Source organism: Amycolatopsis thailandensis (genome assembly GCF_002234405.1).
GTDB classification, from domain to species: domain Bacteria; phylum Actinomycetota; class Actinomycetes; order Mycobacteriales; family Pseudonocardiaceae; genus Amycolatopsis; species Amycolatopsis thailandensis.
The window spans coordinates 1-57,671 of the sequence record NZ_NMQT01000006.1 but is presented as its reverse complement, the minus strand read 5'-3'; the positions used below and the strand labels follow the sequence as shown (position 1 = coordinate 57,671).

50 protein-coding genes and 1 tRNA gene (1 of these 51 running past the window's edge) are annotated in these 57,671 nt (G+C 68.2%); 33 read left to right on the top strand and 18 right to left on the bottom strand.

What is annotated here, in order from left to right; all coding sequences use genetic code 11:
- From CFP71_RS01270 to CFP71_RS01255, 4 genes are all read right to left on the bottom strand, one after another.
- On the bottom strand, window positions 1-976 hold the 5' portion of the coding sequence (locus tag CFP71_RS01270; protein ID WP_093931969.1) for a glycosyltransferase family 4 protein. 926 nt of this gene lie to the left of the window's left edge; only the first 976 of its 1,902 coding nucleotides appear in the window; it begins with the start codon at window positions 974-976; its stop codon lies off the left edge, out of view.
- Window positions 973-2,316, bottom strand: a complete 1,344-nt coding sequence (locus CFP71_RS01265; RefSeq protein WP_093931968.1) for a methyltransferase — start codon at window positions 2,314-2,316, stop codon at window positions 973-975. Before CFP71_RS01265 ends, CFP71_RS01270 begins: the two co-directional genes overlap by 4 nt.
- A 3-nt stretch (window positions 2,317-2,319) precedes the next feature.
- A complete protein-coding gene (locus tag CFP71_RS01260) occupies window positions 2,320-3,660 on the bottom strand; it encodes a flagellar basal body-associated FliL family protein (RefSeq protein ID WP_093931967.1) in 1,341 nt (446 codons plus the stop codon).
- 142 nt (window positions 3,661-3,802) lie between these two features.
- Entirely contained in the window at window positions 3,803-5,002 is a 1,200-nt protein-coding gene (locus tag CFP71_RS01255) for a hypothetical protein (protein ID WP_093931966.1), read from the bottom strand.
- Window positions 5,003-5,457: 455 nt separating this feature from the next.
- Between CFP71_RS01255 and CFP71_RS01250 the strand changes: the two genes are divergently transcribed.
- The 8 genes from CFP71_RS01250 (at window position 5,458) to CFP71_RS43280 (ending at window position 19,832) form a co-directional block, all read left to right on the top strand.
- Window positions 5,458-5,757, top strand: a complete 300-nt coding sequence (locus CFP71_RS01250; RefSeq protein ID WP_093931975.1) for a helix-turn-helix domain-containing protein — start codon at window positions 5,458-5,460, stop codon at window positions 5,755-5,757.
- A gap of 69 nt (window positions 5,758-5,826) precedes the next feature.
- Window positions 5,827-6,333: a hypothetical protein gene (locus tag CFP71_RS01245; RefSeq protein ID WP_093931965.1), complete on the top strand. Its 507-nt coding sequence runs from the start codon at window positions 5,827-5,829 to the stop codon at window positions 6,331-6,333.
- A gap of 75 nt (window positions 6,334-6,408) precedes the next feature.
- On the top strand, window positions 6,409-7,017 hold the full coding sequence (locus tag CFP71_RS01240) for a hypothetical protein (RefSeq protein WP_093931964.1): 609 nt from the start codon (window positions 6,409-6,411) through the stop codon (window positions 7,015-7,017).
- A 187-nt stretch (window positions 7,018-7,204) separates the two neighbouring features.
- Entirely contained in the window at window positions 7,205-7,744 is a 540-nt protein-coding gene (locus CFP71_RS01235) for a DUF2716 domain-containing protein (protein WP_093931963.1), read from the top strand.
- 38 nt (window positions 7,745-7,782) lie between these two features.
- Window positions 7,783-8,184 (top strand): immunity 7 family protein, encoded by a 402-nt coding sequence (locus CFP71_RS01230; protein WP_093931962.1) that lies wholly within the window; start codon window positions 7,783-7,785, stop codon window positions 8,182-8,184.
- A 253-nt stretch (window positions 8,185-8,437) separates the two neighbouring features.
- Window positions 8,438-12,514, top strand: coding sequence for a LamG domain-containing protein (locus tag CFP71_RS01225; RefSeq protein WP_093931961.1), 4,077 nt, complete (start codon window positions 8,438-8,440; stop codon window positions 12,512-12,514).
- A gap of 54 nt (window positions 12,515-12,568) precedes the next feature.
- Window positions 12,569-19,420: an RHS repeat-associated core domain-containing protein gene (locus CFP71_RS01220; RefSeq protein ID WP_093931960.1), complete on the top strand. Its 6,852-nt coding sequence runs from the start codon at window positions 12,569-12,571 to the stop codon at window positions 19,418-19,420.
- A gap of 22 nt (window positions 19,421-19,442) precedes the next feature.
- Entirely contained in the window at window positions 19,443-19,832 is a 390-nt protein-coding gene (locus CFP71_RS43280) for a hypothetical protein (protein ID WP_143267005.1), read from the top strand.
- Between the two features lie 39 nt (window positions 19,833-19,871).
- On the opposite strand, the gene CFP71_RS01215 is transcribed toward CFP71_RS43280, so the two are convergent.
- Together CFP71_RS01215 and CFP71_RS01210 are read right to left on the bottom strand one after the other, a co-directional pair.
- A complete protein-coding gene (locus CFP71_RS01215) occupies window positions 19,872-21,629 on the bottom strand; it encodes a hypothetical protein (RefSeq protein ID WP_093931959.1) in 1,758 nt (585 codons plus the stop codon).
- A gap of 312 nt (window positions 21,630-21,941) precedes the next feature.
- Window positions 21,942-22,014: transfer RNA gene (locus tag CFP71_RS01210), tRNA-Gly, on the bottom strand.
- A gap of 197 nt (window positions 22,015-22,211) precedes the next feature.
- On the opposite strand from CFP71_RS01210, the gene CFP71_RS01205 reads away from it, so the two are divergent.
- The 3 genes from CFP71_RS01205 to CFP71_RS01195 all read left to right on the top strand — a co-directional run bounded on the left by CFP71_RS01205 (window position 22,212) and on the right by CFP71_RS01195 (window position 25,213).
- The gene (locus CFP71_RS01205) at window positions 22,212-23,771 is read left to right on the top strand and encodes a sigma-70 family RNA polymerase sigma factor (protein WP_093931958.1); all 1,560 of its coding nucleotides are present in this window, start codon (window positions 22,212-22,214) and stop codon (window positions 23,769-23,771) included.
- 105 nt (window positions 23,772-23,876) lie between these two features.
- Complete coding sequence (locus CFP71_RS01200; RefSeq protein ID WP_093931957.1) at window positions 23,877-24,317, top strand: DUF983 domain-containing protein; 441 nt, start codon at window positions 23,877-23,879, stop codon at window positions 24,315-24,317.
- A 32-nt stretch (window positions 24,318-24,349) separates the two neighbouring features.
- On the top strand, window positions 24,350-25,213 hold the full coding sequence (locus CFP71_RS01195; protein WP_093931956.1) for an Fpg/Nei family DNA glycosylase: 864 nt from the start codon (window positions 24,350-24,352) through the stop codon (window positions 25,211-25,213).
- Window positions 25,214-25,291: 78 nt separating this feature from the next.
- On the opposite strand, the gene CFP71_RS01190 is transcribed toward CFP71_RS01195, so the two are convergent.
- On the bottom strand, window positions 25,292-26,416 hold the full coding sequence (locus CFP71_RS01190) for a serine hydrolase domain-containing protein (protein WP_093931955.1): 1,125 nt from the start codon (window positions 26,414-26,416) through the stop codon (window positions 25,292-25,294).
- Between the two features lie 169 nt (window positions 26,417-26,585).
- On the opposite strand from CFP71_RS01190, the gene CFP71_RS01185 reads away from it, so the two are divergent.
- From CFP71_RS01185 to CFP71_RS01130, 12 genes are all read left to right on the top strand, one after another.
- A complete protein-coding gene (locus CFP71_RS01185) occupies window positions 26,586-27,881 on the top strand; it encodes a histidine kinase (protein ID WP_093931954.1) in 1,296 nt (431 codons plus the stop codon).
- A 19-nt stretch (window positions 27,882-27,900) separates the two neighbouring features.
- Window positions 27,901-28,746: a S49 family peptidase gene (locus tag CFP71_RS01180; protein ID WP_093931953.1), complete on the top strand. Its 846-nt coding sequence runs from the start codon at window positions 27,901-27,903 to the stop codon at window positions 28,744-28,746.
- Window positions 28,747-28,932: 186 nt separating this feature from the next.
- On the top strand, window positions 28,933-29,868 hold the full coding sequence (locus CFP71_RS01175; RefSeq protein ID WP_093931952.1) for a glycoside hydrolase family 16 protein: 936 nt from the start codon (window positions 28,933-28,935) through the stop codon (window positions 29,866-29,868).
- Between the two features lie 150 nt (window positions 29,869-30,018).
- Window positions 30,019-30,855, top strand: a complete 837-nt coding sequence (locus CFP71_RS01170; RefSeq protein WP_167405956.1) for a LytR/AlgR family response regulator transcription factor — start codon at window positions 30,019-30,021, stop codon at window positions 30,853-30,855.
- 9 nt (window positions 30,856-30,864) lie between these two features.
- Window positions 30,865-31,389, top strand: coding sequence for a DUF485 domain-containing protein (locus CFP71_RS01165; protein WP_093931951.1), 525 nt, complete (start codon window positions 30,865-30,867; stop codon window positions 31,387-31,389).
- A 228-nt stretch (window positions 31,390-31,617) separates the two neighbouring features.
- Window positions 31,618-33,387, top strand: a complete 1,770-nt coding sequence (locus tag CFP71_RS01160; RefSeq protein ID WP_093931973.1) for a sodium/solute symporter — start codon at window positions 31,618-31,620, stop codon at window positions 33,385-33,387.
- A 140-nt stretch (window positions 33,388-33,527) separates the two neighbouring features.
- The gene (locus CFP71_RS01155) at window positions 33,528-33,872 is read left to right on the top strand and encodes a DUF485 domain-containing protein (protein WP_208635850.1); all 345 of its coding nucleotides are present in this window, start codon (window positions 33,528-33,530) and stop codon (window positions 33,870-33,872) included.
- Window positions 33,869-35,500, top strand: coding sequence for a solute symporter family protein (locus CFP71_RS01150; protein ID WP_093931949.1), 1,632 nt, complete (start codon window positions 33,869-33,871; stop codon window positions 35,498-35,500). Before CFP71_RS01155 ends, CFP71_RS01150 begins: the two co-directional genes overlap by 4 nt.
- Before the next feature lie 48 nt (window positions 35,501-35,548).
- A complete protein-coding gene (locus CFP71_RS01145) occupies window positions 35,549-35,899 on the top strand; it encodes a rhodanese-like domain-containing protein (RefSeq protein WP_005149488.1) in 351 nt (116 codons plus the stop codon).
- 35 nt (window positions 35,900-35,934) lie between these two features.
- Complete coding sequence (locus CFP71_RS01140) at window positions 35,935-36,873, top strand: DUF4328 domain-containing protein (protein WP_093931948.1); 939 nt, start codon at window positions 35,935-35,937, stop codon at window positions 36,871-36,873.
- A 75-nt stretch (window positions 36,874-36,948) separates the two neighbouring features.
- Complete coding sequence (locus CFP71_RS01135) at window positions 36,949-37,206, top strand: hypothetical protein (RefSeq protein ID WP_093931947.1); 258 nt, start codon at window positions 36,949-36,951, stop codon at window positions 37,204-37,206.
- A 27-nt stretch (window positions 37,207-37,233) separates the two neighbouring features.
- Window positions 37,234-37,671, top strand: a complete 438-nt coding sequence (locus CFP71_RS01130; protein WP_093931946.1) for a type II toxin-antitoxin system VapC family toxin — start codon at window positions 37,234-37,236, stop codon at window positions 37,669-37,671.
- A gap of 28 nt (window positions 37,672-37,699) precedes the next feature.
- Here CFP71_RS01130 and CFP71_RS01125 read toward each other — a convergent pair whose 3' ends face one another.
- Window positions 37,700-38,869, bottom strand: coding sequence for a cytochrome P450 (locus CFP71_RS01125; RefSeq protein ID WP_093931945.1), 1,170 nt, complete (start codon window positions 38,867-38,869; stop codon window positions 37,700-37,702).
- A gap of 53 nt (window positions 38,870-38,922) precedes the next feature.
- Window positions 38,923-39,138 (bottom strand): hypothetical protein, encoded by a 216-nt coding sequence (locus CFP71_RS01120; protein ID WP_093931944.1) that lies wholly within the window; start codon window positions 39,136-39,138, stop codon window positions 38,923-38,925.
- 299 nt (window positions 39,139-39,437) lie between these two features.
- On the opposite strand from CFP71_RS01120, the gene CFP71_RS01115 reads away from it, so the two are divergent.
- The 4 genes from CFP71_RS01115 to CFP71_RS01100 all read left to right on the top strand — a co-directional run bounded on the left by CFP71_RS01115 (window position 39,438) and on the right by CFP71_RS01100 (window position 42,304).
- Complete coding sequence (locus CFP71_RS01115) at window positions 39,438-40,322, top strand: DUF5926 family protein (RefSeq protein ID WP_093931943.1); 885 nt, start codon at window positions 39,438-39,440, stop codon at window positions 40,320-40,322.
- 84 nt (window positions 40,323-40,406) lie between these two features.
- A complete protein-coding gene (locus tag CFP71_RS01110) occupies window positions 40,407-40,751 on the top strand; it encodes a DUF952 domain-containing protein (protein WP_093931942.1) in 345 nt (114 codons plus the stop codon).
- A 204-nt stretch (window positions 40,752-40,955) separates the two neighbouring features.
- Window positions 40,956-41,468, top strand: a complete 513-nt coding sequence (locus tag CFP71_RS01105) for a SigE family RNA polymerase sigma factor (RefSeq protein ID WP_093931941.1) — start codon at window positions 40,956-40,958, stop codon at window positions 41,466-41,468.
- Complete coding sequence (locus tag CFP71_RS01100; RefSeq protein WP_093931940.1) at window positions 41,465-42,304, top strand: hypothetical protein; 840 nt, start codon at window positions 41,465-41,467, stop codon at window positions 42,302-42,304. The genes CFP71_RS01105 and CFP71_RS01100 overlap by 4 nt, the downstream gene beginning before the upstream one ends.
- A gap of 84 nt (window positions 42,305-42,388) precedes the next feature.
- Here CFP71_RS01100 and CFP71_RS01095 read toward each other — a convergent pair whose 3' ends face one another.
- From CFP71_RS01095 to CFP71_RS01085, 3 genes are all read right to left on the bottom strand, one after another.
- Window positions 42,389-42,940, bottom strand: a complete 552-nt coding sequence (locus CFP71_RS01095) for a ferritin (protein ID WP_093931939.1) — start codon at window positions 42,938-42,940, stop codon at window positions 42,389-42,391.
- A gap of 157 nt (window positions 42,941-43,097) precedes the next feature.
- Complete coding sequence (locus tag CFP71_RS01090) at window positions 43,098-44,309, bottom strand: arginine deiminase (RefSeq protein WP_093931938.1); 1,212 nt, start codon at window positions 44,307-44,309, stop codon at window positions 43,098-43,100.
- Window positions 44,310-44,322: 13 nt separating this feature from the next.
- A complete protein-coding gene (locus CFP71_RS01085) occupies window positions 44,323-45,120 on the bottom strand; it encodes a CPBP family intramembrane glutamic endopeptidase (RefSeq protein ID WP_093931937.1) in 798 nt (265 codons plus the stop codon).
- A 135-nt stretch (window positions 45,121-45,255) separates the two neighbouring features.
- Between CFP71_RS01085 and CFP71_RS01080 the strand changes: the two genes are divergently transcribed.
- The gene (locus tag CFP71_RS01080; RefSeq protein ID WP_093931936.1) at window positions 45,256-45,717 is read left to right on the top strand and encodes a PPOX class F420-dependent oxidoreductase; all 462 of its coding nucleotides are present in this window, start codon (window positions 45,256-45,258) and stop codon (window positions 45,715-45,717) included.
- A 158-nt stretch (window positions 45,718-45,875) separates the two neighbouring features.
- On the opposite strand, the gene CFP71_RS01075 is transcribed toward CFP71_RS01080, so the two are convergent.
- Complete coding sequence (locus CFP71_RS01075) at window positions 45,876-46,670, bottom strand: DUF2470 domain-containing protein (protein ID WP_093931935.1); 795 nt, start codon at window positions 46,668-46,670, stop codon at window positions 45,876-45,878.
- Window positions 46,671-46,765: 95 nt separating this feature from the next.
- On the opposite strand from CFP71_RS01075, the gene CFP71_RS01070 reads away from it, so the two are divergent.
- Window positions 46,766-47,773 (top strand): hypothetical protein, encoded by a 1,008-nt coding sequence (locus CFP71_RS01070; RefSeq protein WP_093931934.1) that lies wholly within the window; start codon window positions 46,766-46,768, stop codon window positions 47,771-47,773.
- Window positions 47,774-47,775: 2 nt separating this feature from the next.
- On the opposite strand, the gene CFP71_RS01065 is transcribed toward CFP71_RS01070, so the two are convergent.
- The 3 genes from CFP71_RS01065 to CFP71_RS01055 form a co-directional block, all read right to left on the bottom strand.
- Entirely contained in the window at window positions 47,776-48,516 is a 741-nt protein-coding gene (locus tag CFP71_RS01065; RefSeq protein WP_093931933.1) for a hypothetical protein, read from the bottom strand.
- An 11-nt stretch (window positions 48,517-48,527) separates the two neighbouring features.
- Window positions 48,528-50,345, bottom strand: coding sequence for a substrate-binding and vWA domain-containing protein (locus CFP71_RS01060; RefSeq protein WP_093931932.1), 1,818 nt, complete (start codon window positions 50,343-50,345; stop codon window positions 48,528-48,530).
- A gap of 188 nt (window positions 50,346-50,533) precedes the next feature.
- The gene (locus tag CFP71_RS01055) at window positions 50,534-51,706 is read right to left on the bottom strand and encodes a homogentisate 1,2-dioxygenase (protein WP_093931931.1); all 1,173 of its coding nucleotides are present in this window, start codon (window positions 51,704-51,706) and stop codon (window positions 50,534-50,536) included.
- A gap of 85 nt (window positions 51,707-51,791) precedes the next feature.
- Between CFP71_RS01055 and CFP71_RS01050 the strand changes: the two genes are divergently transcribed.
- Both CFP71_RS01050 and CFP71_RS01045 read left to right on the top strand, forming a co-directional pair.
- Window positions 51,792-52,646 carry a hypothetical protein gene (locus tag CFP71_RS01050; protein WP_167405958.1) on the top strand — a complete coding sequence of 285 codons (855 nt, stop codon included), beginning with the start codon at window positions 51,792-51,794 and terminating at the stop codon, window positions 52,644-52,646.
- The gene (locus CFP71_RS01045; protein WP_093931930.1) at window positions 52,643-53,284 is read left to right on the top strand and encodes an IclR family transcriptional regulator; all 642 of its coding nucleotides are present in this window, start codon (window positions 52,643-52,645) and stop codon (window positions 53,282-53,284) included. The genes CFP71_RS01050 and CFP71_RS01045 overlap by 4 nt, the downstream gene beginning before the upstream one ends.
- Window positions 53,285-53,288: 4 nt before the next feature.
- Here the strand turns inward: CFP71_RS01045 and CFP71_RS01040 are convergent, their stop codons facing one another.
- Together CFP71_RS01040 and CFP71_RS01035 are read right to left on the bottom strand one after the other, a co-directional pair.
- Entirely contained in the window at window positions 53,289-53,951 is a 663-nt protein-coding gene (locus tag CFP71_RS01040; protein ID WP_093931929.1) for a DUF998 domain-containing protein, read from the bottom strand.
- Between the two features lie 88 nt (window positions 53,952-54,039).
- Window positions 54,040-54,627 carry a TMEM165/GDT1 family protein gene (locus CFP71_RS01035; protein ID WP_039914838.1) on the bottom strand — a complete coding sequence of 196 codons (588 nt, stop codon included), beginning with the start codon at window positions 54,625-54,627 and terminating at the stop codon, window positions 54,040-54,042.
- A gap of 188 nt (window positions 54,628-54,815) precedes the next feature.
- Here CFP71_RS01035 and CFP71_RS01030 point away from each other — a divergent pair, with 188 nt between their 5' ends.
- Both CFP71_RS01030 and CFP71_RS01025 read left to right on the top strand, forming a co-directional pair.
- A complete protein-coding gene (locus CFP71_RS01030; protein WP_093931928.1) occupies window positions 54,816-55,769 on the top strand; it encodes a S41 family peptidase in 954 nt (317 codons plus the stop codon).
- 81 nt (window positions 55,770-55,850) lie between these two features.
- Complete coding sequence (locus tag CFP71_RS01025; protein ID WP_093931927.1) at window positions 55,851-57,362, top strand: cytochrome ubiquinol oxidase subunit I; 1,512 nt, start codon at window positions 55,851-55,853, stop codon at window positions 57,360-57,362.
- Window positions 57,363-57,671 lie beyond the last annotated feature (309 nt).

The following is a 57,671-nucleotide window of genomic DNA, read 5'->3' as shown; positions in this document are numbered from 1 at the left end:
TCGCGAAGCGCGCCAGCTCGGCGACGTGGCCTTCGTAGGCAGGCACCGTCTGGTTCCGGTAATGCGTCGTGACGTGCACGGGGATGCCGAGCTCATGGCAGTCCGCGCGCAGCGGCCCGTCGGTTTCGCTGACCAGGCTGACCTGCCAGCCGTGGTCGGTCACCATCCGGCTCAGCAGTTCCTGCAGCCACAGCTGCCCGCCGCCGACGCCGAGGCTGTGCGTGAACACCAGCACGTGCTTCGGATCGGTCGGGATGTTCACGCGCGCCATCGCGCGGGCGGTGTCACCGGCCAGCTCGTCGGCGAGTTCGGCGTCGTCCAGGTCCGCGACGGGATTGCGAAGGGTGAAAGTGCGCTTCGCCGACACAACCTCGCCGACGCCTTCGGTGCGGTACCGGACGCGAAGCGACAACGTCCGCTCTTCGCCGTACGGGAGGTCGACAGGCACCCAGGCCTCGAAACCGCTCACGGCGGCGTCGTCGAAGCCGGGGAACTCCTTGGGGACGTCCTTGCGCGGCAGGCGGGTGCGCGCGCTGACCGTGCCGCCGCCCTCGACCATGACCTCGATCAGGCTCGGCGCGCGGCCCTGCAACATCGCCCACCCCGTCACGTAGACGACGTGGCCTTCGGTGACCTTGCCCTGCTTGGGCGCTTCGAGTTCGCCCAGCCACAGCGGTTCGTCGCCCGGCAGCGTTCCGACGTGGACGGTCGCCTGGTTCAGCACGCGCTCGTCCGGACCGGTGACGACGATGTCCTGAGTGCCCGCGGGAACCCAGGTGGCCGGGACCGCACGCCAGCCGAAGGTGCCTTCGGGCGCGCCAGGGCACGGCTCGGGGAACAGGTTGGCCTCGACGTCCGCGATGGTCACGGACATCTCGCCGATCCGGCTGATCCCGGTCGTCCAGCCCCGGAGCTCGAACAGGTGCCCGACCGGCCGGTCCGGGGTCAGGATGCCGGCGGTATGCAGGCTCGTCATCGCTTCGCTACCTCGTCTTCGTTCGCCGCCACACCGGCGCCGACCCTCGTTGAACGGTACCCGTGGACGGTTCTCTCCAGGCGCGTTCGCCAGATTTCGGCGATGGCCTTCCGCACCTCGCGCGTGCCGTGGACGGTGCCGCTGGAGCCGATCGCCGAGAAGGCGACCTCGCGCTCCACAGCACTGTCCACAAAGGATGGATGGAGCCCGATCAGCACGCCGAGCCAGCCCGCCAGGTCCCGCGTCGAACCGCCGTCCGCCGCCGCGGACCAGCCCGCGTCGGCGAGTTCGTCGGCCAGCACGAGCACTCCGCGCTCGACCACTTCGGACACCCCGGCGTCCGCGTTCCGCCACTCGAGATCGATCGGACGCAGCGTCGCGCCGTCGACGAGAACGTTGTGCGGCACCAGATCCCACAGCGCCTCGACCCCGCGTGAAGCCTCGGCGCGGACGAGATCCCGCCATCCGGCGAGCAGTTCCGCGACCCGCTCCGGCTCGTCGAGCAGCACCTCGACCATCGTCGGGGCGTCGTACACCTTGTCCGCGCACGGCCCGACCGAGATCCCGCCGACCGGCGGCGACGGGACCAGCGGCACGCGGCGGACTTCGGCGCCCTCCCCGGTGCGGACGACGTCGGCCCGCGTGCAGGCGAACGCGGCGCGCTCGGCGGTGTTGAAGTAGGTCGCGAGCCGGTACGCGGGCCAGAGCGCGGCGGCGCCGGGGCCGCAGAGCAGGGCGAGGCCGTTCGCGGGACCGCCGGCGATCGCGGCGGACAGCCGGGGCAGTTCGGTGTCGATCTCCGGGCCGCGCACCGCGCGGGCGACCTCGTGACCAGGGGAGCAGAGCAGCTCACGCCGCACTTCGAGACCCGCCGCCGCGAGCGTCCCGGCGACACCGCGCGAGGCCGTCAGCACCACGAGGGCACCCGTCGGCGACAGCCGCTCGCGAATCCATTCCAGCAGGTTCCGCGTCGCGTACGGCTGCTGGACCACGGCGAGGTCGTAGGTCTCGACGACCAGCCTGTCGTGCACCGTCACGGTGCCGAGGTCGCGAGTGCGGAACCGCACCGCCGCGGCGCGGACCGGATCGGCTTCGACGGCGTGCACCGTCGCCGAGACCTCGCCCAGATACCGCGTCAGGCCGCCGAAACCGGCACCGACCTCCAGGACCCGCGCCGCCTTCGGCAGCACGAGCGCCCGGAGGACGTTCGCGGCGCCGTGGTCGAGCGGAACGCGCTCGGCGGCGTCCCGGCCGGCGAAGTGCAGTTCGTCGGACAGCGAACCGGTGTCCGCGGCGAGGGAAAGCAGGGTCGTGAGCAGCCGGGCGTTCGCGGCGGTCATCGACTAGCCGGTGACGGCGTAGTTTTCGAGCGTCTTCTTCACCGCACGCTGGTACGTGCCGCTCAACGCCTTCTCGCCCTCTTCCCCGCCGAGCGGGTTCTGCAGGATGTCGACCCGGACGATGTTGTTGCCGCTGATCCAGGTGCCGCGGTAGTTGCCCTTGTCGCCGTCGATCTTCTTCTGGAAGTTCAGCTTCGGCGGCATACCCGGCAGCGGCTCGGTGATCTGCACGAAACCGTTGCTCGTCTGGTACTGGCGCAGCTGCTTGACCAGGTCGCCGGCGGCACCGGGGCTGGTCAGCGGGATGACCGTGATCGAGATCTTCGCCGGCTGCGGCCCGGTCTCGTCCGGCTGCTTCTGCGAGCCGCGGTACGCGACCTGCTTCACGCCGGCGGCGATGACCAGGTCGGCCTCGCCCTTCTCCAGGCCCGCGATCTCGGCGAGCTGGGCGGCCGGGATCGCGCCGCTCTTCGAGTCCTCTTCACCGGACTGCTCCGGGATCTTCTCGAACAGCAGCTCTTCGGGCGTCTTCGGCTTGGCCGAGGAGGTCGGGGGAGCCTGCGACTGCGACGGCTGCGGCGCGGCGGTCGGGTCCGGCGGGGTGTCACCGCCGCCGGAGAAGGCGAAGTAGCCGCCGACGCCCAGACCGGCGAGCACCAGGACGGCCACGATCGCGATGATGGCGATCTTGCCGCCCTTGCCCTTGGGCTTGTCTTCGAACAGCTCGGGGCCCTGCTTGACCCACTCCGTGCTGCCGACCGGCGAGATCGGGGGGAAGTCCGAACCACCCCACGGCGGGCTGGCGTCGGTGTCGGTCCAGCCCTGCTGCTGCGGCTGTTGCTGCTGGTAGCCCTGCTGCTGTTGCTGCGGGAAGCCGCCCGCGGGCGAGGCCTGACCCTGCTGAGGGAAGCCACCCGCCGGGGACGCCTGGCCCTGCTGCGGGAACCCGCCCGGCGGCGACGCCACCGGCGGCACGACCTGGGTGCGGTTCGGGTCGGCCTGCTGTTGCTGCCAGTTCGGGACGACCTGGGTGCGCTCGGCCTCGCCGTTCTGCGGTGGCTGGTTCACCGGCGCGATGATCTGGGTCGAGTCGGCGCTGTTGGGCTGGCCGGTCTGCTGCGGCTGTTGCTGCTGAGCGGGCGGCGGCTGTTGCTGGAAGGGTTGCTGCTGGAAGGGCTGCTGCGGCTGCTGGCCGGGCTGCTGGACCTGCTGCTGGGAGGGGTCGCCGTACGCGACCGCCGATGACAGGACCTGGTCACGGCGAAGCCGGTAATCGTCCGCGGAGAGCCGTCCAGATGCGAGCTCTTCGTCCAGATTGCGCAGCTCTTCCTGCCAGGACACCACCGGCCCCCTTATCCGATTTCCGGCGGGAGAACGCTCCCGGCCGTCGCGATACCACCACTGCGGTGACCTCGCACATTCTGCACTGCCCGGACTCGCCGCGCCCTCGCGGGTCGAATCGTGATCTCCCCGCGACCTGCGCTTCTCAGCCCACCGGGAGAACGGTGTCCAACGAGGTCAGCGTCCGCGCCAGACGGGTGTCGAGCGCCTGCGTGTCGCCGCCGAGCGGCTGGGAGACCCAAGCGCTGACGGCCATCGTCCCCGAGACGTAACCGATGCCGCTGAGCTGGCCGTTCTTGTTCGCGCCGACGAGGGCGAGCCGATCGCCGACGCGCTGCTCGCGCAGTCCGGCGTTGACCGAGTTCTCCCGGAAGTACTTGACGATCGCGGCCGCGTCCTTCGGATCGTTGGCCGGGATCACCAGGACGAGGTAACTGTTCGTACCTTCGTTCGAACCCTTGTAGGTGACGGACGCGACGTTCTTCGACGCGAGGTAATCGCCCGCGGCCTTCGAGTAGAGGTTGAGCTCGACACCCTTCGCGACCGACATCGTCGAGTTGTCCTTCGACGGCGTCCCCGGCAACGCGGGCAACCGGTCTTCCAACGGCGTCTGGGCACTGTCGGGCCGGCCCGACGGCGTGAGACCGTCCGGCGGCTGGGCCACACTCGGCACCGGAGGCTGGTCGGCGACGTTCGAAGACGATGACGAGCCCAGCCACAGCGTTCCGCCGATGATCAGCGCCAGCACGACCAGCACGCCGGCGGCGACGAACAGCCAGGTCGGCTTGCGTTCGCCGACGACGGCGTAATCAGCGTGATCGTCGGTGGGCGCGTTGTGGCGCGGGCCGGGTTCCGGGGCCAGCGGCGGGAGCGGACGGTTCGGCTGCCGGGCCGACGGCCTGTCCTTGACCGGCGGCGGCTCGGCGCGCAGGTAGACCGTCGGATTGATGTCGGCGGGCGAGGGCGCGGTGGTCTTGTGGTCCTCGATCCGCGGGATCGCGCTCTTCTTCTCTTCGCGCGGTTTGGGCTGCTCGACGGTCACCGGCGGCGGGTACACCGGCTGGGTCTGCTGGTGGTACGGCTGCGTTTGCTGGAACGGCTGCGCCGGTGGGAACGGCTGGGGCTGCTGGACCGTGACGGTCGGCTGCTCGACCGGCCGCGCGGCGGGATTGGCGCTGTGCCACTCCCCGCCCGGGCGTCGCAGCGGTGAGGGGACCGGCGACGGCATCGTCCCGCCGGAGGCCTCCGCCAGGAGTTCGTCGCGCTTCCGGCGGTGTTCGGCGTGCCCGATGCGACCCGCGGCCAGCTCGACGTCCAGCGCTCGAAGCTCGTCTTGCCAGCTCATTCAGCCCCCTGCCGCCGGGTGTGGGCAGCCAGTGTTGCATGCACCCTTATGGGTGGTTGATGTGGTCTTTCCACATTCTTGCGTCCACTCACGACCTGGTCCAGCACTGATCTCGACGTTCCGGGCGGCGGCGATGAAGTCGAAATCGGCCAGTTGCTCCGCGGCGCCGGAATTCTCGTTTGCGGACGTGCAAGAGGATCACCCAAGAGTGGCTTGACCTGCATGTATAGCGTCGAAGCTACGAACTGGAGCCGGAAGTCCGCGACTGGCTGGAGAGTCTGTCCATGGCGCACTGCGCGACAGTGGCCTTCTACGTGGACCTGCTCGCTGAGCCAGGGCCGCTGTCGAGCGAGCCGGATGCGCGAAGAGCGTGAGGTGCGGCGGGCACGGAAGGCGATGTGGAGATGTGTCGCTCGAAGACATACGACAGATGAGCACGGCGGGGAGTGAGAACGATGGCCGAGCGGACCGACTGGAGGCTGCTTCGCGAGCGGCGGATGGCCGAGCCAGGCGCCTCTGACGCGTACGAGGCCACGAAGCTGGCCTACGAACTGGGCAAGGCGGTGCGGGAAATGCGAGAGGCACGCGGCTGGTCCCAGACAAGGCTGGCCACCGAGGCGGGAATGACGCAGTCGGCCGTCGCGCGGTTCGAGGCAGGGGGAACAGTCCCGACGATTCCGGTGCTGGAGCGGCTGGCGCACGCCCTCGAAGCCGTCCTCGACGTTCGCATCACCCCGCGCCTGTCCACGGTGTGATGCTCTTTCGGCTGGTCAGGCGCGGCAGACCGGTTCCGCCGGTACGGTGGCGGACGTGGGAAGTGCCGGGTGACGGAAATCGACGCGTGTCGCGGCGCGCTGCGCGAGCTGGCCATCGGCAGGCTCGCCGGACGTGACGTCCGCGCCTCCCATCTGGTCGAGGCCGGGCTGGACGCGATCGTCGCCGGGCTCGACATTCCTTCCCTCGCCCTGCTCGCCGGGCTCGAGTCCGCCGCGGAAGACGCCGTCGAAAAGGCCTTCGACCAGGTCGTCGACGAACTCGGGCTCGAACTGCCCGCCGATCCGACGGCCGCCCGCTGGCTGCTGATCCACGGCTGGCTCACCGCGATGGTCGAAGGCCGCCTCTCGCCCGCGGCCGGTGGCGCGCTGGTCAGCGAGGTCGGTGAGCTGCTGGGGTCGCCGCAGGCGTTGCGCGGGATCACGCGCTGGTCGGCGATGCTCGACAGCTGGATCCCCACCGACCTCACCCCGAGGGACGTCTGCGAAGTGCCGATCCTCGAAGAGTCGGTAGTGCTGCTCGAAGGACCTTGGCCTCCTTCCCGACGTCACCCGTAAAGCCCCGTTTTCTGTCGTACATGTGTTCTAAAATGGTCGTTGTACAGCAGGAACAGCGGCGAAAGGCGGACACGGATGGCCTACATCACCCTGCCCACGTTCGTGGGGTACAGCACGAGCTCGGGTCCCTCGCGTTCCTCGTTCGTCCGGCGTTGGCGACGCCAGTACGAGGACCCGAACCGTGGCGGGTTCAACTTCTACCTCCGCGCCGCGAACGCGATCCGTGCCGGGCGGATCTCCGGGCGGGATCGCGAAGTGCTGCGGGCGCTGGTCGAGAACGCGGACGAGCGCACGCGGCCGCACTACACCGAGATCGCCGACGGCTGGCTGCGCTACGTGGGGCGGCGTGACCTGCGGCTCGCCGAGGTCGGCCGGTCGCGATGGCGGCTCGGCACGCTCGAAGTGGGCATCAATCCGCACCTCGGCCTGCGCAAGGGCGACGGCCCCGTCTACGTGACCTGGCTCTATTTCAAGGAGGAGCCGCTGAGCCGGGACGCGGCGCAGATGGTGCTGTGGCTGCTCGAACAGACCATGGACGACCTGCGGCCGGGCGGGCGCCCGCTGGTGATCGACGTCCGGCGCTCGAAGGAGTTCGCTTTGTCGCCGCGAGACCGCGACAAGGTGAAGCCGTGGGTGCGGAGTGAGGCGTCGGCCTTCATGAGCCTTTGGGAGGCGGCCGCATGATCGAACGACGGCGAGCCCGCGTTCCGTGGGCTCGCCGTTCACGCACCGTCATTCTCACGGTTCCGGCGACGGCGCAAGACACCTGATCAGGTGACAGTTTCACGGAGTACGCCCACGAGCTGGACAACTCGGGCCCCGAACACGAAGCTTTCCCAGTCTTAATCGGCCGAACCACCGAGGGTCGCTCGTGAACAACGCTTGGGAAGCCATCTCCAGGGTCGCAGATGAGCCCGCTTGGTACTGGGTCTACGACAAGCTCGCGTTCTGGCCGAGTACCTACGCGCACGCGTGGCCCGGTTTCCGCGAACCGGCCCCGTCCGTCGCCTGGGATCTCGCGCCCGGCGGGCTCGACCGCGCGTCCGCCGAGTTCCGGCTCGGCCCGTACGCCGTCGAGCAGAACGACGTCGCCCGTGTCGCGCTCTCGGCGCTGAAGGACTGCGTCGCCGAGGACGAGTGGGTCTGGGTCCTGCACTGGCAGCACCAGTCGTACCGCTTCTACCCGCATCGGCACGCCGCGCTCGACCCGTGGCCGGTGCCGGTGTTCCCGCGCACGGACTATCACATGTTCCTGGCGAACGACTTCCGCTTCGGCACGCTCGGGCACCCCTGGGAGCGGACCTTGTGCGTCTACGGCGAGAAGCTCGTGCCCGCCTTCGAGAAGCACGGTGAGCGGGTCTTCAAGAACGCCTTGCGCCGCGACGGGACACCGGCCGCGATGGCGGGCTGACCGCCGTCCGGCTGGCGGACCTGCCTAAACTGAGGCTGGTGTTCGAATACCACGGGTGGGTGACCATCCAAGCGAGCCCTTCCGGCGACGACGACGCGGCGCTTCTCGAGCGCATCGTCGAGCGGGTGCACCGTGCCGTCCGCGATTTCGACGACGGCGACCTGGTGGACCTGCGCTGGGCCGCCGGAGTGCCGATGCTGCACCTGGGCGGCATGGACAAGCACGGCACGGCGATCGCGCCCGAGCTGGTGGACCTGTTCACCCGCGTCGGCGATCTCGCGCCCGGCTCCTACGGCCTCCTGCACGTCTGGGACGACCAGGACCCCGAGCACGACAACGAGTTCAAGGTGTACCGGATGGCCCGCGGCCTGGTCACCGAACGCGCCGACGAGCACCTGTCGCCGGTCGCGCCGACCGTGCTGGACGGCTACGAGTTCTGAACCACCTGCCCGCGCCTTTCGGGGATGATCGAATTACGCTGTTCGGCTGCTTTCCTCGGCCGTCCGAATAGGACAGAGTTCACCTGGGCGCGGGTGGCAAATCCCCGCGGAACGAGGGGGATTCACCGTGAGATCGTCGTGCCTGAGATCGCGTCTCGGTGTTGTCAGCGTCGTGTTGGCCGTGGCTTTCGGGGTACTCCCGGCCACGGCTTTCGCATCTCCAGAGGAAAGCGCTTCCCCGACGCCGTCGGCGGTGCCGAATTCCGCTCCCGACACCGCGGCCGCGACGAAATTCGCCAAGCAGGGCCGGAAGAAGGTCCGGGTCGACGACTTGACCTCCGAGCGTTCGGAGACCGTCGCCAACCCGGACGGCTCCCTGACTCAGACGCAGACCACCCGGCCGGTCCGGGTCCCTCGTGACGGTGACTGGGTCCCCGCGGACTCGACGCTGGGCCCTGGCCCGAACGGGGCGCTTTCTCCGAAGGCCGCGATGGCCGATATCTCGCTTTCCGCAGGTCGACGCGGGGATGTCCAGACCGCGGGAGCCGCACCGCTGCTGCAGCTGAGCGCCAGGGGCACCTCGGTGGGGCTCGATTGGCCGGGGGTGCTTCCCCAGCCGGTCGTCTCGGGTGCCACCGCCACCTATCCCGAGGTCCTTCCCGGCGTCGACCTCAAGGTCCAAGTCGATGTGGACAAGGTGCACGAAGTCGTCGTGATCAAGACGCCGGAGGCGGCGAAGAACCCGGCCATCGCGAAGATCAAGCTGGGCCTGCCGGTGAAGAACGGGAAGCTCACCAAGGACGAGGACGGTGCTCTCCGGGTCAAGGACACCAAGGGAGCCGACGTCTTCCTGGCCAAGGCGCCCTTGATGTGGGACTCGTCGGGAGTCGAACCCGACGCGACGGATCTCATCCGCGGCCCGGCCACCAGCGGTCGCCAGGCCAAGGTGCCGACCGAGGTTTCGGGTAAGTCGCTGCTCCTCACCCCCGACGCCGACCTGCTGGCGAACGCCGCGTACCCGGTTTACGTCGACCCGACCTGGCAGACGAACTACTGCTCCAACTGCGGTCGCAACCACTACCTGGTCCAGCACGCCTGTGGCGCTTCGAAGACACCTGGCGACGCGGACTGGGACTCGTCCGATCAGCTCAAGGCCGGGTACATCTACGACACCTCCTCGAGTTGCGCCGGAAAGCTGGTCACCGCGCGCTCGTTCGTGGAGATGAACCTCGGGGGCCTGGCCGGGAAGCAGATCTACTCCGCGCAACTCACCCTGGCGGTGACCAACTCGAAGGATTGCGGCGGCTCCAACAACGTCGTGCTGACCAATCCGATCGGTGCAGGGCTGAAGTTCGGGAGCGGCCCGGCATTGGGCAACGGGCTCGGAAGTGTGAGCGGCTGCCCGACCAACGTCGAGTTCGACGTTCTCCCGACCATCGTGAGCCTGGTGAACGTCGGCGGGCCGACCTTCACTTTCGGCATCGTCTCGCCCAACGAGAACGACCAGAAAACCTGGAAGAGGTATTCCCCTCAGGTCGGGTTCACGGTCACCTACAACTCGGTCCCCCGGCCGCCGGCCAATCTCGCCATCGTCAACGGGACTTCGACGTTCCCCTGTGGCCCGCCCGCCCCTGGCCAGCCGTGGGTCCGTCCGGTGCTCGGTCGCACCAGCACCGGATACGTGGTCAAGGCGAACGTCCAAGACCCGGACGGCGGCATGCTCTGGACCGGTTTCCGCGTCTACAAGGGCTGGGTGAGTACCGGGAACTACGTCTGGGACAACCGTGAGGCCTTTGTCGACAACGTCTTGAGCGACTCGAACGTCGCCAATCGCAACGCTCAGGCGACCTTGTTCAAGGACTCGATGCCCGCGGACGGGATCTACTCCTTCGACGCGCACGTCACCGACGGCCGGGAAACCAGTTGGGCGGGCGCTTGCGAAGTCGAAGTCCAACTCTCCGCTCCCGCCGCGCCGTCGGTGTCATCCCAGACGTACCCCAGCGGCACCTTCGGCGGTGGCCCCGGACGCGCGGGTGACTTCACTTTCACGGTGGCCAACACTCCGACCTCGGTCGGAAGCTACGTGTGGAAGCTCGACAACACCGCGCCGCCCACCTGCAACGGGACCGAGCCCGGAACGGTGAAACCCGCCGCGTACAGCGGGCCCGCGACCGTCGCCATCGCCCCGCAAACGAAGGGGACGCACGTCCTGAGCGTCTGGTCGTGCAACCGGGCGAAGACGCCGTCCACCAGGGTCGACTACAACTTCAGCGTCCGCGACGTCACGGCTCCGCTCGCGTCCTGGCAGTTCGAAGGTAACGGCGCTTCCCAGGCGACGGGCCTGCGTTACGTCGGTGAAGGCAGGGGCGGGTTCACCGACGGCAAGATCGGCGAAGGCACGACCCTGTCCGGTCAGGCGGGCGACTACTTCGCGACCGGTGCGAGCGTGGTGGACACGGCGAAGTCCTTCTCGGCTTCTGCTTGGGTGAACCCCGCCGGCCTGACCAGCAGGCGGGTCGTGCTGTCCCAGGACGGCAGCCAGAGCAGCGGTTTCGCCTTGCAGTACCACGAATCCGGGAAGTGGGCCTTCAGCATCGCCGACTCGGCCCAGGCCAACCCGGCACAAAGTTCCGCATTCTCCACTGCCGCTCCGACCGAGGGTGCGTGGACACACCTCACGGGTGTTTACGACGCCACCGCGAAAACGGCGACGCTCTACGTCAACGGCCAGGCACAGGCCACCGTCAGTGCCACCAGCTCCGGCGGCTCGGGACCCTTGGTCGCGGGTGGCGGGAAGGCCGGCGGCGTGCGGGCCAACCTGTACTCCGGGAAACTCGACGAAGCCGTGCTCTTCGACCGCGCGCTGACCGCGACGGAAGTCGTTTCGCTGCATGGGAACAACGGCGTTCCCACCGGGCTGTCGGCCATCCGCGAGTACGCGTTCGAGAGCAACACGGTGGACGCGACCGGAAACGACGGCGCCCTCACCTTCGCTCCTGGCTCGGGGTACGCCACCGGCTACAGCGACTCCGCCGGACAATCCGCTACGGAGAGCAAGGTCGGGCAGTCGTCCGGCCAGGCCTACATGAGCAACGGAAGTGGTTACGGCCAAACGAAAACGCCGGTGATCGACACCGCGCAGAGCTTCACCGTCTCGGCATGGGCGAAACTGGCCGACACCAACGGTTATTACGCTGTGGCCGGGCAAAACGGCGTCCATTCCAGCGGCTTCCAGCTGCGCTACTCTCCTGATGCGAACCGGTGGATCATGGGCCTTCCATCCGCGGACATCGACGGAGACGGGTACCGGTGGGCGAGTTCCACCAGCACTCCGCAGGTCGGCGTCTGGACGCATTTGACCGGAGTTTACGACGCGTCCACCGCCAAAGTGCTGATTTACGTCAACGGTGTCCTTGAAGGGCAAACGAACATTCCCGCGGGGACCACCTGGACCGCGACAGGCGGCTTCGCGGTCGGCCAGGTGCGCTGGAACAGCCTGCCCTCGACCTTCTTCAAGGGCAGCATCGACCAGGTCCAGGTCTGGGATCGAGCCCTGCCCGCCGCTGAGACCGCCGGTCTCGCCAACACCGCCGTGCTCCGGGCGAACTACCAGCTCGACGGCAGCACCACCGACGGAGTCACCGGAGCGGCCGGTGCTGTCTCAGGCGGCGCGGCCATGGTCGACGACAACGGCGTCAATATCGCGAAGTTCGACAAGTCCGGGACTGGGCAGATCGCGGCACAGCGACCGGAGAATTTCCGTGGCGACCGCAGCTTCACCGTCGAAGCGTGGGTGCGGCATCGCTGGACCGCCGAGGACGTCGCCGCGGCCAAACAGGCGAACCCCGCCAACACGGGCGGGGTCGACGAGGTGGGCCGGGCCGCGGTCGGAGTGGACTCCGCGCAGTTCCCGCCTTTCATGCTCGGGTACCGCGGCATCAAGGACCAGAACGGCCATTGGCAAGGCCGGTGGAGTTGGATGATGGGTTCGTCGACCGCCACCCCATCGAATCCGTTCGCGTGGTTCGCGGTCTCCGACAGCAACGCAGCCGATGGCGTGTGGACCCATTTGACCGGTACTTATGACGCGACGACCGGCACCTCGTGCCTGTACGCGTCCACGGAGGAATTTCAGTTCTCACCAGTCTGTCTGACCAACGTGACCGGATGGAACGGTGCCAGTCCGCTCGAAGGCCTGCTTATCGGCAGGGGTGCGTGGACCGGCCACAAATCCGATTACTGGTACGGCGATATCCGTGGAGTTCGCGTCTACAGCGGTGTGCTGGACGCGCAACGCATCGCCGCGGACATGATCCTCGACCACCCCTGATCCTTCTCGTCCGGCTCGGCAGACGCTCCATCTGAACCTTGGGCAGGCTTCGTCATGCGTAAAGACACTCGCTGGACCCGTATCGGCCGGTTTTCCCGCGTCACCTCGTTGGCCGTGACTGCGATCATGCTGGCGTCCGGTGGCTCGGCGATCGCGCTCGAAAGCAAGGGGCGGGCGCCGGGCTGGTCGCTCGGACCGGGCCAGAAGGACCAGAGCGTCCCAGTCACGCCGCTTGTCGCCCCGGCGTCGCCGCCGCCGGTGTTGCCTGACGCGAAGGTGACTCCACCGGTTTGGCCGGGAGCGGCGGAAACCGAGGTCGAAGTGCTCGCCGGAGCGCGCGACAGTCGGCAGCCGCAGGGTCTCGGTGTCCAGAACGCCGCGAACGGCACCCCGGTGAAGATCGGCTGGGCACGGGCGAAGGACACTGCCACCGCCAAAAAGGCAGGGCCCGCACCGAAAGTCCGGGTCCGTGTCGCCGACCAGAAAGTCAGTGACGCGCTAGGACTCCGTGGTGTGGTGCTGTCCGTGGCCGACACCGGCGTGGGGACCGAACCGGTGAACGTCGCGGTGGACTATCGGGCGTTCGGGAGCGCGTACGGCGGTGGCTGGGCCGATCGGCTGCAGTTGGTGGAGTTGCCGGGCTGCGCGTTGACGACACCGGAGAAGGCCGAGTGCCGGACGAAGACCCCGGTTGCCGGGACGGTGAACAACGGCAAGACGCGGCAGGTCTCGGCGGATGTCGCGGTCGCCGGAAACGCACCTCGGGTCTTCGCGGTTACGGCCGCGGCGAGCGGCTCCAGCGGAAATGTGTCCGCTCAGCCGTTGTCCGCGGCCGGGTCATGGTCCAGCGGTGGTTCTTCCGGAAGCTTTTCCTACAACTACCCGTTCGCGGTCCCGTCCGCGCCGAGCGGAGCGGCGCCGAGCCTCGGGCTTTCGTACTCGTCCAGCGGCGTCGACGGACTGACGTCCGCGACCAACAACCAGGCTTCCTGGGTCGGCGATGGATGGGACTTCACGCCGGGCGGCTACGTGGTCCGCAACTACCTGCCGTGCAGCGAAGACCTCGGCGGCAACAACGGGCAGACCAAGACCGGTGACCAGTGCTGGGGGATCGACAACGCGACCCTCGTCCTCGGCGGCAAGTCGACGGAGCTGATCAAACTCGCCGGCACGAACCAGTGGCGGCCGAAGAACGACGACGGCTCCAAGATCGAACTGCTCACCGGAGCCACGAACAACGCCCAGGACGGACAGCACTGGAAGGTCACCACCGGTGACGGGACCCAGTACTTCCTGGGACTCAACCGCCCACCCGGCTGGTCGTCCGGCAAACCCGAGACCCAGTCCGCTTGGACGGTCCCGGTGTTCGGCAACAACGACGGCGAAGCCTGCTACAAGCCGAACAACTTCGCCGGCTCGTCGTGCCGCCAACCGTGGCGCTGGAACCTGGACTACGTGGTGGACCCGCACGGGAACGCCAGCACCTACTACTACCAGCCGGAGATCAACTACTACGGGCTGAATCAGAACGTCACCACCGCCGGAACCGAGTACACCGCCGGTGGGTATCCGCTGCGGATCGAGTACGGCCTGCGGCTGAAGGACGGAAGTGTCTACGGCTCGGCGCCCACGAACCAGGTCGTTTTCGAAACCGCGGAGCGCTGCCTCCCTTCCGGAGCGGTGACCTGTGCCCCCGAGCAACTGAACTCCACGACCGCCTCGTCCTGGCCGGACGTTCCGTCCGAACAGATCTGCGCGAAGGACAAACCCTGCGACTACGGGTCGCCTGCGTTCTTCACCCGCAAACGGCTGACCACGGTCCGGACGCAGTACAACAACGCGGGCACCCAGACCGATGTCGACGTCTGGAACCTGGCCCACACGTTCCCCGGGACAGGTGACGCCTCTCCGCCCGCGCTGTGGCTGTCCTCGGTCACCCACACCGGGAAGGGCGGTGGCGGGAGCATCACCCTCCCCGCGACGACGTTCGGCGGATTCATGTTCGCGAACAGGGTCGACACGGTCGGCGACAAGTACTCGCCGATCACCCGCTATCGGGTCAACGAGATCAGGACCGAGACAGGCGGGCGGATCGGCGTCGCCTATTCAGGTCCTGATTGCGTGGCGGGGTCACGCATGCCCGCGTCACCCGAGACCGACAAGATGCGCTGCTACGCGTCGTTCTGGAGCCCTCCGGCGGCGAAGGACCCTGTCCTCGACTGGTTCCACAAGTACGTCGTCACGGACGTTTCCGAAGAAGACCTGACCGCTGGCGGGGTCGCGGTCAAGACACACTACGACTACCTCGGCGACGCCGCGTGGCATTACGACGAAGGCCAGTTCACGCCGAAGGAGCGGAAGACCTGGAGCCAGTGGCGTGGCTACGGCGTCGTCCGGACGTCCATCGGTCAGCCATCCGCCACCCAGACGGTGACGGAGTCGGTGTATCTGCGCGGGATGGACGGCGACCACCTGCCGAACGGCGGCAAGCGCACGGTCTCGGTCGAGGACTCCGAAAAGGGAACGATCGTCGATCAGGATCCCTTGCAGGGCTTCCTCCGCGAGTCCAGGACGTACCTCCCCGGCACGACGACGGTCGACAACTCGGCCATCAACGATCCCTGGGTCCGCGGTCCGACGGCGACGAGCGCGGACGGCCTGCTCAAAGCACATTCGGTGGACACCGCGACCGTGCGGGGCCGCACCCTGCTGTCCGACGGCAAGACCTATCGCCGCAACCAGGTGAACAAGAAGTTCAACGACAACGGCCTCGTCATCGAGCAGGAGGACCTCGGCGACACCGGCGTCGCCACGGACGACACCTGTACCAAGACGACCTACGTCCCGAGCGCCACGGGGATGTTCGACAAGTCGAGCGAAGTCGTGATGTTCGCCGGGACCTGCGCCGGTACGGCGACGGCGTCCACGGTGATCACCAACGCCCAGGTCTCCTATGACGAGCAGGCCTTCGGTGTCCCGCCGACGGCGGGCAACATCACGCGTACCGACACGCTGAGCGCTTGGGACGCCACGGGCAAGAAGTTCTTGACCACCGCGACGAACAAGTACGACGAGTACGGCCGTGAGACGTTGTCGACCGACGTGACCGGCGCGGTGACGAAGACCGCGTACACGCACAGCGCCGGCGGACAGGTCACCGAGGTCGCCGTGACGAACCCCCTCGGCTGGGTCACGACGACCACCAAGGAACCCGCGCGGGGAAACCCGGTGTTCTCGGTCGACGTGAACAAGGTCCGCACGGACATCACCTACGACGCTCTCGGGCGTAAGACGGCGGTCTGGAATCCAGGGCGCAGCAAGGTCGACGGCGACAAGGCGACAGCGACCTTCGAGTACACCGACGCGGCGACTTCACCGACCGCCGTCCCCACGACGGTGGCGACGAAAGCGTTGCAGGACAACGGCGCATACACGACGTCGTATGCGATCTACGACGGCCTCGGGAGGACGAGGCAGGCGCAGTCCGTCGCATCCGGTGGCGGCCGGATCATCAGCGATACCGTCTACGACTCACGCGGGCTTCCGTTCAAGTCCAACAACGGTTACTTCAACGACGCTTCCGGGCCCGCCGCGAAGCTGGTGACCGTCGCGGACAACACGGTGTTCAACCAGACCGTGACGGAGTACGACAGCCGTGCCCGTGCGACGGCGTCGATCCTGATGTCCAAGGGCGTCAAGCAGTGGCAGACGTCGACCATCTACGGCGGTGACCGGGTCACGACCATTCCGCCGAGGGGCGCGTCACCGCAGACCGTGGTGACCGATGTGCACGGGCAGACCGTTCAGCGGCTGCTTTACACGGACGGGTACACACCGGGAGCGGCCAATCCGGCCGACGTCACGAACTACACGTACAACGCCGCGGGCGCCATGACGTCGATGTCCGATGCCGCAGGCAACGTCTGGTCGACCGGCTACGACCTGCGCGGCCGCAAGATCCGGCAGACCGACCCGGACGCGGGAGAGTCGACCTTCACCTATGACGACGGCGGACAGCTGACCTCGTCCACCGATTCCCGTGGCAAGGCCACCTTCTACACCTACGACAAACTCGGGCGTAAGACCCAGACCAACGCTGACTCCGCCACGGGCACCAAGCTGGCGAGTTGGTCCTACGACACCGTGACCAATGGCATCGGCCTACCCGCCTCGTCGACCCGGTGGGTGGGTACGGACGCGTATGTCACGCGTGTCGTGGCCTACGACAAGTACGGCAGGCCGACCAAGAACGCCGTCGATGTGCCGGCCGTCGAAACGGGCTTGGCCGGGACCTATGAGTTCGGCACCACCTACACGGCGACGGGTGCTGTCGCGTCCACAGTGAGTCCGAAGGCTGGCAACCTGCCGCTCGAACACGTACGGCACACGTACAACGAGCTCGGACTGCCGTCCACGACGTACGCGATCGACTCCCTGGGCACGACCACGAACCTGGTGTCGAAGACCGATTACACCTCGTTCAACGAGATGTCCCGCATGCAGTTCGACGGTGAGAAGTCCACCGTGAACGTCGGCGTGACCCAGACCTACGACGAGGTCACCCGACGCCCGCAGACGACCACCGTCAACCGGGCGACCCAGATCGGTTCACAGCTGACCAACCGGACTTACGGGTACGACCCGGCGGGCAACGTCACGAAGATCTCCGACACTCCGTCAGGTGCGCCGGCCGACACCCAGTGTTTCGAATACGACTACCAGCGGCGGATGACCGAAGCGTGGACTCCGTCTTCGGCCGACTGCGCGACGGCAAAGTCCGTTTCGGCGCTCGGTGGCGCCGCGCCGTACTGGAAGTCGTACTCCTTCGACAAGACCGGGAACCGCACGAAGGAGGTCGACCACAAGTCGACCGGTGACGTCACGAGCACGTCCACCTACCCGGCGGCCGGGCCGACCGCCGTCAAGCCGCACGCTTTGCAGAAGGTGGACACGAGCGGCCCGAACGGAACCTCGACGAGCGGCTACACCTACGACCAAGCCGGCTCGATGCTGACGCGGAACGTCGGCGGAGACACCCAGACGTTCACCTACGACCACGAGGGGAGGACCGAAGGCGTCACGACGGCTTCGGGGGCGAGCAAGTACATCTACGACGCCGACGGCAACCGGCTCGTCACCCGCGCTCCGACCGGCACCACGCTGGCGATCGGCGACCTCGAACTGGTCATCACCACCGGCACGACGGGGGTGACCGCGACCCGTTTCTACCAGCACGGCGGGGTCCAGGTCGCGGTGCGAGTCGGTGGCTCCGCCCTCAAGTGGATGCTCGGCGATCTGCACGGCACGAACGGCCTGGCGATCTCCGCGGGGACGCTCACCCCCACCCAGCGCTACATGGATCCCTTCGGCAACCCGCGCGGCCCTGCGCCGTCCACTTGGCCGGACAAGCACGGCTTCGTCGGCGGCTACCAGGACGCGACCGGCCTGACTCATCTCGGCGCACGCGAGTACGACCCGGGGACCGGCCGGTTCACCAAGACCGACCCGGTGCTGGATCCGGCTGTCCCGCAACTGTGGAACCCTTACGCCTACGCGAACAACTCGCCGGTGACCATGACGGACCCGTCCGGCATGTCGGCCTGCTTCCACATGGGCGAGGACGGCCTGTTCTGCCGCGAAGGCACCGAACAGGCGGCTGCTTGCAAGGGCAGCTGCACCGTCATGGCGAGTTCCCCGTCTTCGCCGCAGGGCAAGAAATACGCGGCCGAGCAGCGGGAGAAAGCCAAGCGGGGCTATAACGAGAAGTCCTACAAAGAAGCGCAAGCCGTCGTGAAGAAGTCCAAATGGGACGTCTTCATAGACGCGGCCGGTGAGCTGATCAAGAGCCTCATCGGCTGGGACGACATCATGGGCTGCATCGAGGGCTCGGTCGGCTCGTGCATCAGCACCCTCCTCAACTTCATCCCCTGGGGCAAGATCCTGAAGGTCGGCGAGATCGTCGCCAGCTTCTGGAAGGGCGCGCGGGCACTGGCGACCTTCGGGCGTGAGGTGGAGAAAGCCCAGAAGGTCATCGCCGACACCGAGCGCATCCTCGCCGACGCCGAGATGGCGGCGAACGCGGTCCAAGTTGTCGTCGCGGTCAGCGAGGGCGAAGGCGTCGTCGGTGCGGCGGCCGCGGCCATGGGCGGTGCCGCCGCGGCGAGCGAGTCGACTTGCAACAGCTTCGTCCCCGGTACGCAGGTCTTGATGTCGGACGGCACTACGAAGCCGATCGAAGAAGTACGGATCGGCGATGAAGTGCAGACGACAGACCCGGAGACCGGCGGGTTGGAGCGGCGCCGTGTGGTCGGCACGATCGTGCACGACGACGAGGACGAGCGGACCGAGGTCACTGTCGAGTCCGATGGCGTTTCGGGCACCATCGTGGCCACGGACTGGCACCTCGTCTGGGTGGAGGAGGCCGATGACTGGGTAGCGATCGGTGACCTGGTTCCTGGTCAGCACCTACACTCGCCGGATGGTCGGTCATCGGTCGTCACCGCGGTTCGGCACTTCACGCAGGTGTCGCCCGTCCACGACCTCACGATCGACGACATCCACGCCTTCTACGTCGGTGGTAGCGGCACTTCGCTGCTGGTTCACAACTGCGGCGACGGTTATGTACGTCCCGATGGAAGGTTTGCCGACAAATACCCCAAGATCGCACGTGCGCTCGGGCGAGAAGTTCGAGAAGTCAGGGATGCGATTCATGCCGAGAAGAATGATGGTAAATACGGCGGTGCCAGAAAAAATCCGGACATCATGGTTGATCTGGACTCCGGAGAAATGCACACCAAGATGCCCTGTGGTTGCCCTGCCGAGGATTCAATCGGAAACATTCACGATAATTTCTCGGACGGAGATGGTTATGGCAGGGGAGGATACTCCAAGGGGCGTCGGCGCTAGTCAATGAGATTGGTTTCTTTAAATGCAAGAGTCGTGGGCAAGGGTCTCGTTGCGGGTTTCGCTGGATGTTCTATCTCTTGGCGATGTCGAGGGCATTCTTGGGAGGTCGACGGATCTGGATGCCAAGGGTAGACCTGGTGTCAACTGGTGGAAGGTGGACTTCTACGGGGAGGGGTATGAATCGCTCGACAGTCAGCTCGACCTGCTTGCCGAAACGATTCAAATGTATCGAAGTGGTCTTATCGACCTCGGTCGCCGGGCCATTGACATAAATGTTCTCATTGGCTGGGAGCCCAGGCGTGGGCAGGATAGTGTCGGATTTGATGCGAACCTGATAGCGGGATTGGCTGAAATTGGCGGTCGCATAATTCTCGATACCGTTACCGATGACTGTGAGCATGTCTGTGAATAACGCCGACACCTCGATCGCCTCCTTTGCGGGAGTTCTGTTCTAGCCCTTCCCCGCGTCCTTGATCGTGGTGATGCGGTGGTAGACGCCGTCGCGATAGGCGAGGACGACCGGGTCCTTGACCTCGGGGGCCGCGACGGCCTGCCAGCCGGAGCGGCCGGTGCCGTTCATGAACTGTGAGATGTCGTCGCGGGGGAGTCCGACCGTGCCGCCGCCGACGACCTTGCCCCCGCCGTCCGTGATGAGGATGCACTGGGCCTGCTGTCCGCCGATGAGCGCCCAGCCGTTGATCTGCTTGTCGCCGGTGACAGGTGCGGTGTCGACGGCACCGGCGGTGTCCTTGGTGCCGTAGCCGGGACCCTTGAGTTCGACGGCCTTTGCTAGGTCGACGGTCGTTCCGAGTTCCGGTCCGCCCGCGCCGCAGCCCAGGGTGAAGTCCGGGGTGAACGGGTAGATGCCCATCGTCCGTTCCTGTTCGAGGAAGTCGGTGTAGGCGAACATCTTGGCCATCACCCCGCCCGCGTTGACGTGCATCGCCACCGCGAGGACGGGCTGGTAGGCGTACCGGTAGCGGGTGGCGCCCGCGGCCGTGTTCCCGATCGCGTAGACACACAGCGCCATCACAAGCGCCAGCGGGATCGCCTTGAGCCGCAACGCGCGCGGGCCGCGGGTCACCAGCAGCACGAGCACCGCGCAGACACCCAGAAGGCCGATCCCGACGTAGCGGGACGACATGCCTTCGGTGGCGTTGTAGCCGCCTCGGCTGACGCCGATCATCGCGCCGTTCAGCGTCACCTGGGCGGCGAGGCCGAACCAGCCCGCGACGGCCGCGACCGGTGCCGGGCCGTCGAGGGTGCCGGTGAAGTTCTCGGTCTTGGCCGCGAGCCGCTGTTTCACGGCCGCCGCGATCAGTAAGCCGAAGAGGCCGACGGTCAGCGCGCCCGCGAGGAACGCGAGATCAGGGGATTTGGTGGACCAGGACTGGCCGATGGTGCTGGTCATCGCGCCGAGGTAGGTGTCGGCGCCGACGACGTTCGGCTTCTGGTAGCTCGGCGGCCACGGCGCGACGCGCCAGAGGATGAAGACGACGAGACCGAGGCCGAGTGGCAGGGCGGTCTTGATCCGGCTCTCGCCCCGGAGCCAGAGGACGAGCGCGAGAACGATCCAGACCGGGAACGCGACGCCGTGCCCGAGGCTGCCCATGAAGGCGAAGAGGAAGGCCGGGACGAGTTTGCCGTGGTGCGCGAAGGCGATCGCGATGACGGCGGGGGCGAGTCCGAGGAGCCACTGGACGCCCATCATGCCGTCGCCGAAGTACTCGACCGTGCCCGCGGAGAACACCAGGCCGGAGAGTCCGGCGACGACGCCGGCGCGGCGCAGGCCGGTGAGGGTGCGGGGCAGCATGCTCCACAGCGCGGCGAACATGCCCGCCGCGAGGACGACGCTGAGGAAGCCGAGTGGGGTCTGGGTGCCGGCGAACAGTTTCGCGTCGAGCCAGAAGACGAGGCCGACCAGCACGATCGGGTGCTCGTGGTAGAGGTGGAACAGTTGGGCGACGTCCAGGTTGCCGTTCGTGTCCGCGGTCAGGCCGAGGACGACCCAGTAATCCGCGTGGTTGATCTTGGGAGCGCGGAGGACCTCGGTGATCGACAGCAGGATCGGTAGCGCGGTCAATGCCCAGAGGGCCCAGAGGGGAAGCTTGTCGAACAGGCCTCGCTTCGCGGACTTGCCGGGCTCAGATGCCCGCTGCTGGGCTTCCAAGGTCGCGACGGTGCCGCCGTCGCGTGCGCTTTCACTCATCCGTGTTTCCCCACCTCGAAGATCCGGTCCACAAAGTACCGAACCCCCAGGTGGCACCCGTCGCCAGCGGGTCGACATATGCACAAATTCGAATTACTACGGTCGTGTGACCCCGCTCACCGATCATGTAGCACGTAGTAACCATCAGGTTCAGAGGCCAAAGGAAACAAAACCCCGAAAACCCCACGAAAAAGCACCCCACCCGTGAGGGTGAGGTGCAGGCACCGTGGGGGTCCGGGGGCTCGGCCCCCGGGAATCATGGTGAGCAGGCCATGGTCCAGGCGTTCCCTGGACACAGTGTGCCCGCATGCGAGCGGATGACGGGATTCGAACCCGCGACCCTCACCTTGGCAAGGTGATGCGCTACCAGCTGCGCTACATCCGCGTGTGTTGCCCTGCTCCGGCACTCGTTTGAAGCAGTGGAACAACCATACACCGACCGTCTGTAGCGGTTTTGACCCACCCCTACAGGTGCTCTGGTGTCACACCTGGCGTACAAGGGGTGACGACGGCTGCATACCTCCGTATGGTGTCCCCATTCGACCGAATGGTGAGTCCTTCGGGGAGGAGGTGCCTGGCCGGATGACCGAGCAGGGCACGGTGCCGCTTCAGGCGGCCTCGGAATCCGACGAGCAGGCATTGCTCCAGCGGCTCCGTGATGGGGAGGACGCCGCCTTCGGGGAGCTTTTCGAACTTCACGCCGCGGCGGTGCGGCGGTTGGCGCGCAGTCTGGCCTCCGATCGGTCGGAGGCCGAGGACATCACGGCCGAGACCTTCTTCCGGGTGCTCCAGGCGTTGCGCCGGGGTGCCGGGCCGCGAGACTACGTGCGGGCGTATCTGCTGACGGTGGCTCGCCGGGTCTCGTGGGAGTGGCACGGCGCGCGCCGTGACGTGCCGGTGAGCGACGACGAGCTGACCTTCCGGGCCGGGGCGGGCGCGGACACGCATGCCCGGACGGCTGAGCATTCGCTGATCACGACCGCGTTCACGAGTCTGCCGGAGCGCTGGCGTTCGGTGTTGTGGCAGACCGAGGTCGAGGGCGAGCAGCCGTCGATGGTCGCGCCGCATTTCGGGTTGAGCGCGAACGCGACGGCGGCGTTGGCCCGGCGGGCGCGGCAGGGGCTGCGGGCGGCGTATCTCCAGGCGCATCTGTCGGTGAACCGCGGGCCGGATTCGTGCCGCGCGGTGGTGGAGAAGCTGGGCGGGTTCACCGCGGGCAGCGTCACCGGGGCCGAGGCCCGCCGGATCAAGAGTCACCTGATCGGGTGCCAGTCCTGCCGGGCGACGCACGACGAGCTGCGTGACGTCTGTTCTTCGCTGCGGGCGCACGCCGGTGTGGTGGCGCTGCTGGTGCCGGCGGCCGCCGGTGCCCACGCGAGCGGGGCGCTGTCCGGCCTCGCCGCGTCGGTCAAGGGGCTTCTGCTCGGGTCGAAGGTGAAGGTCGGTTTGGCGGTGGCGTCGACGGCGGCCGCGGGCGCGGTCGGGATCGTCGCCGGTCCGGCCGTGTTCGGTACCGACGTCTCCCACACCGTCGGCCTCTCCGGGGGCGGGCTGCCGGAGCTGGCGTTGCTGCCGGCGCAGGTCGCTCCGCCCGTCGGTGATCAGCCGGTGGAGATCCCGCCGCAGCGGATCGCCGAGGATCAGCTGCACGGCAAGGGTTCGCAGCCGTCCGAGACCGGGCGGGGGCCGAGTGCCGAACTCGGCGCGTCCGACATGCCGAGCCTGCCGGGTGCGGGCACCGCGAGGAGCGAGCAGGGCGGCGGTGACGCCGTCCAGCCTCCAGCCGAGTCCGAGGGCAAGCCGCTGCACGAAGCGACTTCGCCGCGGAACGAGGTGCCGGACACCGGCTCGAACCAGACCACCTCGAAACGGGACGACATCCCGCCGGGGGAGTCGCTCAATCCCACCGAGGAGTCGCTGAGCCCGACCGCGACGACGACGCCGCGGGACGGGACGGATCCTTCGGAGTCCGGCAAGCCGGAGTCGACGACTGACCCGGAAGAGTCTTCTTCGCCGGTGACGGGCACTCCCGAAAGCTCTGCCGAGACGCCGTCCGGCGAGCCGTCGGAAGACGAGCCGAGCCCGGTGAAGCCGACTTCCCACTATCCGGAACCGGGTGTCGACTACCCGACGTGCCCATAACGCCCGAGCGGGCATTCCCCCTTCGAACTCTCGCGAATCCGGCCGCCATCACGGTACGGTGGAGCTCGCTCACGACGAGCGAGCGGCCGCGCGGGAGGCGACTGAATGAACCGGCTGGTGCACGGCGAGGACGGCCGTGACTGGGTGGTCCGAGCCCAGATGGAATGGCGTGCTCCCGCGACAGCGGACGATTTCGAGCACGACGTGGCGGGCAGCTATGGCCCGGGTATCGCGATGATCGCCGTGACTTCGCTGCTCGCGATCGTGCTCATCATGTGGACCCCCGCCGACGTGAGAATCCCGTCCTGGGTTCCTCTGGCGTTGCTGCTGATCGCGCTGTTCTTCCCGTTGCGGTGGATTCTGCGCCGCCCGTGGACCGTGGTCGCCGAGACCGAGGGCGATCTGGCGGGCGACAGGCCGTCCGAACGCTGGGTGGGCAGCATCCGCGGCATGTTCACCGTGCGCGGCGAGGTCTCGAAGATCACCAAGACCATCCAGAAGCACTCGCTGCCGGATTTCGACGGCCCGTTGCATCCGGTGGAGTAGTCGCGGCGGCCTGAACGCGCGAGACTGGGGCCATGCCCGAGTTACCCGAGGTCGAAGCGCTCGCTCACCACCTGCGTGAACACGCGGTGGGCAAGACGGTCTTCCGTGTCGACGTGTCGTCCCTGAGTGTGCTGAAGACGGCGACACCGCCGTGGACCGAGCTCCACGGTCGCGAGGTCACCGGTGCCGGCCGGTTCGGCAAGCACCTGGACCTCGTCGCCGGGGATCTCCATCTGGTCGTCCACCTGGCGAGGGCGGGCTGGCTGCGCTGGTCCGACGCGTTGTCGCCGACGCCGCTCAAACCCGGCAAGGGGCCGATCTCGCTCCGCGTCCACCTCGACGCGGCCGCCGGGCCTGGCTTCGACCTCACCGAGGCGGGCACGAAGAAGGGCCTGGCGGTCTGGATCGTGCGTGACCCGGAGAAAGAGGTCGCCAGTATCGCGCGGCTCGGGCCGGACGCGCTTTCGCTGGATCGCACGGGGCTCGAGAAGCTGTTCACCGGCCGCACCGAACGGTTGAAGACGGCGCTGACCGATCAGTCGCTGATCGCCGGGATCGGCAACGCCTACTCCGACGAGATCATGCACATGGCGAAGCTTTCTCCTTACGCCACGACCGGAAAGCTGTCCGAGGGAGCTCTCGACGGGCTTTCGGAAGCGATCCGCGAGGTGCTGATCAGCGCCGTGACGCGCTCCGTCGGCCAGTCCGCGGCCCGGCTGAAGGGAGAGAAGCGGTCCGGGCTGAGGGTGCACGCGCGCACGGGGCTGCCGTGCCCGGTCTGCGGTGACACGATCCGCGAGATCTCCTTCGCGGACAAGTCCTTCCAGTACTGCCCGACCTGCCAGACCGGCGGGAAGCCCCTCGCCGACCGGCGGATGTCGCGCCTGCTCAAGTGACGCGCCACCCCGCATTTCGTCCTCTGGATGCGGTACTTGCGTGCGCAACTACCGCATCCAGAGGACGAAACGCGGGGGTCAGCAGAGGGCGGCGGCGATCGCGGGAAGCGGGCTGCTCGGTAGCGGATCCTCGTGTGCCACGTCCTTGGCCAGGTCGTAGACGTTCAGTGCCAGCACGATCTGTTTCGAGCCGTCCTCGGTGCTCATCGAGACGCTGTAGAACCCCGGTCCGGCCCCGGTGTTCCCCCAGACCGTCTTCGGCCCGCCAGGACAAGGCAGGTTGATCGTCTCGACACCGGCGCCATACGCGCCGAACTCGCCAGACGGCACCAGGCGTTCGAGTTCGGCCTGTTGCGCGGGCTTCAGCAAACGTCCCGCCAGCAGCGCGCGATGGAACGTCGCGAGATCGTCGACGGTCGAGACCATCGCGCCCGCGGTCCAGTCGTAGGACGGGCTGAACACGGTCATGTCCTGCCCGCTCAGGTCGTACCCGTGCAGGTGCGGGCCTCGCAGGAACGGGGACCGGAGCGGGAAGTACGTCCGGTCGAGGCCGAGCGGATCGAGGATCCGGCGCTGGATCTCTTCGCGGACGTCGTTGCGGGTGACCTGCTCGATCACCTTGCCCAGCAACAGATATCCGGTGTTCGAGTACTCCACGTCAGTGCCGGGCGCGAACGAGGGCGAGTCGACGAGCGAACGCCGGATCACCTCGGACGGCGGGTAGACGTAGGCCCGGTTCCCCTCGACGAGGTACGGGTCGAAGAAGTGCGGGTCCAGCGGGTCGTGCACGCCGCTCGTGTGGTTCAGCAGCATGCGCAAGGTGATCTTTTCCGGTTCGTAGCCCGGCCCGCGGACGACACCGGGCAGCCGCCGTTCGATCGGATCGTCGAGCGACAGCGCGCCTTCGCCCGCCAGCCGCAGGACGACCGTGGCGACGAACGCCTTGGTGTTGCTGGCTGTCCGGAACCGGTGGTGCGGCCCCGCGGCTTCGCGCGTGACCCGGTTCGCGTACCCGGCGCCGAAGCGCGAGACCGCCTCACCGTTCCGGACCCAGGCGACCGCTCCCGGGAAACCCCCTTCGGCGACCAGGTGCCCGACCGCCGCGCGCACCGGATCCCCGGCAGCGGCGGCCGTCCCCGCCGGCGCGCCCGCCAGCAGGACCCCCGCCAGCGCGCCCGCCGCGAGCTTCCCCGATCCGCGCATTGTGTTCCTCCCCCGGAAGCGATTGCCTGCGCACAGTCTTCTCCGTGCCACGGGGAGTGACCATGGGGTGACCACCCCGGTCTTGGGTAGGGTCGGCCCCACCCTCGGTTGTCACAACTCAACGGAAAGTGGGGAGCAAACCTTGCACCCGGTTGGTCGAGCGCAGAGCATGGACGCCGTGTCCGGGCTCGAGATCGCGCAGATCATCCCTTGGGGTGTGGCGCTGCTGCTCGCGATCCTCGTCGTCGTCCTGCTGATCAAGCTGAGGCGACCCGCGAGCATCGTGGAGAACGCGGTACTCCAGGCCGTCCACCGGATGTCGAAGGCGACACCGGACCTCCGGGAGGGGTTGGACGAGCAGGTCGCCGACAAGATCACCAGTCAGCTGCTGGAGATGCTCGACTGCGTCGCCGTCGGCATCACCGACAGCGAAGGCACACTGCTGTCCTGGGACGGCGAGGCCAACGACCACTACGTCGACCTCGTCGACGCCATCGGCAACGCGATCCGCAAGCATCGCCGCGAGGTCGTCGCGCACGACAAGATGCCGTGCAACCACCGCGGCACCTGCCGGATGCGGACCGCGGTGATCGTCCCGCTGATCGTCGAGGGCGAGACCGAGGCGGCGCTGCTGGTCGTCGGGCGCACGCGCGGGCGGCTGGTGCAGATGGCCGACGCGGTCGCGCAGTTCGTCTGCACCCAGTTCGAGCTCGCGCGCCTGGACGAATCGAAGAACCAGCTCCAGCAGGCGGAGATCAAGGCGCTGCGCGCGCAGATCTCGCCGCACTTCGTCTACAACGCGCTGAACACCATCTCGTCGCTGATCCGGACGGACCCGGAGGAAGCGCGAGAACTGCTTCAGGACTTCGCGGACTTCACGCGCTACTCGTTCCGTACGTCGGGCATGTTCACCTCGCTCGCCGAGGAACTGCGCAACATCGACCGGTATCTGACCATCGAGAACGCCCGGTTCGGCGGACGGCTCGAAGTGCGGATGAAGATCGCGCCCGAGGTGCTTTCGGTGGTCGTCCCGTTCCTGATCATCCAGCCGCTGGTGGAGAACGCCGTCAAACACGGTCTCGCGTCGAAGCCTTCGGGCGGCTGCGTCACGGTGATCGCCGAGGACTACGGCGCCGAGGCGCTGATCAGCGTCGAGGACGACGGCATCGGCATGGAGCCCGCGAAGCTCGCGGACCTCCGCAGCCAGCACCGCACCGGCGCGCACGTCGGCCTCGGCAACATCAACCAGCGGATGCAGCAGGTGTTCGGCCGCGATTACGCGCTCATGGTCGAGACGGCGCCCGGCGCCGGCATGAAGGTGACCCTGCGGGTGCCGAAGTTCATGCCGGGGGTGCGGCCGAACCTGCCGGACTTCTCCGCCGACAGCGCCGCCGTCCCGCCTCAGGGCGGCCCGAACGAGTCCAGCGGGGTGACCGGTTCGCGCAGCGGCGTGCTGCCCTCCTGAACGTCGGTAACCTGGGGGTATGAGCGTTGCGGACAAGCTGACCTCCCGTCTCCCGATGATCGGCGACCGGGGTGAGCGCAAGGACGTCGTCGCCGTGGTCAAGCTGCACGGGGTGATCACGCCGACCCCCTCACCGCTGGCCAGGGGGTCGATCAACCTCGCCGCCGTCGAGTCGGCGCTGACCCGCGCTTTCGCGCACGAGCGGTTGAAGGCCGTCGCGTTGCAGATCAACTCGCCGGGCGGGGCGCCGACGCAGTCGGGCCTGGTCGCCGAGCGGATCCGCCAGCTCGCCGACGAGAAGAACGTGCCCGTCCTGGCCTTCGCCGAGGACGTCGCCGCGTCCGGCGGCTACTGGCTGGCCTGCGCCGCCGACGAGATCTACGCGCACCGGACGTCGATGGTCGGGTCCATCGGCGTGATCAGCGGCGGCTTCGGGTTCACCGGCCTGCTGGAGCGGTTCGGCATCGAGCGGCGGCTGCACACCGCGGGGACGAACAAGTCCCGGCTCGACCCGTTCAGCCCGGAGAAGCCGGAAGACGTCGAGTGGCTGAAGAAGATGCACGGCCAGCTCCACGAACTGTTCGTCGACTGGGTCACCGAGCGCCGTGGCGACCGGCTTTCCGGCTCCGACGACCTGTTCAACGGAGACGTCTGGCTGGGCGCCCGCGCGGTCGAGCTCGGCCTGATCGACGGCGTCGGCAGCCTGCGCCAGGTGATCACCGAGCGGTACCCGGACGCCGAGATCGCGGTCGCCGAACCGAAGAAGCCGCTGCTGGCGCGGCTCGGCATCGGTGCACCGGCCGCGGCGAGCGCCCTGCTCGACGCTGTCCAGTCCAAGGCCGCCTGGAGCCGCTTCGGCCTCTGACGCGCGTGAGATGAAGGGGCCTTTCATTGCAAAATTTGCGATGAAAGGCCCCTTCATTGCGCTTGCGGGCGGGAGGGATTCACCCGAACGGTGGTAGGCGTAAGTGGTTCAGACCAGGTCTCATATCGGACATACCGCTTTGTTGTGAACGGCAACAAACCTCGACAACGTTGACGAGGAGGCCTGATGTCCGTTACTTCTCCCCGCCGGGGCCGCTGGAAGGCCGCGCTCGCCGCGGCACTGATCACGATCCCGCTCGCGGGGCCGGCGTCCGCCGCCGTCCCGCCCCCGCCGTCCGGCTGGGCCACAGTGTTCACCGACGACTTCACCGGCGCCGCGGGTTCGCTCCCGTCGAACGCGAACTGGATCATCGACACCGGTCACGCGTATCCCGGCGGCCCCGCCAACTGGGGCACCGGCGAGATCCAGAACTACACGGCCGACCCCGCCAACCTCGCCCAGGACGGTTCCGGGAACCTGCGGATCACGCCGCTGCGTGACGGCGCGGGCAACTGGACGTCGGCGCGGATCGAAACGCAGCGCGCGAATTTCAAACCGCCGCAAGGTGGCGCGCTGCGGATCGAAGGCCGCATCCAGATGCCGAACGTCACCGGCGCCGCGGCGCTCGGCTACTGGCCCGCGTTCTGGGCGCTCGGCTCGCCGTATCGCGGCGATTACTGGAACTGGCCCGCCGTCGGCGAATTCGACATCATGGAGAACGTCAACGGGATCGACTCGGTCTGGGGCGTGCTGCACTGCGGCGTCAGCCCCGGCGGCCCGTGCAACGAGACCACCGGCCTCGTCGGCAGCCGGACCTGCCCCGGCGCGAGCTGCCAGAGCGCGTTCCACACCTACACGTTCGAATGGGACACGAGCGCCAGTCCCCAGGTGTTCCGCTGGCTGGTCGACGGGCAGCGGTTCCATTCGGTCGCCCAGAACCAGGTCGACGCGACCACCTGGGCGAACATGACCGGCCACGCGGGCTATTTCGTGCTGCTGAACCTCGCGATCGGTGGGGCGTTCCCGAACAACAACTCCGGCACCACCACTCCCGGACCCGGAATCGTTCCGGGACACCCGATGCTCGTCGACTACGTCACGGTCCTGACCCGCGGCGCCTGAGCATCGACCCCCAGATGTGGCACGGCTAGGCGGTTCGTGTCACCGGAAAAGACGACGGCACCGGCAACCCCAGGCGCGGGGGTGCCGGTGCCGTCCTTTTCGTTCGACTTTCGTGAAGCGGGCTGGACAAGGAACCCTGCAATAGGCAGGATGCGTCTCACTGTGAGTGCTCACGATGACACCCGGAAGCTCATTGTCCTGGCGGTGGACGATGAGCCCAAAGGGCTAGACGAACTCGTCCACTGTCTCCGGAACAGCCCGCACGTCGCCCTGGTCTATCCGGCGATAGACGCTTCGGAGGCGCTGCGCCTGCTGTCCGCCGACGACCCGAGGCTGGCCGATCGCAAGGCGCGCGGCCTGCCGATCGTGGACGCGGTGTTCGCCGACATAGACATGCCCGGTCTGTCCGGGATGGAGATGTCGCGGGTGTTCGCCGCGCTGCGCCCGTCGCCGGCGCTGGTTTTCGTGACCGGGCACGCGGAAGAGGCGGTCAACGCCTTCGACCTCGGCGCGCTCGATTACGTGTTGAAGCCGTACCAACAGGATCGGCTCGACCGCGCGATCACCCGCGTGATCGACAAACTCGCCGCCAACGCCGCGCCGCAGTTCGGCCAGGAAGGCGGCCCGGGGCAGGTCAAGAACGACGACGAGGTCATCCCCGTCGAACTCGCGGGCACCACGAAGCTGATCCCGCGCTCTTCGGTTCGCTGGGTCGAGGCGCAGGGCGACTACGCCCGGTTGTTCACCACCGACGGCAGCCACTTGGTCCGCATCCCGCTCGCGCAGCTCGAAGAACGCTGGGAGAAGGCGGGTTTCGTCCGGATCCACCGGTCTTTCCTGGTCTCGCTGCCGCTGATCACCGAGCTGCGCATGGGCCAGGGCGGTTACCAGGTAGTCATCGGCAACGAGGAGAAGGTGCTGCCGGTGAGCCGCCGCCACACGCGCGCGCTCAAGGACCGGCTGGTCGGCGCCAACCGGTCGACGTAGCGGCGGCCCATGACCGACGACTACTACCGGCGGGTCAACGGGGTCCGCGAACCGGACCCGACCCTCGGCAAGGGCAGGACAAAGAAACCGGCGCCACCCGAGGGGGCCGCCGTCGAGCCCGTGCCCGGCGCGCCGTCCGGCCCGAAGCACGAGCAGGCCAAGCCTGAGCATCACGCGAAACCCAAGCGGCAACGGGTGATCCTCGCCGATCCGCGACAGGCCACGAGCACCCTGCGGGCCCGGGTCGAACTCGAAGAACAGACCAGTTGGGGAAAACTCCTGGTCCGGGACCTGGTGAAGATCCAGCTGCGGACGGCCTCCCTGCTGGCGCTGCTGGTGATGGTCACCCTGTGTTCACTGCCGGTGCTCTTCTACCTGATCCCGTCCTTCGGACGAGTGATCGTCGTGGGCATCCCGTTGTCGTGGTTGATCCTCGGCGTGGCACCTTTCCCGTTCCTGTTCGGCATCGGGCTCTGGTACAACCGGCTCGCCGAACGTCATGAACGCGACTTCGTCGACATGATCGAGAACTGATTGCGGAGCTGCACATGCGAGGATCCTTGGTGTGAACAGAGGTGAGGCTGACCCGACCACGCCGTCTCGAAGCGCGCCAGCGCTGAGAGACTTCACGGTCGCGCGCCCTCTTTCGGCCGAAGGCCACGGAATCGTGGCGGCAGGGCGCCTTACCGACTACGAGGCTTTCCAAGATCACTGCGCCCTGGCGACGCGTTTCCGTCAGCGCGCGATCAAATGACACTGTCCATGGCCGGCATAGTGCTGGTCGCGGTCCTGACCTTTTACCTGGGGCATCGCTCCTCGAGGTCGGCGGTCAGCACGCACGACTTCCTCGTCGCGCGGCGCACCGTGCGTTCCCGGCGCAACGCCGCCGCGATCTCCGGTGAGTACCTGTCCGCCGCGTCGTTCATGGGCGTCGCCGGCATCGTGCTCAAGGACGGCGCCGACGCGCTGTGGTTTCCGATCGGTTTCACCGCGGGCTACCTCGCGCTGATGCTGTTCGTCGCCGCGCCGCTGCGGCGGTCGGGCGCGTACACGCTGTCGGACTTCGTCGAGATGCGGCTGGGCTCGACGATGCTGCGCCGGGTCTCGACGGCGTTCGTGGTGTTCATCGGGATCCTCTACATGGTCCCGCAGCTGCAAGGCGCCGGTCTGACGCTGGCGACCATCCTGCCGGTGCCCGCCTGGGCGGGCGCGATCCTGGTGACCTGTGTGGTCGGGTTCAACGTGATCGCGGGCGGCATGCGCGCCATCACCGTCGTCCAGGCTTTCCAGTACTGGCTGAAACTGTTCGCCATCGCGGTGCCGACGTTCATCCTGTGCATCGTGTTCCTCGGCGCCGGTCCGCCGGGCGGCGCGCGCCCGCTGGGGCAGCCCGCCCCGCCGGCGTTCCCCGAGAACACCACGGTCTCGGTGCAGGCCGACGTCACGCTGAAGGTCACCTCCGTGACCGTGCTCGAGGCCTACGGTCAGGTGGAAGGCGCGCGTGCCAACGGTTTCGCGGTGTGGACGCCGGAAGCCGGGCACAAGGTCGCCAAGGGCACGACGCTGAAGTTCACCGCGGGCACCCCGGTCCCGGTGGTCAGCGACGCGCCGACGTCCAACGGCGACTGGCTGCGGCCGGGCTCGGGCAGTCTCACCGATCTGCTGCAGGTCTATTCGCTGATCCTCGCGACGTTCCTCGGCACCATGGGGTTGCCGCACGTCCTGGTCCGCTTCTACACCAACCCCGACGGGAAGGCCGCGCGCCGCACGACGGTGCACGTCCTGCTGCTGCTCGGCCTGTTCTATCTGTTCCCGACACTGCTGGGCGCGCTGTCGCGGATGTACGTCCCCGAGCTTCTGGTGACCGGGAAGACCGACGCCGCCGTCCTGCTGCTGCCGTCGGCGGTCCTCCCCGGGGTCGGGGGGCAGATCCTGGGCGCGGTGACCGCGGCCGGTGCCTTCGCCGCGTTCCTGTCGAGTTCGTCCGGGCTGCTGGTGAGCGTGGCCGGGGTGGTGTCCACCGACGTGCTGCCCGGGCGGGTCCGCGATTTCCGGGTGGCGACGGCGATCGTGGCGCTGATCCCGTTCGGGCTGGCGGTCCTGCTGCCGTCGGAGGATCTCTCGCTTTCGGTCGGGATGTCGTTCGCGCTGGCCGCGTCGACGTTCAGCCCGCTGCTACTGCTCGGGGTCTGGTGGCGCAAGCTCAGCTGGCCCGGCGCGCTGGCGGGGATGCTCGTCGGCGGCGGCCTGGTGCTGACCGCGCTGGTGGCCAACATCGTCAGCAAGTACACCGGCGGCTGGGCGCCGTGGTTCTCGAACCAGCCCGCGCTGATCACCGTGCCGGCGGCGTTCCTGACCACCTACGTGGTGAGCCGGGCGACCGGTTACGGGCGGCCGGACGACGTCCACGGCGTGATGCTGCGGCTGCACGCGCCCGATCCGCTCGGGTTCATGCGCGATCGCGCGGTCGCCCGGTTCGGGCAGGCCGAGGAGAAGACGCGGACCACCGGCAAGGGTCGCCACCGCAAGTAAAGTCACCCTTTCGGGTCGCGACCCTCTACACAGAGTCGTCTCGTTCACTCAAATGGATTGCCCCTCTCACGCCCCATGAGGGGCATGATCTTCCGTGACATCGAAATCACCGAATGGTTGAGGTAGATGGGAGGTCCGCAGTGAGTGATACCGATCAAGGCCTCGGGTCCGATCCGGAATCCGACTGGGAAAAGGTGCAGGCGAGCCCGGAATTCACCGAGTTGCGACGGCGGCTCCGGGTATTCGTTTTCCCGGTCTCGGCACTGTTCCTCCTCTGGTATCTGCTCTATGTGATCCTCGCCGACTACGCGACCGGGTTCATGAGCACCAAGCTCTTCGGCAACATCACCGTCGGCCTGGTCTTCGGGTTGCTCCAGTTCGTGTCCACTTTCGTGATCACCGGTCTCTATGTCCGATACGCGAACCGAAAGCTTGATCCGCTCGCGGACAAGATCCGGCACGAGGTCGAGGGGACCGAGCGGTGAAAACGCTGGCAGCGGGCGTCCAGGGCAGTAATCCGGCGCTCAACATCACCATTTTCGCGGTGTTCGTGGCGATCACGCTGGTGATCGTTTTCCGGGCGAGCCGGAATACGAAGACCGCGTCCGACTACTACGCCGCCGGGCGCGCGTTCACCGGGCCGCAGAACGGGATCGCGATCTCGGGCGACTACCTTTCCGCGGCGTCGTTCCTGGGTATCGCCGGGGCGATCGCGATCAACGGGTACGACGGTTTCCTCTATTCGATCGGGTTCCTCGTCGCGTGGCTGGTGGCGTTGCTGCTGGTCGCGGAACTGCTGCGCAACACCGGCAAGTTCACCATGGGCGACGTCCTGGCGTTCCGGATGAAGCAGCGCCCGGTCCGCGCGGCGGCCGCGATCTCCACGCTCGCCGTCTCGTTCTTCTACCTGCTCGCGCAGATGGCGGGGGCGGGCGGCCTGGTGAACCTGCTGCTCGGCATCGAGGGGAACCTCGGCCAGGACCTGGTGATCGCCGTCGTCGGCGTGATCATGATCCTGTACGTGCTGATCGGCGGGATGAAGGGCACCACCTGGGTCCAGATCATCAAGGCCGTGCTGCTCATCGCGGGCGCGTTCGCGATGACGCTGTGGGTGCTCGGGAAGTACGGCTTCAACCTCTCCAACCTGTTCCAGGCCGCCGTCGACAAGGGCGGCAAGGCCGGGGAAGCGCTGCTCGGACCGGGCAAGCAGTACGGGAAGACCGGTACGACGAAGCTCGACTTCCTGTCGCTCGGCATCGCGCTGGTGCTCGGGACCGCGGGCCTGCCGCACGTGCTCATGCGCTTCTACACCGTGCCGACCGCGAAGGACGCGCGCCGTTCGGTGGTCTGGGCGATCGCGCTGATCGGCATCTTCTACCTGTTCACGCTGGTGCTCGGCTACGGCGCGGGCGCGCTCGTCGGCCCGGAAGTGATCGCGAAGGCGCCGGGGACGACCAACTCGGCGGCGCCGTTGCTCGCGCTCGAACTGGGCGGCCCGGTGCTGCTCGGGTTCATCGCGGCGGTGGCGTTCGCGACGATCCTCGCGGTGGTCGCGGGCCTGACGATCACGGCGTCGGCCTCGTTCGCGCACGACGTCTACGCCAACGTGATCAAGAAGGGCAAGACCGATCCCGACAGCGAAGTCCGCGTCGCGCGGATCACCGCGCTGGTGATCGGGGCGGTCGCGATCGTCGGCGGCATCCTCGCGAAGAACCAGAACGTCGCGTTCCTGGTGGCGCTGGCGTTCGCGGTGGCGGCGTCGGCGAACCTGCCCACGATCCTGTACTCGCTGTTCTGGAAGCGGTTCAACACCCAGGGCGCGCTGTGGAGCATTTACGGCGGGCTCGCGGTCTGCGTGCTGTTGATCGTGTTCTCGCCGGCGGTTTCGGGTAAGCCCGTCGACGCGAAGACCGGGAAGAGCGCCTCGATGATCCAGGGCGTCGACTTCCACTGGTTCCCGCTCGACAACCCCGGCATCGTCTCGATCCCGGTCGCCTTCTTCCTCGGCTGGCTCGGAACCGTGCTGTCCAAGGACCACAACCAGAAGAAGTACGCGGAGATGGAGGTCCGCTCGCTCACCGGCGCCGGTGCCGAAAAGGCGACTCAGCACTGAGGGTGTTCTTCACGCGCGCGCAACGGGCCGGGATGCGAGGATGGAAGCGTGGTGAGCCCTGCTGACATCCCGACCGTCGCCGTCCGTGATCTGCCCAAGGACGGTGTCGCGCTGCTCGACGTCCGAGAGGACGACGAGTGGGCCGCCGGGCACGCCCCGGGCGCCAAGCACATCCCGATGGGTGAACTGCCCGCGCGCGTCGGCGAACTCGACGACCTGCCCGACGATCAGCCCGTCTACGTGATCTGCCGCAGCGGCGGCCGGTCCGCCCGCGCCGCCGCGTGGCTCAACGCGAGCGGCTGGGACGCGGTGAACGTCGCCGGTGGGATGGGCTCCTGGAAGCAGGAGGGGCGCCCGATGGTCGGCGACCATCCCGGCGTCGACCCCGAAGTGCTGTAACCGTGCAGCCAGGCCACTACCCGCCGAGAACACCGGTGCCACCGGTGCGTCCGGCGCCGATGCAGCAGCCGCGGCCCCAGCCGGCGCGTCATCGTGTCCGCTGGGTCGCTTCGCCGCCTCCCGGCGCCTGGCCGCAGCGTCGCAAACCCGTGGCCGAGCGCTACTCCGGTCCGCCGTCCTATCCGGTCCCGCCGCGCTGGGGGTTCCCGAACCTGGTCTGGCGCCGCCCGACAGCGGTCCCCGGGACGGCGTCCGGCGAAGTCACCGCCGGGGAGCGCCTGCGGGTCATCACGCGCAGTCTTCTGCCGGTGCTGTGGACCTTCGCCGCCCTCGCCGTCATCGCGGCGGCCGCGGAGATCTGGCGCTACGTCCTGCTCGTGCAGAGCCGCGACTCCGCGCTGTCGACGTCCGTCGTCTCGGTGTCCGACAGCTTCGTGATCACTGCGGGCCTGCTCACGACGATCCTCTCGCTGCTGCCTTCCGGGCTCACCGTGTGGTGGCTGCTCGTGGCCAGGCACGCCGCCGCGGACGCCTCCGGTGAAGTGCCGCCGAGGCGGCTGTGGCACGTGCTGGTGTTCGTGCTGGTGCCGGTGGTGAACCTGGTGATGGTGCTGCCGATCCTCGCCGAACTCGAACACGCCGTCCTGCGCCGGACCCGGGAAACGCGGCCGAAGCCGTCGCGGCTCGTGCTGATCTGGTGGGGTGTCTGGGCGGCCAACTGGCTGCTGCTGGTGCTCGTCATCGTCTGGCGATTCCGCGACGGCGTCCAGGCGCTGGCCGACGGCGTCGTGCTGGTCGCGCTGACCGATCTGGCCGCGGCCGGGCTGGCGGTGGTGACGGCGCTGCTCGTGAAGCGCATGTCCGGCCTTCTCGCGCCTGTGGCGGAGAAGCGCCTTCGCCTGCTTCGCGTGCTGAAGGTGGAGGGCGCTCCGGACCCGGAACGGCGCGACCGCCCCACCTCTTCAGTGCGCTGACGCAACTTTTCCACCAACTGTTGAATGCGGATCCACGCACTCTGCCGAAGGCTGATCGGCCTGTAAGATGGGGGCATGAGCAGCGAGCAGCAGAAGTACGACCTGCCCGCCGGGGTGACCGGCAGGGTGAGGTCTACTTCCAGCGGCCTGCGTAAGCCTCGCACCATGAAGGCGGGCAAGTTCGGTCTGGGCATGAAAACCGTTCTCGTCGGTCAGGACGCGAATGAGCCGACGAAGCCGTACTCGCAACCGTCGTTCTTGGGGATGTTCGATCTTCCCGCTGACGCGTCCGAGAACGTGAAGGCTGTCGTGCGCGGCCAAGACGTCGCCTGAGCGCACGACGGGGACAAGCGAAAGTCGATGGCCCGTCCGATCGTGGTAGACGCCGGCCCCCTCATCGCCATGGTCAGCCGGAAAGACGACCACCATCAGGCGGTGGTCGCATGGCTGGAAACCGCGGCTACGCGTGATCTGCTGGTGCCGTCGCTGGTGCTGACCGAGGTATGTCATTACATCGAGAAGTACCTCGGTGGTGAAGCCGAAGCGGCGTTCATCGAGGGACTCATGCGCTCGCCTCAGTTCGCGATCTATCACCCCATGGACGACGATTTCCGGCGGATGGCCGTGCTGATGCGGCAGTACTCGGATTGGCCGCTCGGTCTGGCGGACGCGGCCGTCGTGGCCACCGCGGAAAGGCTGAAAACGGTCGAGGTGGCGACGGTGGACCGTCGGCACTTCGAGCACATCAAGCCCGTGCACGTCTCCCACTTCACGCTCTATCCCGAAACGACCCGCTGACCTGCGGAAAGAGAGCAAGGGACCTTTGCTATCGCGTGGTGACCGGTAGCGAGCGCAGGCCCCGGATCACGAACTCCGGCCGCCGTTCCGGCGTCTCCGCGAGCTCCAGCCCGGGCAGCTTCGTGGCCAGCGACGTCAGCGCGGCCCCGATCTCCACCCGCGCGAGCGGGGCGCCGACGCAGTAGTGGATGCCCATGCCGAAGCCGAGGTGCGCGTTCGGCGTGCGGCCGATGTCGAGGGTGTCGGGCCGGTCGAACACCTTGGGGTCGCGCGCGGCGGCGCCGAGGAGCGCGCCGATCTTCTCGCCCTCGGCCACCCGGAATCCGGCGATCTCGACGTCGGTGGTCGCCGTCCGCTCGAAGAGCTGGAGCGGCGCGTCGAAGCGGATCAGCTCCTCGACGCACGGGTCCAGCAGATCCGGGGAGGCCACCAGCCGCTCCCACTGGTCCCGGTGGGTCAGCAGCGCGTTGACGCCGTTCCCGATGACGTTCACCGTCGCCTCGTGCCCGGCCATCAGCAGCAGGACCGCGGTCGCGACCAGCTCGTCCTCGGTGAGCTCACTGCGCAGGAGATCACTGACGATGTCCTCGCCGGGGGAGTCCGCGCGCTGCTTCGCGACGTCACGCAGATAGTCGACGAACTCCGCGGCCGCTACTTCGGCGGCGTCGCGCTTGTCCTCGGCGAGTCCGTACTCGTACATCTTCACGATGTGGTTCGACCAGGTGACCATGCTCGGCCCGTTCTCGACCGGGACGCCCAGGAGCTCCGCGATGACCGCGACCGGAAGCGGCTGCGCGAGGTGCGCCAGGAGATCGGCCGAGCCGGTCTCGGCGATCTCGGCGGCGAGCCCGTCCACCATGCCGTCCGCGAGTTCGGCGACCATCGGCCGCAGCCGCTGGACGTGCCCGCGTCCGAACGCGCCCGCGATCACCCGCCGCAGCCGGGTGTGGGCGGGCGGCTCGTTCTCCAGCAGCGAGTTGCGGTGCAGCAGGTTGAACGACGCGAACCGCTCCACCGGCAGCGCGTCCTGCCAGATCCGGCCGAGCCCGCGATGCCGCAGGACCGCGGCCGACGCGGCGTGAGACACCGCCACGGCGATACCGAGGCCGTCGTGCCGGTGGACTTCGCCGCGCTCACGGAGTTCGGCGAAGGACGGATACGGATTCGCGAGGAAGGCCGGGTCGGCGAGGTCGAACACGTCCCGACTGTAGCCGCGCCGCGCCGGGGAACCGTCCCGGCGCGGCGCGCTGGTCACAGATGCAGCCAGAGGCCCAGGTGCAGGCCGATGCCGTGGTGATGGTGCCCGTGGTGGTGATGGCCGACGCACAGCAGCAGGCAGTGGCGCGCCTGGTCCGCCGACTCGGACTGTGGCGCGGCCGAGGCCGTGCCCACGGCGGGCCCGGCCAGCATCAGCCCGAGTGCCACGGGCAACGCGGCCAAGGCGGCCCGGCGCTTCGAGGTGCTCATCTGTGATCCCTTCTCCGCACTACGACGCCGGATGGCGCCGAGATCGAGTATTCGGTGCGGTGAGGGGAAAACGGCAGGCTGATCACCCGCGATTAGATCGTCCGGATGATGACAACCGTTTTCAGTCATGTTTGCGTGATACCCGAACGGCCGCTGAAACCGGCCGATCCGGTCGATCCGGTGGTCAGTGGGGTGTCGTCCGCGACGATTCCGTCACCGGCCCCGGTGAACCCCGGGGGTCTTACGAGGCCCGTGCCCTTCCCGCGATAGCGTTCCGAACCGAGCTTGAGGAGGCTGACGTGGGCAAGGGTTCGCGCAAGAAGGGTCCCAAGACGACCTCGGACCGCAAGCCGAAGGTGCGCGACGTCTTCGTCGGCCAGCCCTTCGAGGGACTCGCGGCGGAGACCGAACTGATCGCGCTGCGCGAGTTCGTCCCTTCGGCGACGGCGTCGCTCACGCTGGCGGGCTCCGGCGAGAAGGTCACCCTCGGCACGGTGCTGCCGATGGCGGCGGCCGCGTTCGTCCGGTCCGACGGCGAGCGCTACATCGGCATGCAGGTGCAGACCCGGTCCTCGGACATCAGCCGCGACCTCGGCCGCGCGCTGCAGTGGGTGCTGGAGGCCAAGGAGGGCGACGTCCTGTCCGTGCCGGACACCACGACGCCGCCCACCGCCGACGAGAAGGCCCGCTTGCAGGACCTGCTCGAAACGAGCGTCGAACTCGACGCCACGCTCTACAACGACTTCGCCTGGTGGCTGCCCGAGGACGCCGACGCGAGCGGCGACGTCGCGCTGTCCCTCGAGCGCGCGAACGCGGCGATCATGCCGACCGAGCGCCTCGGCGCGGGTGCCTACTGGGTGCTCGCCGGTGAGAAGGCGCACCTGCGCTGGGTTCGCCCCGAGCCGGAGAACCTGCTGCTGCAAGCGCTTGCGCGGCTGTCCGCGGCCGGTGAGCTGGGCCTCGGCGAGGGCTCCCGCTACGCCGGTTCGTTCCGCGCGCACGGGCTCCTCGTCCCGGTGTGGGACCTCGACCCCGAGGCCCACGCCCGCGAGTGGGCCGACGCGAAGGAGCAGCTCGGCGTCCGGCTCGAAGCCGCGCTGAAGTCCCTCGACTCCGAGCCGCTCAACGCCGCCGAGCGCCGCTCGCGCGACGGCCTGATCGGCCGTCAGCTCACCATCCGCTGACATCCCTCGCGTTTCGTCCTCTGAACGCGGTGGTTGCCCGCGCAACCACCGCCTTCAGAGGACGAAGTGCGCGAGGATGGTCCCGTGATCCTCCATATCTGCCCCAAGGGTGACTGGTCCGAAGAGGGCGTCTACACCGCCGCGTCCCTCGAATCCGACGGCTTCATCCACTGCTCGGACCCGGGAACCGCGCACATCCCGGCCAACGCCGTGTTCGCCGGCCGCACCGACCTGCTGCTGCTGGAGATCGACCCGGCGCTCGTCGGCGCGCCCGTCGTCTGGGAGGACGGCGACCCGCCGCATCCGGCCGGGATCCAGTTCCCCCACGTGTACGGTCCGATACCCCGTAACGCCGTGGTGGCCGTACACGAATTCCCTGTTCAGGGGGACGGTTCGTTCAGGATTCCCGACTCCGTGTCGAGACGGTGAGCAGGAAACTCCTCATCCGGCCGGGCGTCTCCCGAAAGTGTTCGCGGCAAGAGACAACCTGTGGGGGCGGTCATGCGTTTCGGGAGAGGTGAGCCAGGCGAGCCTGGCCGAGTGACCCCGGGAGGAGGCGATACGGTGACCGCTGCCGCGACGGTCATCCCGGGGACGGAAGTCTGGGGAGCCGGCGAGAGCCGAGGGAGAGACGTGCCGGGCGAGCTCACCGACTTCGGCGACTTCGTGCAGGCCAGCCTTCCCGGCCTGATCCGGTACGGGCACGCCCTCACCGGGAATCCGCACGACGCCGCCGACCTGGTCCAGACCGTGCTGGAGAAGATCGGCTCCCGCTGGTCCTACGTGCAGCACAAGACCGGCGACCCGATGGCCTACATCCGCCGTTCGATGGCCAACGCGCACATCAGCCGCTGGCGCCGGACCAAACGGGAGAGCCTCGTCGCCGACCTGCCGGACACCCAGCCGTACAGCCCGGCCGACCCGTTCGAGCACGAGCCGTTGTGGCAGGCGTTACGCGCGCTGCCGCCGAGGCAACGCGCGGTGATGGTCCTGCGTTACTACGAGGGGCTGTCGGAAGCGGAGATCGCGGATTCGCTCGGCGTCAGCCAGGGCACCGTCAAGAGCCAGGCGAGCAAGGCGATCGCGTCGCTGCGCACGAAGCTCGCGTTGTTCGAACCCAAGGACGAAGGGAGGGAAGCGGGATGAACATGTCCGAGGAAGACGTACAGCAGAAGCTGCGCGACCTGTTCTCCGACGAGCGGCTCGGCGCGGGATCCACGCTGAATCCCGAGACGATCGTCGCGGGCGCCCGGCGCCGCCGTCGTCGCCGCCAGCTGATGCAGACCACGAGCGGGATGGCCGCCGCGATCGTCATGGTGGGCGGCGGGCTCACGGTCTTCACGATCCACGACAAGGACAACGGCGCGGCCTTCCCCGGCGACCAGCTCACCATGGGCGCGGCATCGTCGAGCCTGGCGCGACCCGGGCCGGGCACCTCCGAGCCGCCGGTGTCCTCGCCCGCGCCGCCGCCGACCCACACGGCCGCGCCCCCGCAGTCGACGGCCTCCGACGGGCCGGTCAAGCCGCCGAAGAGCACCGCCGCCACGAAGCCGCCCGCTCAGGGCAAGGTGACCACCGGCGCGCTGCTGACGTCCGCCGGTTTCGGCAAGCTCCGGCTCGGGATGAGCGAGTCCGAGGCGGAGGCCACCGCCGGCCCGCTGCGGGCGAAAGAGGTCCGGGGCACCTGCACGTACGGCTACGCGGAAGGTGCCGCCGTTCCGGGGCCGTCGTCGGTGTCGCTGACCGAGGCCGAGGGGATCACCGTCATCAACCCGGCGGGCACGGTGCATACGCCGGAGGGGATCGGTGTCGGCTCGACCGAGGCGGACATCCTCGCCGCCTACCCCGGCAGCACCAAGGACGGCGGCGCGTATGTCGCCCCGGTGAGCGCGGTGAGCGCGTACCGGATCTTCGTGGCCAAGGACGGGTCGGCCGTCAGCATCCTGCTGACCAGCATCAACCAGGACTGCCAGTTCAGCTGAGGTCGTCCGCGCGAAAGGAAAACCCGGGCTGCTCCAAGGGGGAGAGCCCGGGTTTTCCTTGTGGTGGGAGCGTTGGTCAGTGCGTCAGAGCGCGCCGCCCGCGACGGGGGGCATGCTCGAATCGGTGCCGCCGTCCCCGACGGACTCGCGGTGCAGGTGGTTCTCCACCTCGAACAGGTTGCCGTCGGCGCGCTTGACGATGTTGAGCAGCGTGGACATTTGGGAGATCTCCTCGACCTGCTCCTTGAGGAACCACTGCGTGAACTGCTCGCCGATGTAGTCCTCTTCGGCGCGGGCGGCCTTGGCCAGCTGCTGGATGTCGGTCGCGACGTCCTTCTCCTGCTGCAGCGCGAGCTCGATGAGCTCACGGACGTCGGAGAAGTCGTTGCGCACGTCGCCGGTGCCGGGGATCTCCACGTGGTGGTCGGTGTCCAGCATGTACTGGACCAGCGCCATTCCGTGGTTCCGCTCTTCGACGGACTGCTTGTAGAAGTGCTTCGCGAGCTGCGGCAGGTCCTCGGCGTCGAACCAGACCGCCAGCGCGATGTACTGCTGGGAGGCGTTGAACTCGTTGTGGATCTGCGCCTGCAGCAGTTCGTAGAACTTCGAGCGCGGTTGCTTCTTGAGGAGGGCCATGTGTTCGAAGATACGCCATTCCCCTATTTGATTTCCAGTTTTTCCTGGTGATCTGCCCCCTATTAGGTTACCATTACCGACAATAGGTCCACCTCAATTAAGTAAGCCTTCCCTAATCAATTCGAATCAATTAGGGAAGGCTTACTTAATTTGTGGCTCAGATGCTTTCGCGCCGGATCGGGCACGACATGCAGCGCGGCCCGCCGCGGCCGGAGCCCAGCTCGGAGCCGGTGATGGCCAGCACCTCGATCCCGGCTTCCGTCAGGCGGGCGTTGGTTTCCACATTACGTTCGTACCCGACGACGACGCCGGGCGCGAGCGCGAGGGTGTTGTTCCCGTCGTCCCATTGCTCGCGTTCCGCGGTGACCGGATCGAGTCCGGTGTCGATGACGCGGAGCCGGTCGATTCCCATCGCTTCGGCGGCCGCGGTGAGGAATGGGGCAGGCCCTTCCACCTTCACCGAACCGTCGTCGGTGGGGCGCATGGTGAACGCGGTCAGTGAATCGGCCGAAAGCGGATACATGACGACGGCGTCGGCCGCGACCATCGTGCAGACGGTGTCCAGATGCATGGTCGCGCGGGTCTGCTGGATCGGGACGGCGAGCACGGTGTGCGCGATCCCGTCGGCGAACACCGACCGGGCGAGGGATTCCGCGCCGGCCGCGGTGGTGCGCTCGCCGACGCCGATGGCCAGGACGCCCGGCGAGAGCAGCATGACGTCGCCGCCTTCGATCGGCGCCGAATGCGCGCCGTACGCGCGGGCCGCGTGGCGGAACCACGGGTGGTAGGCGTAGATCAGGTCCAGCACCGCGGTCTCGCGGACGCGCGCGGGCATGGTGAGCGAGGAGACCGCGACCCGGTTGCCGATCCAGGCCGACGAGTCACGGGTGAACAGCAGGTTCGGCAGCGGATCGACGGCGAAGTCGTTCGGGTGGTTCATCAGCCGGACCAGCGAGGCGCCTTCGGCGGCGGGCAGCTCCTCGAAGGTCATGCCCGCCATCAGGACCTCGGCCAGCACCGCGGGCGAGACGCTCGACAGGTGGGAGCGGAGCGAATCGGCCAGGTCGGGCCCGAGCCGCCGCTCGTCGACCGCCGCGTGCACGCCGGCCGCGTGGGCGCGGGTGTCGCCGAGCGCCGTGCGGAGCGCGTCGGCCAGCAGCAGCACCTCGACGCCGCGGCCGCGCAGCACCTCGGCGAACGCGTCGTGCTCCTCCTGCGCGCGGTCCACCCAGGGGATGGAATCGAACAGGAGCTGGTCGTTGTTGCGAGGCGTGAGCCTTTTGAGCTCGTTGCCGGGCCGGTGCAGCAGCACCGCACGCAGGGGGCCGACTTCGCTGTCAACTCGGGGTGGAGTCGTCTCGTCAATCACGAGTTCACACTAGCTAGGGAAGCCAGGAAACTCGCCCCTTGAGCAGCGCGTATCCGACGAAGGAAACGAAATCCAGCGCGGTGTGCGCGACGATCAGCGGCCACAGCCGGTTCGTCTTCTGCCACAGCCTGCCGAACACCAGGCCCATCACGACGTTGCCGACGAAACCGCCGAATCCCTGATACAGGTGATACGACCCGCGCAGCACCGACGACGCGACCAGCGAGGTGTTCTCGCGCAGCCCCAGTTGCCGCAGCCTGGTCAGCAGATAAGCGACGACGAGCACCTCTTCGGCGAACGCGTTCCCGAAGGCCGACAACGTCAGCGTGATCGGACGCCACCACGTTTCGCCCAATGTGGACGGTTGCACCGACAGGCTGAACCCGAGGCTGTAGGAGAGGAAGTACAGGCCGAGCCCCGGAATCCCGATCACCGCGGCGAGCAGGAGCCCGTGGACGACGTCGCGGCCGGGGCGCTGTCTGTCGAGCCCGATCTGGCCGAGCTTCATCCCGCCGCGCCACAACAGGTACAGCCCGAGCGCGCCCCAGCCGACCAGCTGGCCCGCGCTCAGGAGCTGTTTGAGCAGGTCGACCAGGCTCAGCGTCGCCTGCGGGACGTTGAGCTGGGCTTGTTGCTGCGCCAGCGGGGCAGGCTGCAGCAGTGAGTCCACAAGGGACAGCAGGCTGCGCAGCCCGGACAGGCCGAGGGTGATGCCGAAGACGACGACGAGTTCGATGACGATCGCGCGACGGCGCGCCGGGTCTTCCACGAATTCCGGCAGCGCCGGGCGTTCGGGACGCAGCCAGCTCATCGGCCGCACGCTACCGTGTGGCTGAAGGACGCTTTCACCTCATGTCACGCGGTGAAGGGCGCTTTCCCCGCATCGCATGCGGGCATGGTTCCCTTCAGCCCTGCCCGGTGACCGTCCACGAGCTACCGTCGGGTCATGCCCAGGAGTATCGCGACCAACGAAACCGTCGACCGGGCCGCGCTCGTCGACTTCCTGTCCACCCGGCACCGCGCCATCCTGATGACCACCAAGGCCGACGGCGGCCCGCAGCTCTCGCCGGTGACCTGCGGAGTCGACGGCGAGGGCCGCTTGGTCATCTCCACGTATCCGAAGCGCGCGAAGGTGGTGAACATCCGGCGCGAGCCGAAGGTGTCCGCCTGCGTCCTGTCCGACGAGTGGAACGACCAGTGGGTCCAGCTGAACGGCACCGCCGAGGTCCTCGACCTGCCCGATTCGGTCGAGCCGCTGGTCGACTACTTCCGCGCGATCTCGGGTGAGCATCCCGACTGGGACGAGTACCGCGAAGCGATGGTGAAGCAGGGCAAGAGCATCATCCGCGTCACCATCGAATCGTGGGGCCCGATCGCCAAGGGCGGCTTCCCGGCGGAACTGGCCTAGCGAGACACAACGAGGTCTCCCCAAGGGCGCCCTGCGCCCGACGGAGACTTCACCGACGCGCGCCTTTTTCGGGCGGATGCCCACGGAAATGTTTTGCGGGGCGGCTCGGTCGCCCGCCCGGTCGTGACGACGGGCCTCCGCCCTGCGAAATATTTGCGTCAGCGCGCGTCGAAAGAATACGGGCAGCCGACCAGGCGGCGGATCTCGCCGCTCAGCTGCTGCGGGCCCTCGACCGGCCGTGAGAACGCGAGCCGGACGTCGTGGTCGCCTGAGTCGGCCTCGACCCGCAGCCGCAGACCGTAGCGATCCAGCCCGAGCGGCCGGATCCAGCCGCCGCGCAGCTCGGCGGGCACGTGCTTGGCGAGTTGCTGGACGACGTCGGCGTGGTCGCTCTCCAGATGGCGCAGCCACGCGGCCTCGTAGTCGTGGAACGGGTCCGGCGGCGCGGCGCTGAACATATGCGGCCGGAGCGAGTGCGTGCCCTCGGCGTCGGCGAGGACCAGCGACGCCGGGGTCAGCCTCAGCAGCGTCAGGCCGTGCCCGACGTCGAGCAGTCGCTCGTCCGGCCGGGTTTCGGCGATGGAGACCGCGCGGGCGCGCGCCGAGACCTCGGAGAGCGGGCGGAGCCAGCCGGTGATCCACAGCAGCCCGCGGATGGGTTCGCGCAGGTCGACCGGCGCCTGATCGGTCAGTTCGACCATCACCGCGAGCTCGCCGCGTTGCGCCTCGTGCGCGCGTTTCACCAGGTGGTGCTCGTCGGGCAGCAGCACGCTGACGCTGCCGCTCGTGTGCACGTGGTGCAGTTCGGGGATGACGCGGCCGTACTGTCCTGGCTGGTCGCGCTGTTCGGCGGTCGGCATGAGCGTCGCCGGTCCGTTGCGGGTGGCGATCGTCTTCGCGCGTTCCGCGGGGTTCGGCGCCGGCGGGCGGCGAATGGACGTCGGTGTGGTCACGGCTCACCTCCTAAGTTAGGTGAGCCTAACCTGATTTACGCGTCGAGTGGAAGTAGCCTGGATCACTTCTCGAGAAGTGCGTATACGTTGACCAGGTGGAAGAGCACAGAATCCGGGGTGTCGAACCACCCGAAGGGGTTCCGGCCATCAACATGCCGGTGCTGGCACCCTTGCTCGACCGGCTCATCGTGACGTACGGGACGATGCTCTTCACCGCCGGGATGATCGTCGCGCTGGGCGTCTACCTGGCGTTTTCGGGGCGGTACGGGGTGGCCGTGCCCGCGTTCCTGATCTCCTTCATGACACCGGTCGCGGTCTACTTCGGGTACGTCCTGCTCGTCGGATGCTCGCCGATGCGGAAGCTCACCCGCAAGCCGTTCCGCCTGGTGAGCGAGCTCGACGACGCCGTCATCGCCGGTGCGTGGGTGAGCGTCCCGCTCGACGGCCGCTGGTTCGCCATCCGGCTCCCCGCCCCGCTCCGCGCACAACTCGCGGCTCAGCGGCGGCTGTGGGTGCTGGGGCCGTTCTTCCTGCTTCCCGGTGTGATCGTCCCGCGGAACGGCAAGTGCCGGGACGCCCCCGTGAAGGGCTCGGTGCCGCTGACGACCCAGCCGGTCTCGCCGGGACGGATGCTCACCCTGCAACGTCGGCTTCTGGCGTCGTACTACCTGTTCACCGCCGGTATCGCGCTGGTGGCGGCCGCCTTCTCGATCTGGGTCGCGATCGATTTCCCGGACCGCCGCAGCGTCCTGGTGCTGGACGCGCAGGTACTGGCCGCCCTCTGCCTCGTCGCGACGATCGGCCTCGTCATCACGGCCGTCGTGATGACGAGGCCGTCCCCGGAGCCGACGTGGACCGAACTCGCCGTCATCTCCGGACCGGCGTCGGTCAACCTCGTCGGCATGGTCACCATGAAGGGACGGACGGTGCTGCCCGACGGCCGCGAGGTCACCGTCCGGGCCGGTGGTTCGGATCCGTCGCTGGCCGCGAACATCGCCGCGACCGGACGGCTGTGGGTGCTCGGGCCGCCGATGGCCGGGAGGATGGCGAAGGCAGGAGTGCCGGGCCACGCGGTTTTCGGGCCGGTCAAGTTCGGGAAGTGAGCTCAGCCGAGCGAGCGCCGCGTCGCTTCCTCGGTCTCCACCACACCCCGCCGGATCCCTTCCAACTGCTCGTCCAGCTCGCCGATCGTGGTGGTGTCGAGCAGCGAATCGCCGGTCGCGGCCGATAACTCCGCCGCCCTGGCGACTAGCCCGTCGAGCCCGAGCGCGCCGGATCGCAGCTGTGCCAACAGCTTCCGCTGCGCGCTCGAAAGCCGCGCGTGCACGTCTTCCTGGGCTTGCACGGCTTCGAGCGACTGGGTCAGCTCGTCGCGGATGTCGTCGTCGGCGGTCTTCAATTCCTTCCGCAGCCGGGCTTTCTCGGCGGACACCGCGCCGACGTCCACCCGCGTCAGCGCCTTGCCGGTGGCCGTCGCGCGGCCCGCCAGCCGTCGGAGCGTGTCGACGGTTTCCCGCACCACCGGTTCCATGCCGGCCACCCGGCCGGCGAGCGGGCCGGCTTCGAGCGAGCCGGAAATCGACCGGAACCCGTCGGCCGCCGACTCCGCGCGCCGCAGCCAGTCCGCCTCGGGTGAACCCGGTTCGACGTCCGGGAGTGCTCGTTCTTCGGGCTCCGGCAAGGGTTTCGGCCGCGTGGCGGCGGCGACCCCGGCACGGGCGGCGAGCACGGTGACGCCGACGCCGAGCGCGGCGAGGGCCGGCAGCTGCACCGCCCAGGCCGCACCCGCCGACGTCGCCGCGAGGAGCAGTCCCCACGGTTCGGCTAGCTCACGGACGAAGCGCATATCCGAGGATCTCAGAAATTCGAGATCACGGCGGTGAAGACCTGGTCGATCGAGTCCGGTTTGGACGAGTCGTACCCGACGCCCTGAGTGGTCTCGGCGATCTCCTTGAGCACGTTCAGGTCCGCGTCGGAGCCGTAGGCGATGGTGAACATCCGCACCGCTTCGCCGCCGCCCTCGGTCCGCAGCTGCCCGACGAGGTTCTGCAGATCGATCCCGCCCGGATCCTCGTTCCGGCCGTCGGTGAGCACGACGACGGCGTTGATCGCGTTCGGGTCCAGCCGCTGCTTCATGAACTCGTACGCCGCGAGCGACGAGTCGTAGAGCCCCGTCCCGTTCTGCGGTGTCAGCCCGTTCAGCCGCGACGCCAGCTCCTGCCTGCCCGGTTCACCGCCGATCGGCGACACCGGCCGGAGTTCGAAGTAGTCCTTGTCGCCGTTCAGTTTCGTGGAGAACATCCACAGCCCGACCTTGTCCGCGTCGCTGAACTGCGGCAGCGACGCCACGGCCGCCTGTTTCGCGAGATCCATCTTGTTCTTGCCGGTCCCGCTGACGCCGTCGCCCATCGAACCGGAGACGTCGACGACCAGCAGCACGTTCGCCTTCTTCCGCAGGTCCTTCCACGACTTCAGCACCTCGGTCAGCACCGGCGGGCTCGGCGGGCGGATCAGGTTGAACTTCCCGTCGGGCTGGGCGCCGTTCTCCGAGGTGGTCTGCGAGCCCGGTTTCCCGTCGAAGGTGCGGAAACCGATGTCGCTGAACTTCTGCTGCGCCTCGGCGCCGCGCAGATGCGCGAGGAAATCCGCCGCGACCTGCTTGTGGAGGTCGTCCGCCCAGTTCAGCACGGTGAACGGGTGATCGGAGTTGAGCGTGCCGTCGCTCGGGTAGATCCCGACGAGCGGCACCTTCGGCGGCGCGTGCTGACCGCGTTTCGCCGGGTCGTTGGTGGGATTGCCCTGGTTGTAGCCGACGAGCGAGTTCTCCTCGACCGTCACCGCCGAGATGTACGACAGCGCGGCGCCGCGGTCGTCGGCCTTCTGCAGGTTCGTCAGGAACGTCAGCGTGTTGTCGCCGTAGTGGACGATGGCCTGCTCGACGTTCTGCACGAACGTCCGCGCCTCCGGTTTCGCGAGCGCGTTCGCGGTGAGGTCCGAAGACGTGCCCGTCGCCGCGTAGTAGGCGCCGATGGTGGCGTTGAGGCCGGACGTCGAGATGTTCGGATTCGTCTTGCCCAGCCGGAACTTCCCCCACTCCGGATGCCCGTACTTCGCCCAGCCCTGCGGATCCGTGGCGAGCGCCGCGAGGTCCTTCCAGCCGATGCCCTTGCCCGGCCAGCCGAGCGCCTCGGCCATCGGTTTCGGCATGGCGACGACCAGTGGCGCGTTCGCGACCGATTCCGGGTCGCCCTCGGGGACCAGAGCGGGGTGGTCGGTGCCGGTGAGGTTCTGGCGCAGCAGGTTCACCCAGCCGGACGCCGCCGGCGTCCAGACGTCCGGCCGCGGTCCGTCCACAGCCTCGTTCCAGCCGCGCGACAGCGCCTGCATGGCGGTGCCGGAGGACTTCGACTGCACGAGCACGTCGACGCAGCGCCCGGCCACCGTGCGGCCGCTGTAGCCCTTGGCGATCTCGGTGACCACGCCCGCCTTCTCCGGCGACGACGACACCCGCAACTTGACCGCGTCGCCCGTCGTGCACTTCGCTTCCGCGGCCTCCTCGCCGGAGTCGCTCGTGATCGCGCGCAAGCCGATGATCAGGCCGATGGCGACCACCGCCGCGGCCACGAACGCCAGGACCTTGCGGCCGCCGCGGGACTGCTGAGGATTCACGACCATGGAGAACCTCCGCCGGTGGGGACACCGATTATCCGGAGGTTTCGCCTTGCCCGGCTTGGCGTTGCCGAACCGTTGCGGCCGTGGCGGTACTTATCCCGCCATCTTTTCCGCATTTAGTCCTCTGAATGCGTGGGCACCTGCTCGCGCCGGTCTTCGAATACCGCATTCAGAGGACTAAATGCGTGGCATCAAGCTCCCGGACCCCGGCCGGACCAGGTCCACGCGTAGCCGTGGTCCTCCGACGCGTCGGCCGCTTCGCCGAGCTCCAGCGGCGCGAAGGTGTCCACCATGACCGCGGTCTCGTCGAAGAACTGGGCGCCGATCGACGCCTCCGCCGCGCCGGGCTGCGGCCCGTGCGTGAAGCCGGACGGGTGCAGCGAAAGCGAGCCGATCTCGATCCCGGAACCCTTGCGCGCCTCGTAGTTGCCGCGGACGTAGAACATCAGCTCGTCGGAGTCGACGTTCGCGTGGTTGTACGGCACCGGGATCGACTCGGGGTGATAGTCGACCTTGCGCGGGCAGAACGAGCAGACCACGAAGTTCGGGCCCTCGAACGTCTGGTGCACGGGCGGCGGCTGGTGCACGCGGCCGGTGATCGGCTCGAAGTCGTCGATGTTGAACACCCACGGGTACAGGCAGCCGTCCCAGCCGACGACGTCGAACGGGTGGGTCGCGTAGGTGTAGCGCGTCAGCCCGGCGCGGTGCCGCACGAGGACCTCGACGTCGGTGCCGTCGGCGACCAGCGGTTCGGACGGGCCCCGGATGTCGCGCTCGCAGTACGGCGAGTGCTCCAGGAACTGGCCCTTCGCCGACAGGTACCGCTTCGGCGGGCCGATGTGGCCGCGCGCCTCGATGGTCAGCAGCTTGACCCCGCCGTCGTGCGGGAGCACGCGATAGGTGCACGACGTCGGGATGACGAGGTAGTCGCCGTCGCCGACCTCCAGCGCGCCGTAGATCGTCTCGACGGTCGCGCTGCCGCCCTGGACGTAGAACAGCTCGTCGCCCGCCGCGTTGCGGTACAGCGGCGAAGGCCGGGTCGCGTGGACGAAGCCGATGGTGACGTCGGCGTTGCCGAACAGCCTCCGCCGGTCGGTGACCGCGTCGGCGTCGCCGAACTTGAGGTCGTGCGTCTTGTACGCGCGGGGCTTGAGCGGGTGGTTCGGGGTGATCGGGCCACGCTCGTCCTCGATCGCGACGGCGTCGACGATCGCGGTGGGCAGACCGCGGTGGTAGAGCAGTGCCGAGTCCGCCGAGAAGCCCTCGACACCCATCAGTTCCTCGGCGTACAGGCCCCCGTCGGGCTTGCGGAACGCCGTGTGGCGCTTGTGCGGGATCTCGCCTACCTGCCGGTAGTAAGGCATCGGAATCTCCCCGGAACGTGTCCGTTGTGCGAACGATTTTGTCCTGATGTCGTACGCTACTAGCGTGTCAGTCGTGTCAAGCGCTGTGGAACTCACGCCACCCGGCCCCCGAGGAATCCCTCCCCTGTTCGCGCGGCTCGTCGACGACTCGGCGTTGTTCCCGCCCGGTGAGGCGTCCATGCCCGAAGCGCTGCGTGCGCACTTCGCGTCGAGGGCCGGTGAGCACTCCGGCGTCCTCGGTGTGTTCCTGTGCCAGGCGTCGAGGCTGCCCGAGCTCATCACCGAACTCATCAAGATCAAACCGAAGGAACCGCTGCCGCTGTCGCTGATCATCGACACCGGTCTCGGCGGGGTCCCGAAGGCGATCTCGATCGTCGAATCCCGCAGCGAGATCCTCGCACTGCGCATGGTGGAGATGCCGGCGCCGTCGGACGTCGACGAGGTCTGGCTGGAGCGCGTCTCCGAGTTCGTGCCGGAGGACGTCATCCGCGTGGTCGAGCCGCGGCGCGGCGTCGGCTGGCTGGACGGCGTGCGGAAGGTGATCGAGCACGGCAGCTGGCCGAAGATCCGCTGCGGCGGCAAGGCGGGCGAGAACTTCCCCAGCGTCGACGAGGTCGCCGACTTCCTCGCGGTGGTCAGCGGCTCGACCGGGGCGTCGTTCAAGGCGACGAACAGCCTGCACCGCGCCGTTCGCCACACGGACGAGACGAGCGGCTTCACCCACCACGGCTTCCTGAACCTCATCGTCGCGTCGGCGCGGTGCCTCTCGGGTGGCGACGTGCGCGCCGCGCTGGAGTCGACCGACAGCGCCGCACTGGCCGCCGAGGCCAAGGGGATGTCGGAGCCGGCCGCGAAGGCCGTTCGCGGGCTCTTCGCCTCCTACGCGGCGGCTTCGTTCGACGAGCCCGTCGCCGACCTCGGGGAACTCGGGCTCTTGTGACCCGCGAAGGGTCGCTGACTCTCGACCGCGGTCTGGCGCTGTTGCAGGCCGTGGCGGACGCGGGTGGCGAGGCGGCGACGATCTCCGAACTCGCCGTCGCCATCGGCGCGAGCCGGGCCGCCGTCTACCGGCTGCTCGTCCCGCTGTCCGAACGCGGCCTGGTGTGGCGTGACGGGAACAAGGTGCGGCTCGGCGTCGGCCTGCTCCGGCTCGCCGGGCAGGTCCTCCCGCAGCTGCGCGAGGCGGCCAGGCCGGTCCTGCGGGAGCTGGCGGAGAAGGTCGGCGCGACGGCGCATCTGTCGGTCGCGCAGGGGGACCAGGCGCAGGCCGTCGCGGTCGTCGAACCGTCCTGGACGAGCTTCCACGTCGCCTACCGCGTCGGCACTCGCCATCCGCTGTCCGCCGGCGCGGCGGGCAAGGCGATGAGCCTGCGGCCCGGCGGTGGCGAAGGCTGGGTGACCTCGTCCGGCGAGCTGGAGGCCGGCGCGTCCGGGGTCGCCGCGCCCGTGCGCGGGGTACCGGGACTGAAGGCCAGCATCGGTGTCGTGTCGCTGGAGCCGCTGGACGCGTCCGTGGTGGGGCCCGCCGTCGTGGCGGCCGCCGTCCGGCTGGCCGAGGTGCTGAAACAGCCCGAGTAGCGCGTCAGCGGGTGCTGAGCAGCGGGCGCACCATGGTCGCCAGCAGGGTGAGGTCGACGGCGAACAGGAGCCGCTCGAACAGGCCGAGCGTGATTTCCTGGTGCGACGGCCCGGTGAGCATCGTCCAGACGAAGCCGCCGAGCACGATCACCACCGCGGCGAAGCTGGCCACCGAAAGCCGCCGGATCGTCGTGCGGCGCGGCTCCCACGGGCAGCGCGCCCGGCCGGGGCGGGTCAGCACCCAGGCGGCGGCGGGAAGCGCGAGGAAGGCCGTCAGCGCGGCGTAGTTGTGGATCTGCCCGGCCAGCGAGCGGGCCTGGCCCTCGGGGTCGACCGGGACCAGCGCGAGGACGAACAGCCCGGCGCACCAGACGCCGAGCAGGACGAGGACGGACTCGTACCCGCTGCGGTGCGCCTTCGCGATGCCGCCGAGCAGGGCGAGCGAGCCGAACCCCAGCGCCAGGCACATCGCGCCGAACAGCGGAGCCGCCGTCGAACCGGGCGAGAGGTAGCCGTAGACGTACTCGGACAGCGTCTGCCAGATCGGGCTGACCTGGCTGGACAGCCGCAGATGCAGGTCGATCGAGATCGCGACGGCGACGGCCATGCCCAAGATCGCGAGCCTGCCGTGCACAGGGGAAACGGCGAGTGTCTTCGGCGAGGTCACGACCGGTTTCTCCAGGCACGTCGGGGTGGGTGTTCACCTTTTCGTTCCCGAAAGGTTACCCGGCGAACCTGTGAAAAAGCCGTGGGCCTCAGAAGGCCAGCTGAGCCAGCGCGAACAGCGAGAACCCGGCGAAGACGAAGCCCGCCACGCGCTGGATGAGCTTCGGGCGGATGCGGCTGCGAACCTTCGCGCCGATGAAGACGGCGAGCCCGGCGACGGCGACCAGCGCGACGAAGGAGCCGAGCGCGACCGCGAACGGGTTGCCGAAGCGGGCCGTGAGGCTGGCCGTCGCGAGCTGGGAGGCGTCACCCCACTCCGCGGCGAAGAGCACACCGAAAGACGTCAGCGCGGAGCGGAGGAAGGACACGGGACCCGCTCCGGACCGCGACGCGTCTTCGCCGCCGTCCTGGCCGGGGCTGAACCCTTCGCGAAGGAGCATGTACGCACCGATACCGAACATCGCGGCGACGATCGCGGTCACCAGCGTCTCGGGCAGCAAAGTGAGCACACTGCCGAAGGTGGCGGCGATCGCACATTGCACGGCGAAGGCCGCGGTCACCCCGGCGAATACCGGCCACGCGCGGAAACGGGTGGTGAGAACCAGGGTGGCGACGAGGGTCTTGTCCGGCAGCTCCACGGCCAGTACCAGGCCGAACGCGCTGATCAGCGCCAGCATCGAGTCAGACATGATGAATTCGCACCCCTTTCATTGCAACGATAAAGGGGCGATTCAGAGAAAGGCAAGCTGATCGCATTTCCGAATCGCGCTGCCTGCGCGGGCGAATTGTTTTTCGAGGCGTAGCAGAAAGGAGATTTCGGTGAACCGAATTCTTTTTTCCGGCTTCGCTGGTAGCTTCGGCTGTCATGGACGAGAGAGCGCGGATCGAGGACGTGTGCACGCGGCTGAAGGACCACTACGTGTTCCCTGACGTCGCCGAGAAGCTGACGGTGTACCTGCGGGCGAGGCTGGGCGACGGCGCGTACGCCGGGTTGGACGACCAGGCGTTCGCCGTCGCGGTGACCCAGGACCTTCAATCGGTCAACGGGGACAAGCATCTGCGGCTGCGGCACCACGTCGACCCGTTGCCCGAGGTGAACGGGGAGTCCTTCGACCCCGAGCAGTTCCGGCGCGAGGCGGAACTGAACTGCCACGGCATCGCGGCGGCGCGACGGCTGTCCGGGAACGTCGGCTACCTGGAGACGAAGCTGTTCTACGGGCCGGACATCGCCGGCGAGGCCCTTTCCGCGGCGATGACACTGCTCGCGACCACCGACGCGCTGATCCTCGACGTCCGCGAGAACCGGGGTGGCAGCCCCGCCGCGGTGGCCCTGCTGATCAGCTACCTGGTCGACGAGCCGACGCACTTCAACAGCATTTACCTGCGCGATGGCGACGTGACGAACCAGATGTGGACCCTGCCGTACGTGCCGGGGCGGAAGTTCGGTCCGGACAAGCCGGTGTGGGTCCTGACGGGGCCGACGACGTTCTCCGGAGCCGAGGATCTGAGCTACTCGTTGCAGCAGCTGGGGCGGGCGAAGACGGTCGGCGCGGTCACCGGCGGCGGCGCGAACCCGCGGCAGCAGTACAAAGTGGACACCCATCTGGATGTCACCGTCCCGGGTGGACGTGCCGTGAACCCGGTCACGGGAACCAACTGGGAAGGCGTCGGCGTCCAGCCCGATATCCCGGTCGCCGTCGAGGCCGCGCTCGACACCGCCTACGCGTTGGCGCTGGAACACGTGCTGACGCTGGGGGACACGGGAGTGCGGCGGCCGGTCGCCGACGAGGCCAGGCTCACACTCGCCGGTCTCGGCTGACCAGGGCGTGGGACCTACGTCCTGTCGAGATCAGGACCACTTGAACTGGCGGGCTCATCGAGCGTTGAGCAGGCTTGAGGCGTGGAGGTTCTCGATCTCGCTAGGTGGCAGTTCGGCATTACCACCGTCTATCACTTCCTGATGGTCCCGCTGACCATCGGGCTTTCGGTCCTGGTCGCCGGGATGCAGACGGCCTGGGTCCGCACGGGTGACGCGCGCTACCTGAAGATGACCAAGTTCTGGGGGAAACTCCTGCTGGTCAACTTCGCGATGGGCGTGGTCACCGGGATCGTGCAGGAGTTCCAGTTCGGGATGAACTGGAGCGCGTACTCGCGGTTCGTCGGGGACGTGTTCGGCGCGCCGCTGGCGATGGAAGGGCTCGTCGCGTTCTTCGTCGAGTCGACCTTCCTGGGGCTGTGGATCTTCGGCTGGGACAAGCTGCCGAAGAAGGTCCACCTGGCGTGCGCGTGGGCGTATTCGCTGGCGACGGTGGCGTCCGCGTACTTCATCCTGGCGGCGAACTCGTGGATGCAGCATCCGGTCGGCGTCGAGTTCGTCGACGGGAAACCGACGATGAACTCGATCTGGGCGGTGCTGACGAACAACACCGCGCTGGCCGCGATCCCGCACACGCTCGCGGGTGCCTTCTCGGTGGCGGCGGCGTTCCTGGTCGGTGTCGCGGGCTGGCGGTTGTGGCGCAAGCGTTCGGAGGACGACGAGCACCGCGCGGTGTGGCGTTCGTCGTTGCGTCTCGGCGGCTGGACCGGCGTGGTGGCGTTCGCGGTGCTGGCGATCACCGGTGACATGCAGGGCAAGCTGATGTTCGAGCAGCAGCCGATGAAGATGGCTTCGGCGGAAGCGTTGTGCCACACGGAGAAACCGGCGAGCTTCTCGATCATCGCGATCGGGGACGTGAGCGGTTCGAACTGTGAGGACGTCAAGACGTTCAACGTGCCCGCGTTGCTCTCGTTCCTGGCGCACAACGACTTCTCGACCGAGGTCAAGGGCGTCGAAAACCTGGTGACCGAGTACCAGGCGAAGTACGGCACGAACTACCCGGACGACCCGCAGCTCGGTTCGCTCGCGGGGAAGCCGATCGACTACGTGCCCAACCTTCCGGTGACCTACTGGGGTTTCCGCGCGATGATCGGCTTCGGCGCGATCTCGGCCGGGATCGGGCTGCTCGCGCTGTGGCTGACGCGGCGCGGGCGGATCCCCGGGCAGCGCTGGTTCCCGTGGCTCGTGCTCGGCGGCATCGCGACGCCGTTCATCGGCAACAGCGCCGGCTGGATCTTCACCGAGATGGGCCGTCAGCCGTTCGTGGTGGTGCCGAACCCGACCGGCGTGGACGGGGTGTGGATGTTCACCGCGCAGGCCGTCTCGAAGTTGTCCACAGGCGAGGTCTGGACGTCGTTGATCGCGCTGACGACCGTCTACGCGGTGCTCGGCGTCGTCGAGGTCTTCCTGATGCGCAAGTACGTCCGCGGCGGCGTCGACGCCGTCATGCCGCCCAAGAAAACGACCTCGACCAGCAAGAACAGCGACTCGGAAGGCGGTGACGGCGATGACGACGCGCTGGCCTTCGCCTACTGATCGCCTCTTGACGTCACCTACCCAGCCCCCCGCCCTTCCCGGGGGACGGCCCCGCACCCAGCGTATCGGGGGTGTCGCTCAGGTGGGTTACCCACAGCCTATCTGTGGACAACTCGGGTGGTTGTGGATAACTCAGGGCGAGCAGGTGGGGAAGCGCCGGTTCGGGCGGGCAGGCGTGGTAGCGGCGGGTTGCGAAAGCCACTTTCGCAACGCTCAAGGTTGCGAAAGTGGCTTTCGCAACGTCCGGAGCGGGCAGGTGACCGGGCGCGGGACCGAGCGGGCCGAGCGGGCCGAGCGGGCCGAGCGGGC

Coding starts and splice junctions, on each gene's coding strand:
- CFP71_RS01265 (WP_093931968.1), bottom strand. CDS start 2,316: ATGACCGCCGCGAACGCCCGGCTGCTCACGACCCTGCTTTCCCTCGCC.
- CFP71_RS01255 (WP_093931966.1), bottom strand. CDS start 5,002: ATGAGCTGGCAAGACGAGCTTCGAGCGCTGGACGTCGAGCTGGCCGCG.
- CFP71_RS01250 (WP_093931975.1), top strand. CDS start 5,458: ATGGCCGAGCGGACCGACTGGAGGCTGCTTCGCGAGCGGCGGATGGCC.
- CFP71_RS01240 (WP_093931964.1), top strand. CDS start 6,409: ATGGCCTACATCACCCTGCCCACGTTCGTGGGGTACAGCACGAGCTCG.
- CFP71_RS01220 (WP_093931960.1), top strand. CDS start 12,569: ATGCGTAAAGACACTCGCTGGACCCGTATCGGCCGGTTTTCCCGCGTC.
- CFP71_RS43280 (WP_143267005.1), top strand. CDS start 19,443: ATGCAAGAGTCGTGGGCAAGGGTCTCGTTGCGGGTTTCGCTGGATGTT.
- CFP71_RS01215 (WP_093931959.1), bottom strand. CDS start 21,629: ATGAGTGAAAGCGCACGCGACGGCGGCACCGTCGCGACCTTGGAAGCC.
- CFP71_RS01205 (WP_093931958.1), top strand. CDS start 22,212: ATGACCGAGCAGGGCACGGTGCCGCTTCAGGCGGCCTCGGAATCCGAC.
- CFP71_RS01200 (WP_093931957.1), top strand. CDS start 23,877: ATGAACCGGCTGGTGCACGGCGAGGACGGCCGTGACTGGGTGGTCCGA.
- CFP71_RS01195 (WP_093931956.1), top strand. CDS start 24,350: ATGCCCGAGTTACCCGAGGTCGAAGCGCTCGCTCACCACCTGCGTGAA.
- CFP71_RS01190 (WP_093931955.1), bottom strand. CDS start 26,416: ATGCGCGGATCGGGGAAGCTCGCGGCGGGCGCGCTGGCGGGGGTCCTG.
- CFP71_RS01185 (WP_093931954.1), top strand. CDS start 26,586: ATGGACGCCGTGTCCGGGCTCGAGATCGCGCAGATCATCCCTTGGGGT.
- CFP71_RS01180 (WP_093931953.1), top strand. CDS start 27,901: ATGAGCGTTGCGGACAAGCTGACCTCCCGTCTCCCGATGATCGGCGAC.
- CFP71_RS01175 (WP_093931952.1), top strand. CDS start 28,933: ATGTCCGTTACTTCTCCCCGCCGGGGCCGCTGGAAGGCCGCGCTCGCC.
- CFP71_RS01170 (WP_167405956.1), top strand. CDS start 30,019: ATGCGTCTCACTGTGAGTGCTCACGATGACACCCGGAAGCTCATTGTC.
- CFP71_RS01165 (WP_093931951.1), top strand. CDS start 30,865: ATGACCGACGACTACTACCGGCGGGTCAACGGGGTCCGCGAACCGGAC.
- CFP71_RS01160 (WP_093931973.1), top strand. CDS start 31,618: ATGGCCGGCATAGTGCTGGTCGCGGTCCTGACCTTTTACCTGGGGCAT.
- CFP71_RS01135 (WP_093931947.1), top strand. CDS start 36,949: ATGAGCAGCGAGCAGCAGAAGTACGACCTGCCCGCCGGGGTGACCGGC.
- CFP71_RS01130 (WP_093931946.1), top strand. CDS start 37,234: ATGGCCCGTCCGATCGTGGTAGACGCCGGCCCCCTCATCGCCATGGTC.
- CFP71_RS01120 (WP_093931944.1), bottom strand. CDS start 39,138: ATGAGCACCTCGAAGCGCCGGGCCGCCTTGGCCGCGTTGCCCGTGGCA.
- CFP71_RS01100 (WP_093931940.1), top strand. CDS start 41,465: ATGAACATGTCCGAGGAAGACGTACAGCAGAAGCTGCGCGACCTGTTC.
- CFP71_RS01095 (WP_093931939.1), bottom strand. CDS start 42,940: ATGGCCCTCCTCAAGAAGCAACCGCGCTCGAAGTTCTACGAACTGCTG.
- CFP71_RS01085 (WP_093931937.1), bottom strand. CDS start 45,120: ATGAGCTGGCTGCGTCCCGAACGCCCGGCGCTGCCGGAATTCGTGGAA.
- CFP71_RS01080 (WP_093931936.1), top strand. CDS start 45,256: ATGCCCAGGAGTATCGCGACCAACGAAACCGTCGACCGGGCCGCGCTC.
- CFP71_RS01065 (WP_093931933.1), bottom strand. CDS start 48,516: ATGCGCTTCGTCCGTGAGCTAGCCGAACCGTGGGGACTGCTCCTCGCG.
- CFP71_RS01060 (WP_093931932.1), bottom strand. CDS start 50,345: ATGGTCGTGAATCCTCAGCAGTCCCGCGGCGGCCGCAAGGTCCTGGCG.
- CFP71_RS01055 (WP_093931931.1), bottom strand. CDS start 51,706: ATGCCTTACTACCGGCAGGTAGGCGAGATCCCGCACAAGCGCCACACG.
- CFP71_RS01035 (WP_039914838.1), bottom strand. CDS start 54,627: ATGCTGGCGCTGATCAGCGCGTTCGGCCTGGTACTGGCCGTGGAGCTG.
- CFP71_RS01030 (WP_093931928.1), top strand. CDS start 54,816: ATGGACGAGAGAGCGCGGATCGAGGACGTGTGCACGCGGCTGAAGGAC.